At 48.0% G+C, this 47,645-nt stretch carries 33 protein-coding genes; 12 read left to right on the top strand and 21 right to left on the bottom strand.

The genetic code is table 11. From position 1 onward, the window contains the following. Nucleotides 1-311 precede the first annotated feature (311 nt). The 3 genes from J4G07_10425 to J4G07_10415 are packed head-to-tail and all read left to right on the top strand — an operon-like array spanning nt 312 to nt 3,313. Nucleotides 312-782 carry a ubiquinol-cytochrome c reductase iron-sulfur subunit gene (locus J4G07_10425; GenBank protein MCE2414412.1) on the top strand — a complete coding sequence of 157 codons (471 nt, stop codon included), beginning with the start codon at nt 312-314 and terminating at the stop codon, nt 780-782. Next, nucleotides 782-1,984, top strand: coding sequence for a cytochrome bc complex cytochrome b subunit (locus J4G07_10420; GenBank protein MCE2414411.1), 1,203 nt, complete (start codon nt 782-784; stop codon nt 1,982-1,984). Before J4G07_10425 ends, J4G07_10420 begins: the two co-directional genes overlap by 1 nt. Nucleotides 1,985-2,002: 18 nt before the next feature. After that, nucleotides 2,003-3,313, top strand: a complete 1,311-nt coding sequence (locus tag J4G07_10415; protein MCE2414410.1) for an adenine specific DNA methylase Mod — start codon at nt 2,003-2,005, stop codon at nt 3,311-3,313. A 198-nt stretch (nt 3,314-3,511) separates the two neighbouring features. On the opposite strand, the gene J4G07_10410 is transcribed toward J4G07_10415, so the two are convergent. Continuing rightward, entirely contained in the window at nt 3,512-4,216 is a 705-nt protein-coding gene (locus tag J4G07_10410; protein ID MCE2414409.1) for a tetratricopeptide repeat protein, read from the bottom strand. A gap of 105 nt (nt 4,217-4,321) precedes the next feature. Here J4G07_10410 and J4G07_10405 point away from each other — a divergent pair, with 105 nt between their 5' ends. Then, nucleotides 4,322-5,155, top strand: a complete 834-nt coding sequence (locus J4G07_10405) for an amidohydrolase family protein (protein ID MCE2414408.1) — start codon at nt 4,322-4,324, stop codon at nt 5,153-5,155. A gap of 71 nt (nt 5,156-5,226) precedes the next feature. Here J4G07_10405 and J4G07_10400 read toward each other — a convergent pair whose 3' ends face one another. From J4G07_10400 to J4G07_10365, 8 genes are all read right to left on the bottom strand, one after another. Beyond that, nucleotides 5,227-5,796, bottom strand: coding sequence for a nitroreductase (locus J4G07_10400; GenBank protein ID MCE2414407.1), 570 nt, complete (start codon nt 5,794-5,796; stop codon nt 5,227-5,229). Nucleotides 5,797-5,885: 89 nt separating this feature from the next. Then, the gene (locus tag J4G07_10395; GenBank protein MCE2414406.1) at nt 5,886-6,065 is read right to left on the bottom strand and encodes an SUMF1/EgtB/PvdO family nonheme iron enzyme; all 180 of its coding nucleotides are present in this window, start codon (nt 6,063-6,065) and stop codon (nt 5,886-5,888) included. 119 nt (nt 6,066-6,184) lie between these two features. Further along, nucleotides 6,185-6,973 (bottom strand): prepilin peptidase, encoded by a 789-nt coding sequence (locus J4G07_10390; GenBank protein MCE2414405.1) that lies wholly within the window; start codon nt 6,971-6,973, stop codon nt 6,185-6,187. 85 nt (nt 6,974-7,058) lie between these two features. Continuing rightward, nucleotides 7,059-7,493: a type II secretion system protein GspG gene (locus J4G07_10385; GenBank protein ID MCE2414404.1), complete on the bottom strand. Its 435-nt coding sequence runs from the start codon at nt 7,491-7,493 to the stop codon at nt 7,059-7,061. 35 nt (nt 7,494-7,528) lie between these two features. Further along, nucleotides 7,529-8,971 carry a sigma-54-dependent Fis family transcriptional regulator gene (locus J4G07_10380; protein ID MCE2414403.1) on the bottom strand — a complete coding sequence of 481 codons (1,443 nt, stop codon included), beginning with the start codon at nt 8,969-8,971 and terminating at the stop codon, nt 7,529-7,531. Between the two features lie 147 nt (nt 8,972-9,118). After that, the gene (locus tag J4G07_10375; protein MCE2414402.1) at nt 9,119-11,269 is read right to left on the bottom strand and encodes a HAMP domain-containing protein; all 2,151 of its coding nucleotides are present in this window, start codon (nt 11,267-11,269) and stop codon (nt 9,119-9,121) included. 5 nt (nt 11,270-11,274) lie between these two features. Then, nucleotides 11,275-12,675 carry a hypothetical protein gene (locus J4G07_10370; GenBank protein ID MCE2414401.1) on the bottom strand — a complete coding sequence of 467 codons (1,401 nt, stop codon included), beginning with the start codon at nt 12,673-12,675 and terminating at the stop codon, nt 11,275-11,277. A gap of 177 nt (nt 12,676-12,852) precedes the next feature. After that, nucleotides 12,853-13,218, bottom strand: coding sequence for a phosphomannose isomerase type II C-terminal cupin domain (locus tag J4G07_10365; protein MCE2414400.1), 366 nt, complete (start codon nt 13,216-13,218; stop codon nt 12,853-12,855). Between the two features lie 181 nt (nt 13,219-13,399). Between J4G07_10365 and J4G07_10360 the strand changes: the two genes are divergently transcribed. The 5 genes from J4G07_10360 to J4G07_10340 all read left to right on the top strand — a co-directional run bounded on the left by J4G07_10360 (nt 13,400) and on the right by J4G07_10340 (nt 21,290). Further along, complete coding sequence (locus J4G07_10360) at nt 13,400-14,479, top strand: beta-lactamase family protein (GenBank protein ID MCE2414399.1); 1,080 nt, start codon at nt 13,400-13,402, stop codon at nt 14,477-14,479. 26 nt (nt 14,480-14,505) lie between these two features. Beyond that, nucleotides 14,506-15,768, top strand: a complete 1,263-nt coding sequence (locus J4G07_10355; GenBank protein MCE2414398.1) for a DUF1343 domain-containing protein — start codon at nt 14,506-14,508, stop codon at nt 15,766-15,768. 207 nt (nt 15,769-15,975) lie between these two features. After that, nucleotides 15,976-17,175: an anhydro-N-acetylmuramic acid kinase gene (locus J4G07_10350; GenBank protein ID MCE2414397.1), complete on the top strand. Its 1,200-nt coding sequence runs from the start codon at nt 15,976-15,978 to the stop codon at nt 17,173-17,175. A 17-nt stretch (nt 17,176-17,192) separates the two neighbouring features. Then, on the top strand, nt 17,193-18,164 hold the full coding sequence (locus J4G07_10345; protein ID MCE2414396.1) for a WD40 repeat domain-containing protein: 972 nt from the start codon (nt 17,193-17,195) through the stop codon (nt 18,162-18,164). A gap of 1,161 nt (nt 18,165-19,325) precedes the next feature. Then, entirely contained in the window at nt 19,326-21,290 is a 1,965-nt protein-coding gene (locus J4G07_10340) for a WD40 repeat domain-containing protein (protein ID MCE2414395.1), read from the top strand. Nucleotides 21,291-21,352: 62 nt separating this feature from the next. Here the strand turns inward: J4G07_10340 and J4G07_10335 are convergent, their stop codons facing one another. The 3 genes from J4G07_10335 to J4G07_10325 all read right to left on the bottom strand — a co-directional run bounded on the left by J4G07_10335 (nt 21,353) and on the right by J4G07_10325 (nt 29,999). Then, complete coding sequence (locus tag J4G07_10335) at nt 21,353-22,447, bottom strand: PorV/PorQ family protein (GenBank protein MCE2414394.1); 1,095 nt, start codon at nt 22,445-22,447, stop codon at nt 21,353-21,355. A gap of 105 nt (nt 22,448-22,552) precedes the next feature. Next, nucleotides 22,553-28,807 carry a hypothetical protein gene (locus J4G07_10330; GenBank protein MCE2414393.1) on the bottom strand — a complete coding sequence of 2,085 codons (6,255 nt, stop codon included), beginning with the start codon at nt 28,805-28,807 and terminating at the stop codon, nt 22,553-22,555. A gap of 211 nt (nt 28,808-29,018) precedes the next feature. Beyond that, complete coding sequence (locus tag J4G07_10325) at nt 29,019-29,999, bottom strand: NAD(P)H-quinone oxidoreductase (GenBank protein ID MCE2414392.1); 981 nt, start codon at nt 29,997-29,999, stop codon at nt 29,019-29,021. A gap of 232 nt (nt 30,000-30,231) precedes the next feature. Between J4G07_10325 and J4G07_10320 the strand changes: the two genes are divergently transcribed. Further along, entirely contained in the window at nt 30,232-30,702 is a 471-nt protein-coding gene (locus J4G07_10320) for a DUF86 domain-containing protein (GenBank protein MCE2414391.1), read from the top strand. A gap of 127 nt (nt 30,703-30,829) precedes the next feature. On the opposite strand, the gene J4G07_10315 is transcribed toward J4G07_10320, so the two are convergent. The 9 genes from J4G07_10315 to dnaA all read right to left on the bottom strand — a co-directional run bounded on the left by J4G07_10315 (nt 30,830) and on the right by dnaA (nt 46,042). Then, the gene (locus J4G07_10315) at nt 30,830-31,612 is read right to left on the bottom strand and encodes a hypothetical protein (GenBank protein ID MCE2414390.1); all 783 of its coding nucleotides are present in this window, start codon (nt 31,610-31,612) and stop codon (nt 30,830-30,832) included. Between the two features lie 329 nt (nt 31,613-31,941). After that, nucleotides 31,942-32,904 carry a hypothetical protein gene (locus tag J4G07_10310; GenBank protein ID MCE2414389.1) on the bottom strand — a complete coding sequence of 321 codons (963 nt, stop codon included), beginning with the start codon at nt 32,902-32,904 and terminating at the stop codon, nt 31,942-31,944. A 118-nt stretch (nt 32,905-33,022) separates the two neighbouring features. After that, nucleotides 33,023-34,825, bottom strand: coding sequence for a hypothetical protein (locus tag J4G07_10305; protein MCE2414388.1), 1,803 nt, complete (start codon nt 34,823-34,825; stop codon nt 33,023-33,025). A gap of 2 nt (nt 34,826-34,827) precedes the next feature. Continuing rightward, nucleotides 34,828-36,546, bottom strand: a complete 1,719-nt coding sequence (locus J4G07_10300) for a tetratricopeptide repeat protein (protein MCE2414387.1) — start codon at nt 36,544-36,546, stop codon at nt 34,828-34,830. 123 nt (nt 36,547-36,669) lie between these two features. Beyond that, a complete protein-coding gene (gyrA, locus tag J4G07_10295) occupies nt 36,670-39,216 on the bottom strand; it encodes a DNA gyrase subunit A (protein MCE2414386.1) in 2,547 nt (848 codons plus the stop codon). A 330-nt stretch (nt 39,217-39,546) separates the two neighbouring features. Next, nucleotides 39,547-42,051 (bottom strand): DNA topoisomerase (ATP-hydrolyzing) subunit B, encoded by a 2,505-nt coding sequence (gyrB, locus tag J4G07_10290; protein ID MCE2414385.1) that lies wholly within the window; start codon nt 42,049-42,051, stop codon nt 39,547-39,549. 164 nt (nt 42,052-42,215) lie between these two features. Continuing rightward, nucleotides 42,216-42,725: a DUF721 domain-containing protein gene (locus tag J4G07_10285; protein ID MCE2414384.1), complete on the bottom strand. Its 510-nt coding sequence runs from the start codon at nt 42,723-42,725 to the stop codon at nt 42,216-42,218. Between the two features lie 67 nt (nt 42,726-42,792). Further along, entirely contained in the window at nt 42,793-44,262 is a 1,470-nt protein-coding gene (locus tag J4G07_10280) for a DNA replication/repair protein RecF (GenBank protein ID MCE2414383.1), read from the bottom strand. A gap of 388 nt (nt 44,263-44,650) precedes the next feature. Beyond that, complete coding sequence (gene dnaA / locus J4G07_10275) at nt 44,651-46,042, bottom strand: chromosomal replication initiator protein DnaA (protein ID MCE2414382.1); 1,392 nt, start codon at nt 46,040-46,042, stop codon at nt 44,651-44,653. A 556-nt stretch (nt 46,043-46,598) separates the two neighbouring features. Here dnaA and rpmH point away from each other — a divergent pair. Next, nucleotides 46,599-46,733: a 50S ribosomal protein L34 gene (gene rpmH, locus J4G07_10270; protein MCE2414381.1), complete on the top strand. Its 135-nt coding sequence runs from the start codon at nt 46,599-46,601 to the stop codon at nt 46,731-46,733. 170 nt (nt 46,734-46,903) lie between these two features. Then, nucleotides 46,904-47,645: 4-hydroxy-3-methylbut-2-enyl diphosphate reductase (locus tag J4G07_10265; GenBank protein MCE2414380.1), on the top strand; the 742-nt coding region annotated here is incomplete at its 3' end.

Here is a 47,645-nt window from a genome sequence, read left to right as displayed (position 1 = left end):
TGAAGGGCAAACGTGGAAAAAGCCTTAATAGTTGTCGGTTGTCGGTTGTCAGTTATCGGTCACAAGAGGGTTGTCTTAACCGAAAACCTCTTAACCGAAAACTGATAACTGAAAGGGTTTTCGCATGAAGATTAAGAATTTAATCGGGTAATGTAGGTGTTCATTGTCTGAATCAGGATTTACAAGATTCAAGGATTTGCAGGATAATGGAGCCTTCTTGATTGAAAACTGTTCTTTATAGAATTACCCAAATATTTTATTGAACTTCATCAGAAAGCCCTACTGATGATCATTAAAAAAGGAGAAAGTGGATGGCAAAGCAGGGGAACCGACGCTCATTTTTAGAAATCGGTACAGCGTTTATCGGAGGAGTGTTGAGCCTCGCCGCCGGCATTCCGCTCATCGGCTTTGCGATTTCGCCTGCCTTCAAAAAAGGGGAGTCGAAATGGGTTGATTTGGGGCTCGCCGACCGACTCAAAAACAGTCGTTTTAAAAAAGTGGACTATACCTTCACTGCCAAAGACGGCTGGGTCAAGGCAACAAAAAAACGCTCTGTCTATTTGACGGATGCCGGTAATGGGGAATGGACGGTCTTTTCGCGAACCTGCTCACACTTGGGTTGCCTTGTTCGGTGGGATGAACAGAAGGAATCTTTTCTCTGTCCGTGTCATGGCGCGGTGTTCGACAGGAACGGAATTGTTGTTGCCGGACCGCCGCCGCGTCCGTTGCAGAAACTACAAACGAAAGTCGAAGCCGGCATTTTGTATGTGAAGGAAACATAATGCGGCAATTTCTCAACGAGCGTCATCTACGCAAACCCCTACCGAAACACATCAATTTGCTTTTCTCACTGGGCAGTTTGGCGATGTTTCTGCTTCTGCTTCAGGCGGCTACGGGTGCATTTTTGGCGTTATATTATTCGCCTTCACCCGAGCATGCACACAATGCGGTAACGTATATCAGCGAAGAGGTGCCGTTTGGATCATTCGTTCGCGGGTTGCACCATTGGGGTGCGAGTGCGATGGTCATCATCGTCTTTCTGCACCTGCTCCGCGTCATCCTCTATGGTTCATATAAAGCCCCGCGCGAATTGACTTGGATATTCGGCGTTCTCTTGCTGCTGGTCGTCCTCGGTTTCGGATTCACGGGTTATCTCCTTCCATGGGACGAGAAAGCATACTGGGCAACGGTTGTCGGTGTCGAAATCGCCAGCACTGCCCCCATTTTGGGCGATTTTGTTGCGAAGGTCTTACGCGGTGGAACCGAGATCGGTGCGGTGACCCTGTCTCGATTTTACGCGCTCCATACAATCTGGTTACCGTGGCTGGCTTTCGGTTTAGTCGGTGTGCACCTCTTCTTCGTCCGCTACTACGGTTCTTCAGGTACCCCACAGAACACCTCAGAAGAGATGAAGGCAGGGAAACCGTTCTATCCGGATCAGGTCTTTGAAGACGTTGTCGGCATGCTAATCCTCTTTGTAGTTCTGGCAGCCGTTGCGCTGTTTGTGCCTGTTCCGCTTGAAGATGTCGCCGACCCAACGAATGCGAATTATGCTCCGCGACCCGAATGGTATTTCCTATTCCTGTTTCAACTCCTGAAGTATTTCCAAGGTCCGCTCGAAATCGTTGGAACGTTTGTCATTCCGACGGTCGGTATGGTGCTCTTACTGTTCCTCCCGTTCTTAGACAAAAGTGAGCGTGTCGTCCTCTATAAGCGACCCGTCGCATTGACGGTTACGACCCTCTGCGTTGTCGGGATTGTGGGATTAACGATCCTCGGTGCGAGTTCTCCAAAGCTTGAAACGCAGGAAACACCGCAACCGACGGAGCAACTCGAAAGCACTCCACCAACCGATACAGAGACGGCGGAAGTCGAAGAAGGAGAAGCGGTCTTTGATTTTCAGCTCACCGATGAAGAAATTGAAGGAACGGAAGCAGCCGAAGAGGTCTTTGATTTCCAATTAACAGAGGAAGAGCTGCAATAGTGTGTCTCATAGCGGCCTATGAAAAACCGTAATTTAACAGAACAATTCACGCTTTTCCCCTCAGATAACGAATCCGAGACTCTAAAAGAGGACCCGACATCTGACGAAGTAGCGTTGGTTTCGTTCCGAGAACTCGTCCCTGAAATCAACGATACCGGTTATCTGACGCACGCTATTTTCGCGTATCCTGCGAAATTCATCCCGCAAGTCGTTCGGTACGCCATCAACACCTACACAAAGGAAGGGGATTGGATTATCGACCCGTTCGCCGGTTCGGGGACTGTGGGTGTCGAGGCATATCTGTGTAAACGCAACGCCGTTCTACTCGATCTGAATCTACTCTTGAACCATATCATGCCACTCAAGGTCTATCGTGGGAAAGAATTGCTCAGCGAAGCGAATTTGCACAAACGATTGGAGGGCATGCGAGAAAGTAAACACGAGTTCACACCGCATTGGTCGAATGTTGACTACTGGTATGCGCCGGAAATCTTAGACGTGCTATCGCGGTATTGGGGTTTCATTCACAACACAGATGGTGGGATCTATTCAACTATTATCAAATCCGCGTTGTTGAAGGTTAGCAAACGCTTCTCTTATACAGAAGACAGAACGCCTAAGCTCGCCAGATCTCAGCGTAAGTTGAAGGTTATAGAGGAACTGCTCAACGAAAATTGGAGAGAACAGTTGGAAGCGATGACCCGCAGTCTCTCCTTGAAGACGTTGAGAGACCTCAACACCTTCACGATGCACACACAAAACCAGTTTGAACATCTGGGGAAGGTAGAATTTTATGGGGGTGTGGATTCGTCCTATGCTCCTGTGCCGAGAGACTGCGATGCGTTAATCACATCGCCACCGTATCTCCAAGCCCAAGAATACATCCGTTCTACAAAGATGGACCTCTTCTGGTTAGGACACACCGAAGAAGAGATTCGTGAATTATCGCGGCTTGAAATCCCGTATCGGAAAGCAGATCGGCTGATTCAGACGGAAACGTTGGACAAAATCAGGAAGATGCTCACACGGGACGACCTACAGAAACGACTCGACTCCTATTTCTGCCACACAGTCAACGCACTTGAAAATTCGATGAATCAACTGAGACCGGGCGCAGCCGCTTGTATTTTCGTCGGTAATCCATGGGTTGATGATATAATGGTTGAATTGTGGCGAATATTGGCGGAGTATTTCACGGAACGCGGGTTTGTATTTGAAAAAGTCTATGAGGACAAGATTAAAACGCGGAAACTCTTCGGTGCTCGGAAAAATAAGAACCCAGACGGAATGAAGTCGGAATTCCTACTGATTTTGCGGAAGGACTTTTAATAATTCGCAAAGCGTTAAATTAAGCGATAGGTTCTCTAACGGTTTTCGGATTCAGAGTCGCCTGCGCCGGTGTTGCAGGCTGCTATCTTAAAAATAAAAATGGACCGTAAGCCCGTAACGTAGTGGAGGGCGGATACACGAAAAGACACGTGAAAGCGCAAATTCACCTGACCGAACCGCAAGGAAAATTAGAAAGTACTATCTATCAAACATCTCCTCAGCCGTGCGGATCTGCTGTTCAAGATAAGGGACACCCTTTGCGCGCTCCAAGAAAATCTCCAGATAGCGACGCATCATGAGCGGATCGCCATTTTTTTCATACGCCTGTGCGAGACGATAGTAAGCTTCCGCATCGCTGTCATCAAGGGATAAGCCTTTTTCGTAGGATTGGATAGCGGGGAGGAATTCCCCGTTCTCCTCGTAAGCGAGACCGAGGTTAAAATAGGTATCAGCGTCCCCTTCCTCTATTTCGAGGGCTGCCTTGTAATTTTGGATAGCCTCCTGATACATTTCGCGTTGGAGATAGGCACCCGCCATATTGTAGTAAGCATCGGCAAAGGTTGGTTCCGTCTCAATAGCGTTTTGGAAGGCGGCAAGTGCCTCGTCGAACTGGTCTGTCATGTCGTAAGCATAGCCGAGATTGTTGTAGAAGGCGGGGTTTCCCGGGGATAACTCAAGCGCAGTGTGGAACGTCTCAATCGCAGGGACAAACAAGCCGAGGTCGGTGTAAACCAAACCGAGATTGTTATAGGCGTGATGGTGCTGGTCATCAAGTACAATAGCATTTTGGAAAGCGTCCATAGCATTCTCATATTCACCGAGTTCACGATAGGCTATGCCGAGTTGAATATACCCTTCCGCATCTGTCGGATTGAGTGCCTGTCCCATTCTGAGCTTCAACACATCACGTTGCAGTTCCCGCTTCTGTTGCTGTGCCTGATCAGAAGGATTACATCCAAACAGCAAACAGGTTAAGAGCCCTATTACGATAAAAGGAAAAATTAAAAAATGATTATTGATACACATACACATTTCTACGATCCAACGCGCCCCGAAGGCGTTCCGTGGCCGAACCCAGATGATGACGTGCTTTACCGAAAGGTTATGCCGGAAGACTACAAAGCACTCGCTGTCCCCGAAGGTGCGACAGGCACTGTCGTCGTTGAGGCGAGCAAATGGCTTGAAGACAACCAGTGGATTCTCGACCTCGCCGCAGATGAGCCTTTCATTGTTGGGTTCGTTGGACACTTAGAGCCCGACGCAGCGGATTTTGAAGCGTCTCTGTCAAGGTTTTCTGCGAATCCACTCTTTCGCGGAATACGCCTCGGCGGGGGACACCTACGTGCCATCGGTGACGACACGTTCTTAGCCAATATTGAAAAGTTGGCAGCGAAAGCACTCACTTTGGACCTGTTGATTAATCCTGAGATGTTATCCGTTTTGCCAACCTTGGTTGAGCATACCCCAGAAATGCACATCGTCATCAACCACATCGCGGGTGCGCGAATATCAGAACAGCCACCCGATCCGGGTTGGGTTTCCGCAATCCATGAAGTCGCTCGCTACCCAAACATCTATTGCAAGGTATCTGGACTCGCAGAACACACGGGACAAATCCCCGCGCCGACGGATGTCGCCTATTACACCCCAACAATAGATGTATTATGGGAGGCATTTGGTGAGGATAGGCTCATCTACGGGAGTAATTGGCCCGTATCTGAACGTTTCGCGCCGTATAAAGTCGTGCAGCAGCTTGTGAATGACTACTTTAGTGCGAAAGGCGATGCAGTCAAGGCAAAGTTCTTCCATGAGAACGCCACGGCAGCGTATCGACTGAAATAGTTGTCAGCAGTCGGGGCGTTCGACACCTAATTCCCTCTTACTGACCGCTGATGACTGATTGCCGACGGCTTTTATGCCACCCAGCGGATAAACTCGCCTGCGGGTTGTCGTTTCGGTGCGCCGATGTCGGCGGGATACCCTGTGTAGAAGAAGCCGATGATGTACTCTTGTGACGTATCAATTCCGAGCAATTGATACGTCTGCTCTTCAAGCGTAATTCTGCCGGTGCTCCACTGCATTCCGACGCCAGCATCCCATGCAGCGAGCTGGACGTTCTGCACCGCACAGCAGGCAGCGGCATAATCTTCCCGTCGACGTTGCTCATCACCCTCCTGTAGGCATGACACGGCAATAATCGTCGGCTTGGACATGAATTTCTCGTAAGCCAATTCACCGATTTTGGCAAGATTCTCGGCATCAACGTGATCGGGGGTATCCTCAATCTTAATTTCGCGGTAGCGGTCTGCAAGAATCAGTTTCGTCTCCTCACCGATGACAGTGAACCGCCACGGCTCTGTGACATGGTGATTGGGTGCCCATATCCCAAAGCTGAAAACCTGTTCGATGACATCGTTCGGCACCGGTTCCGGTTTAAACTTAAAAATGGTGCGTCGTGAAAGAATTGCGTCTTTAACATCCATAACTCAGATCCTCCTTATTGGATTTAATTATACCCTACTGACCCGTTAATTGCAAGATGCCGGTTTTCTCGTAATTCGCCAACTCCGAATTAAGGTGTTACAGGTCTCACACAGCGGAAACCGCGAGCCTTGTTTGTAATCCGAGGGGTGAACCGTGTGCGATCGGAAACTCGCACAAACTTGGCGTTACTTACCCAAGAGCCGCCGCGCAACACACGGACGCTTTTAACATCCGTAAAAAAGGTAGACAGTGTGCCTGGGTTTTTCATCGTCTTCCCCATCGTTATCGTTGGTTCTGATTCCCATATCGAAATTACCAGCAGGGATAAACATCATATTTTCTCCATAGCATTAGATGGCTACAGCACACGGCGTGTGCCTGCTACTTTTAATGCCAGCCAACGAACCGCAAATAGGTACTCCAGAGCGTGTCTCCCCATAGAAGCACAAGCACAGCGGCACCTGCAAGGAAGGGTCCATACGGGATAGGACTCTGCCGACTTTTGCGTCCGGAGAGAATCAAGGCACTCCCGACGATTGCTCCACTTAGGGCAGAGAAGGCGATCACCATCAGGAGTTCGGGCCACGCACCGAGGAACAATCCGTTGAGTGCCATCAGTTTGAGGTCGCCACCGCCCATTGCTTTCTTGCGTAAGATCGCGCTCCCAATTACGGCGATCAACCATAACACCGTCCATCCAGCAACGGCACCGATGAGACGTGTAAGCAGATACCAAACATCGGCACGCTGATACGCGATCCCACAGACAATCACCAAACCGAGAATCAACCCCGTCACGATGAGGACATTTGGAATAATGTAGTGCCTGGCATCGATGACAGAGATCGGCAACAACACAGCAATGAAGGCGATTGCGAGTAGAAATTCGAGGGTTAACCCGAACTGGTAGAACATGAGTAGAAACAGGGCAGCCGTCGCTAACTCAACCAACGGGTATATAACGGAAATCTTCGCCTTACAAGACCGACACCTTCCCAGCAAAAGCAGATAACTTAAAACCGGAATGTTGTCGTAAAAGTTTATCGGTTCATTACATTCAGGGCAAAAAGAGCGACGTGGGGAATGAATCGACACGTCTGGGAGCGGAATACGGTAGATACATACATTGAGAAAACTGCCGACTGCCAAACCAAAAAGGAGAATAAAGACCCACATATTTTTTACCGGTTATTGGTCTTCGGAAGAGGGTCATCGGTTAACCTGTCCCGTCTTTAACCGACAACTGACGACTGCTAACTAACTACCACCAATACTTTTCACCGAGGCGCGCGTCCGCATGGTAGACTCTACTAATCTCCGCGACACCACCGATGCGATATTTTTCAGGGACACGCGGGTGATTTTTTGCAATCCCCACCTTATAGGCATCTTGCTGGAGAACATAATTCCCACCCCAAGGTGTTTCAGGAATAGACTCCAGATAGTTACCACGCCATCCTTCAATGCCAGTATCCGTCACCAAAGCACCTAAATTCGTTGGATACCCACCGGTGTGCTTGAAGTACTTCTTGATGGCAACAGCAATGGTTTCGACATCTATATCCGCCGCGCTCACCTTTCGATACTCCTGCCACGGTGGGAAAGAAAGTGCCACAATGATAATGGCTATAATAACAAGGATGAGCAGTTGAAGTCGAGTCATCCCGTTATTTTCGTTGATGTTTTTCTGTAGCATGGTAACAGTCGGGAATCGGAGTTCCCTCCTACAATTCAACTCGCAGAACTCGGTCGAGAAATGCCATACCGGTTCATCTTTTTGTACAAGTTACTCCGCTCCACCTTTAATGCTTCTGCGGTCCGTCGGATGTTCCACTTATTCTCTTCCAAAGCCGCAAGGATACATTGCGCTTCGGCAGCATCCATCATTTTACTCAGCGTCGTTCCGGGTTTGTAGAGCGGTATCCCGAGAGAGGACTGCAAGGTACCTTGATCGTAGGGGTTGAGTGCTCCATCCGCTACAGGCGATGAATACGAGGACGTGGATTGCCGCACCAATGACAAAGCCTCGGCGACATCGGGTGCCATGACGACCTCTCGATTTACCATAATAAGGAGGCGTTCAACGATGTTTTTCAACTCCCGGATGTTCCCGGGCCAACTGTAATTTTGAAACACAGCATAAGCCCCTGGATCAATGACTTTCGGGGTGGATGCAATATTGAGTTGTAAACGCTCGGCGAAGTATTTTACTAACAGGGGAATATCCTCTGTCCGTTCTCGGAGCGGTGGAACGGTAATAGGCACGACATTAAGTCGATAGAAAAGATCCCGCCGAAACCGCCCCTTCTCAATTTCCTCGGGGAGGTGTTTGTTCGTCGCTGCGATAATTCGCACATCTACCGTCCGAATCTGATTTCCTCCGAGCCGTTCAACTTCGCCGGTTTCAATGACGCGAAGAACCTTTGCCTGCGCTTTTAAACTCATATCGCCAATTTCATCAAGGAAGATCGTGCCACCATGAGCGAGTTCAAAGCGCCCCTGCCTTCGCGAGTCAGCACCGGTGAATGCGCCGCGTTCATGTCCAAAGAGTTCACTCTCAATGAGTTCATCGGGTAAAGCGGCGCAGTTGAGGGGGATGAAGGTTTTCGCGGCACGTCTGCTCTGTCGATGGATCGCATTCGCAACAAGTTGCTTACCCGTGCCATTCTCGCCAGAGATTAAGACACCGAGTTTGCTTCCCGCGACCCGCTGAATCTGCAAGCGGAGATGCGAAATAACGGCACTCTCACCTACCATTTCGTCGGCGGGTGTAATTTGTGATTTCAGAATCTCATTTTCTTGCGATAAGCGCGATATATCTAAAAACGGTTGGACACTGGAGAGAATTTTATCAATACTGATCGGTTTTGTAATATACCGCTTCGCACCGAGCTCCATTGTTTTAACAGCAATTTCAATATCTTGCTGTGCAGACATCATTACTACATTTAATTCCGGGTAGCGTTCACGAAGTTTTACAAGCGTCTGAACACCATCCATTCCATTTTCCATGCGGATATCTAACAGCACAAGATCCACATCGGACTTGATGCACTGTTGCAATGCTTCTTCACCACTCGCAGCTGTAAGAGCCTGATACCCGCGCATCTTGAGTCCTTGGGACAACATCTTAAGCGTATTTTTTTCGTCATCTACAATCAGAATAGTTTCCATATTTTTAATTACGGTGCTGGTGACCACCCGTCAAATGTAAAGCAAAAAACAAATTATGCCCTCTAAGGAAACCTAATTTTATTTCGGACAGATAGTTGGTTTTCTCAAACGGACACTCTATAGCAGTGCAGCCAACAGGGAGTAGGTTCAGTCTTTAACGCCTACCGTCGGATCTTCGGTTTCCAGTTCAGTAACCAAGCTCGTGCGTGGTATGAATTCTTGAGTCGCTGATGTAAACGCCTCGGAGCGAGTTTCTTGATTGTGGGAAAAATGGATACGGACGGTTGTGCCTTCGCCTTCAGCACTTTGGAAGTCTATATCGGCACCGTGTTCTGTGACAATCCTCCTAACAATTGGCACACCGAGTCCTCTACCATTCGCCTCCGACTTTGTCGTGTAATAAGGCACAAAGAGATTCGCCATCGTCTCCTCGGACATACCGTGCCCTGTATCTTGAATTTCCAGCGAAACCGTGCCATTAATGGCTTTCGGTGCACGGCTGTCGCTATCGTTTTCATCTGCCGTAAGATTCTCTCGCTGACGGCTACTTGGTGTATGGCGATCGTTATCATCTTCTCCCGTCAAAACGTATTCTGAGAGACTGTCGACAGAAACCGAGGATTGACTGCCCTTTGGTGTGAAATAGGTTTTCACCTTAAGCAATCCGCCCGCAGGCATCGCTTCAATTGCATTTTTCAGGAGATTGCCAAGTGCTTGTGTCATCTGTTCCGGATCAACTAAAAGTCGAGGGAGCGGATCTAACTCAGTCCTAACTTTAATTTTCGAGATATTTTCAAGCCAGAACTTCTCAGTAGAATCTTGTAGCACCGAGTCCACCTGCTCTGAACTCATCGGTGTCCCTTCATTTTCCTGCGCAAGGTCGGTTATGTGTCTACCGGTGTATAATGTTAGAACAGATCTCACAATGTCATTCAATTGGCTCCATTTTCGCTGAGGCTTCGGCATTCGCGCGAATTGATGGAACTCGTCTATGAGTTTACCGATCCGATCGACCTCTTCAATGACTGTGTCCGTACATTCACTGAATATTTGCTCAAAGACCTCAGGGTTGGATTTCGCCTGCTGTAGGTTTTCAACGGAGAGCCGAATCGGAAAGAGCGGGTTTTTAACTTCGTGTGCTACTTGTCGAGCGGCATCTCTCCACGTCGCGGCACGTTCTGCCGCCATGCGCTCCTCCATGCTCTGCTTCAGGTCCTGCGCCATTTGGTTGAACCCTTCAGCAAGCTGCCCCACCTCGTTACGCGATTGGATTTTAACGCGATGGTCCAGATCACCTGCAGCGATATGGCTGACCCCCTCACGCAGCACCGCGATCGGACGGGTAATCCGACGACTAATGATATAACTGATGAGATAAACTAACGCGAGTCCACCGATACCACTCAAAAGCAGTGTAATCGTAAGTTGCTGCTGCCATTTCATCTGACGTTCATGCGAATATGCCACGATTAGACCGACAGCGGGGGTCGCGCGCGTCGTCGCGAAGGGTGAGTTGAAAGGTGTTATCCGAAAAGCGGTAAAAGCCCGTCCACCGGTCTCTTCTGTTCCCTGCAAAAAGATTTTTTGTTCTGGAAGCCAACGCGGAAGTGATTTAAACCATCCTCTCCCTTGCGCTGTCTGAGAAGCGTAATTTAGCGGGAGCCAATCCTCTGCCGCTGTCGTCTCCAGCTCGGTGTCGAAGGAGGTCGTCTCCGAACTTTGTGTCTTTCCTACAAGGAAGATAGGATGCTCATCAGATTGGAGGCTCGTTTGGGTCGTCTCCAGCCACTTCTGCAAGAGGTAACCCCCTGTCACAAATCCCCATTCGCCTGCTTCTGTTACCTGAACCACATACTGCAACCCCAAATCGCTCTGCAGCGGAATAATTCTGAGTTGTATATATCCCTCTTCGTCGTCCAACGAATTATATGTTCGCGTCCTCTGTCCTACCCTTGTGTCTGGATATAGCAGCCTTCCATCCGCGGTCCCATACTCTAAGAGATCGAACTCCGGTGCTGGTAGATAAGGGAAGCGCGACTCGCTTTCTATGACGCGGTGCAGTCTCACATCAGTGGCTGTGGCGTGGACTTCTTTCTGAACTTTGTTGAGCAACTTTCGATAACTGTTTGAAATTTGCGCTTGAACCCTCTCAACATAAGAGTCAATTTCCCTTTTAAAAGCGAGCCGAATCAGGAAACTGGTACTCCCAAAGACAACGCCAAACATGACAAGGAAGACGAAGCCGTAAGCGATAAATATTTTATCATGGAATCGTAAACCTGAGAGTCTATTTCTCATTTTTTTCAAGACTCTAAAAAAGATCGGAAATTTCGTTTATAGCCTTCTACACCATCTTGCAGGTATGTTAACTCACTCCCGTCATCATTGTCAAGATGTAATCCCTGGAGCCTGCCTTTCACGGCAATCGTGTCCATTAAGAGGCGCATTAACCGGCAAACAGACCGAATATCCCGCTTCGAGATCGTTAGCGTTGCATTCGGGACCCCGTTCTCACTCAAATCTAAAGCCGTCCCGCGATACGAAGCAGTCTGCATGTGCGTCATGGATAAACCTTCCAACTCGGTTAACTTGCTGTCCATTCCAGTCTCTGTCGGTAGTCCTAAATCGGGACCAAGTTCCTCCCAATGGATAAATAAAACGACTTTATCTCTGGGACCGGCGATAATACCGTTGAGAATAGAGTGATTACTCGTGGGTCCCTTTGCATTTATGACATTAGCACCGCCCCGGCGTTCCTGAATAGATTCCGTATAAAGTTGGACAAGCCATTCACCAAGGCAACTACTGTCAGCGTAGTTGTAAAAAACAATGGTGTTTTTACTTGGGTCCTTGGTTCCGTTAGTTTCTTCAGAAAGATGAATCCATCGTGCCAATTGATATGCCATGTTATCCTGATGGTTATAATCGAGATTAAAGTCTTCATGCGCCTGACTCACCCCTTCGACAGCGGCACGAATTCGGGTATCGGGAGTCTCGTCCTTTCCTGCCGTCATAGCGAGAAAGAACAACCCAACTGGAGAGAAAGCTGAAAACCGTCCCCCAACGCCATCAGGAACAGGAAGCAGTGGGTCCCCGTAGAAGGGTGATTGCTTATGTATTCGGAAGAGCACACTGTCGACGGTTAATCCGGTCGTCGCGAGGATTTGTTTATGCCAGTTTACATCATCAAGCGCATCACGGATAATCATCAATGTCGCCATCGTTTCGGCCGTTGTCCCGGATTTGCTAATGACATTGAAAAGCGTCTTATCAAGGAGGTTTCTTGATTTGAGCATTTCAAGTAAGCCAGCAAGTTTGCGTGGATCGAAGGTATCACCTGTGAAATAGACTTCGGGGGCACCGCCTCGTTCTTCAACCGACAACAAGTTATGATAGGGATGGTTGAAGGAATCGTGAAAGACGCGGGCACTCAGGTCGGAACCCCCAACCCCAATGGTAACTAACACCGAAAACGCCTCACGCGCGCGTGTGGCTAATGCCGCGACCTGAGCAATATCCTCGGACTGGAGATGACTTCGGGTCCACGCACGAAGCCCACGCTCCAATTCGGCAAGTGATGCTTCTGTCTCATCCTGAAAGAGAAGATGAATCTTTTGCAAAGCGGTATCAACCTTCTGCTGTGCCGCCTGCGGGAGCAAACCAACCCTTCCATCGTCAACTGAAAAATGTAGCTTACCGTCCAATTTTTAATTATACCTTGCGGATAGGTAACGACGTTTGTAACATGACGCTTTTCGCGTTCGAGTCGCCTGCGCCGTTGTTGCAGGCTACGCGATTAGGACTCATATTTAACCGGTAACTGACCAGAAAACCGCTCGTAATGAAAGGGAGAACGGCCCAGGAGTCCATCAATTAAAAACCTACATTCTGCCATACTTGTCTGAAAGACGAACGATATCTTCTTCGTCAAAGTGGCCTAACGCAATTTCGAGTATCCGATAGTCTTTAGATTCACCAATGAGTTGATGTTTAGCACCTTGTGGAATAAACACCGGTTCCATAGGTGCGGGACGTTGAAGGGTGCCATCAAGGTTTACACAAGCACCCTCATCAAGCGGAATCCACAACTCACTTCGATGGTGGTGATACTGATAACTCACCTGCTCGCCTGCCCGAATTTCTAAAATTTTGACGGTAACAGGCTGATTGAGGACGTATTGTATGAAACGCCCCCAAGGTTTTTCAGTTGTTATGATTTCCTGAAGTTCTTTTGGGCATAACGCCATGATCCAATTCTCCGTGCCTCATCGTTTGAAAACCTACTTGCAGGTGAAAAAACACTTACCAAAACACAATAGATAGTGTATCATATCAGTAGCGTGTCGTCAACTCAAAAGAGGCACATACTTAAACACTGTCCAAACCGCGTCGTCCGTCATGAAATGGAGGAGGGATTCTTATAGAAAAATGTCAAGTTCTACTCCCACGTCATTTGACCGCAAGGTAAATTTAAAAAACCTTATTGAGAATAGCATCTCCGAGAAGGTGTTTCCGGGTGCTGTTGCCTGTATTCTTACGGATAAAAAGGTGCTTTACCACGAAGCGTTTGGTTATCGATGTGTGAAACCGAAAAAACTACCGATGCTTCACACGACCGTTTTCGACTTAGCGTCGCTGACGAAACCGATTGTTGTAGGGACACTTTGCATGCAGTTCGTTGAGAGCGGCAAACTCTCGTTAGATACGCCTGCAGAGAAATACCTACCGGAGTTCAAGCAGAAAGGGGTGACGCTTAAACATCTGCTGACACATACCTCCGGACTCCCGGCGTGGTTGCCTGTTTATCTGCGTGCACCATCACGAAAGGATGTCATCTCCTATCTCGGAGGGGTGCCACTGGAATCTCAACCAGGGAAAAAAGCCGTGTATAGTTGCTTGGGGTATATCGTGTTAGGCGCGCTCCTTGAAAGCGTCGCGGGACAATCGTTGGATAAACTGGCATACGATCGGATTTTCGGGACGCTCGGTATGGAATGGACGCGGTTCAACCCGCCACACACATGGCGTGAACAGTGTGCAGCCACTGAGGATTCCAACAGTTTTGAACGCCGGATGGTGAACTACGAACGCTATGATTGGCGAGAAGGCATCATCATGGGGCAAGTCCACGATGAGAACGCGCATTTCCTTGGTGGCGTTTCCGGCAATGCAGGACTCTTTTCTACATCAACGGATCTCGGTAAGCTCTGCAGAACGCTCATGAGAAATGGTGGGCAACTCTTACGTCCGGAGAGCCTCTCTACGATGCAACAGGTCGCTTCAGCGGAAGGAGAACGCCGGGGTATTGGCTGGGCTTTGGCAGATGACGGTTGTCTCTACCACACCGGATTCACTGGCACTTCAATACGAATCTGTTTAAAAAGAAAACTTGCAGCGATTCTGTTGACAAATCGGGTGCATCCCGATGCCGATCGGCGTGGCATCATCGAATTCCGAAAAATCTTCCACTTAATAGCCTTCAGCAGTCAGCCATCGGCAGTCGGTTAAAAGATTGGAATGAACGGAGAGGAAGGATGGAAAGGAGGGGACCCATCCTTTCATCCAAACACAAAAAAATGTCTGCCACAGCACAACAGCAAAAAGTTGAATTGGGGTTGAATGTCCTTCTCAGAGAGAAACGCGACTGGATTCGAGGAAAATCAATTGGTCTGATTACAAACCATACAGGCGTTGATGCCACCTTACGGAGCAATTATCGACTTTTCGCGGAGGCACCATCGTGTCGGTTGTCTGCGGTCTTTTCTCCAGAGCATGGGTTCTGGGGCGCGGTTCAAGACGGCATCGCTATCGACAGTCTCAATGTCTCGGACGGGAACCCATCGCGAAGAAACACTCAAGCAAAAACCCCTGACCTCACGAACGTTCCGGTCTATAGTCTATACGGTCAATCAATTCGTCCATCAGCGAGCCAACTTGAAGGGATTGATCTGCTTATCTACGATATGCAGGATGTCGGTGCGCGTTACTATACCTATATTTCGACGCTGCTCCATGCAATGGAAGCCGCAAGCGATCACGGCATCGAGTTCGTCGTCACAGATCGTCCGAATCCGATTACGTGCAATGTCGTGGAGGGACCGGTCTTGGAACGCGGGTTTGAATCGTTTGTCGGCATACACACAGTGCCTATCCGTTACGGATTGACAATCGGCGAATTAGCAACACTGTTGAAGGCAGAGCGTGTCCCCGCGTGTCGTCTAAAGGTTGCATGGATGCAAGGATACGAACGCGGCATGTGGTACGATGACACGGGCTTGCAGTGGGTGCCACCCTCACCGAATATGCCGACACTCACAACCGCAGTCCTCTATCCCGGCTTATGCTTGTTTGAAGGAACAAATATGAGCGAGGGCAGAGGAACGACAAACCCATTTGAATACATCGGCGCGCCTTGGTGCAACGGCGAAAAATGGGCTGAAATACTAAATGCATTGTGTCTACCGGGTGTTCTGTTCCGCCCCGTCGTCTTTACACCTGCTCCAGCCGCTGAAAACACAAAGCACGCGAAACAGACATGCAGTGGCGTTGCAATTCACATTACCGATAGAGAAGGCTTCCTTCCAGTGGAGACGGTTATCCACATGTTATCCACATTAACCACCGAATACAGAAACCATTTTGCGTTTCGACCCGCGCACTTTGATCGATTAGCAGGAAACAGTTGGCTTCGAGACGCGCTGCTAAAAGAAAAATCGATAGATACAATCCGAGCACAGTGGACTGAAGAACTCCAGAGATGGTGTGAAAACACAAAACAATATCACGCCTACAATTAGAAGCAATTAGCGATTGGCAGTTAGCAGTTGGCTAAAGATGTTTTCGTTTAAGAGGGTGTATCTCTGAGGCGAATCTTAAAATGGATTGCCCGCAATGAAATTAGGTTCTCCTTAAATGGCATAATTTGTCTTTGCTTTACATTTGGAGGGCGGATTTACGGAACACTCGTGAAAGTCGAAATGCACGTTGTTCCTCCGCAAGGAAAAATTAAAAAATTTTATGAACTCCTGAAAAAAAATAAGAAATATGTGATCGGTCTGATGTCCGGCACCTCTGTCGATGGTATTGATGCAGCTGTTGTTGAAATTACGGGGCACGGCTTGGAAACGACAGTGAACTTGATCGCTTTTGAGACGTTTCCCTTCCCCCCCGAAGTGCCACCACGGATCCTCGCTCTCTGCCAACCCGATACGAGCCGCGTTGACGATATTTGTGAGATGAATTTTTATATCGGACATCTTTTCGCGGAGGCTGTCAAACATATCCTACAAAAAAATGGAATACACGCCAGTGCCATTGACCTCATCGGCTCACACGGTCAAACGATTCACCACCTACCCAGAGATCCAAATATTGATTGTAGTGCTTCTCGATATCCGTCAACACTTCAAATTGGTGAACCTGCCGTCATCGCACACGAAACCGGTATTCCCACCATTGCTGACTTTCGGGTGGCAGATATGGCAGCAGGCGGACAAGGAGCACCGTTAGTATCATATCCAGACTATCTGCTGTTCCATGATAGTATTAAAACAGTAGGACTCCTGAACATCGGAGGGATCGCGAACCTCACAGTGCTTCCGGCAAACGGATCGTTCGATTCGGTTTCCGCAGCAGACACAGGACCGGGAAATATGTGTGTTGACGCAGTCGTGAGCGAGATAACGGATGGAAAAGAACGTTATGACAAAGCCGGGCAGCGTGCCGCGCAAGGCACTTTTTACCTACCCCTCATTGACGAATGGTTAAAGCATCCTTTTTTCCACCTATCACCCCCAAAAACCACAGGACGCGAGATGTTCGGACACACCTTCGCAATGGAATGTTTGGCGGCATGTCGTGAACACAGTCTCTCAGAAGACGACGCTATTGCGACGTTGACCGAATTGACAGTTCAGACGGTTGCCCTTTACATTTCGCAATTTGTGTCGGAACAGAACCCGATAGACATACTCTATGTGAGCGGCGGTGGGGTACACAATCAGACTATCATGCGATGCCTCAACGAAGTGTTAGCGAATACAATTGTTGAACCTGTGGATAGCTCAGGCATCTCGGCGGATGCAAAAGAGGCAATCGCGTTCGCAATTCTTGCAAACGAGTCACTTCACGGACAGACTGGAAACTTACCTTCCGCGACAGGCGCGTCTGTGCGGAAAATTCTTGGTAAGTTCGTGTGTCCATGATTTAATGGTCTTTAGCCATGAAAACAACTTCCACCCAAGATTTGTCTCACATCACCATTGAAGTCGCTAATAGGAGGGGAGTCTGCAGTGTCGCGTTCAGCCCCGATGGCGCAACACTCGCAAGCGATAGAGATAACACCATACAACTCTGGGATGCTACCACCGGACAGAAGATAGAAACGAAGAAACTATTCTGGGTAGATATTGCTGGGCACTCCACAGCGGATATCAATAGCATCGCCTTCAGTCCAGATGGACAGATGATTGCAGGCGGGATCAACGAGCGTGAAACTATCTGCATCTGGGACGCTGCCACCGGTGAGCAACTCAGAGCAATACGAGAAGATGCAGCTAATGCTTTACATTGGGTCAATACTGTTGCCTTCAGTGTTGATAGCACAATACTTGCAAGTGGAAGTGAAGATGGAAATCTCTATCTATGGGATGTAGCAACGGGTAGAAAAATGAAAACCCTTACTGAGGACACGGATAATATTTTCAGTGTCGTATTCAGTAGTGATGGAAAAACATTAGCGAGTGGGCGCGGTTACGCCATCCAACTTTGGGATGTTGCCACGGGCAAGCAATTGGGAAGACTCATAGGACACACTGACTGGGTTCGTAGTGTCGCTTTTAGTCCCGACGGACAGACACTCGCAAGCGGAAGTTGGGACAAAATTGTCCGACTATGGGATACAACCACCGGACAGCAACTGAAAATTCTCACTGGACATACCGATCCGGTTCTCAGCGTTGCTTTCAGCCTTGACGGACGAACACTCGCAAGTGGGAGCGCAGACAAGACCATCCGTCTCTGGAATGCTGCAACAGGTGAACAACGTGCAATCCTGACAGGGCACACGGCACCTGTCAAGAGCGTTGCCTTCAGTCCAAACGGTGTAACGCTTGCAAGTGGCAGTGAAGATGGTACAATTCGTCTATGGGACCTTACGTCTCCTACGCTTCTGCGAAAAGGCGAAAAGAAATAGAAGCCAAATCGGATGATGGACTACTTTCCATAAATGTTGCGTCCGAAAAAACACTTTATCCAAACACACCCCGATTTTCTTCGCGGAATTATGCACCCGTTTCACTCCTAAATAGCGTCACCAGATACGAATGCCCACTGATAAAACTATTTCTTTTTGGAGGCGACGCATGAAAAACGATGATACCAAACTCATCCAGCGCGTCCTCGCAGGCGACGATAATGCCTTCTCCGTGCTTGTGAGAAAATACCAAAAGCAGGTTCACGCACTCGCGTGGCGGAAAATCGGGGACTTCCACATCGCAGAGGAGATTACGCAGGACACATTCCTGAATGCATATAAGAGACTCGCAACCCTGAAGAAGCCTCAAAGGTTCGTGAGTTGGCTTTATGTGATTGCCGCGAATCGCTGCAGTTCTTGGCTCCGTAAAAAACGGTTGTGGACGCAGCCGCTGGAGGAGTTGGAGGAGACGGACAACGATCCGTTACAAAAAGCAACGTATTCTGGGTATGTCATTGAGGAAAACGAGCGCACAGCCGTAGATGCCCAACGTGAAGTTGTTAAAAAGTTGCTGGCGAAACTCCAAGAAAGTGAATGCACAGTTATCACACTCCACTACTTCGGCGAGATGTCGTGTACAGAGATTGGGGCGTTTTTAGGTGTATCCGCAAACACGATCAAGAGTCGGCTTCGTCGCGCACAGCAGCGTTTAAGAAAGGAAGAACCAATGATAAGAGACGCTTTAGAGAACTTCAAAATCACACCGAACTTCACGGAGAATATCATGCTGGAAATCGCTCGCATTAAACCTGTTGCACCGTCCAGCGGTAAACCTCTCATACCATGGGCAATTGCAACTTCCACAATAGCAGTGGTCTTGCTGATGTTAGGCATTGGAAGCCATCAATACTTAGGACGTTTCCAAAAGCCATACAGTTTCGATGCGACTTCAGAGATGACGATTGAACTCATTGAAGCACCGGCTGTGCTGAACCTCGTGTCCAAAACGGATAAGCGAACACAACTCGGAAATCCAGGAAACGTAATAATATCCCAGCGTTATATGCGGAAGCACAAACGGATAAAACAGCTGAAGATTATGCAAAATGGGAACTTCCAACAGAGGCGAAAGCGCGCTTGGGAAAGGGTGGAATCAATGCGATGCAATTCTCACCGGATGGCGCGCAACTCGCTGTCGGTAGCAATATCGGTGTATGGCTCTACGATGTGGAGACAGGCAAAGAACTATCGTTGTTTGCAGGCATGTGTCAATCCCTCGCGTTTTCACCAGATGGACGTTATCTTGCCAACAGTGGTGGAAGGTATACAACGGACGAAATTCAAGTGTGGGATACAACTACTGGGCACAAAGTGTCACTCATTGATGCCCCTACTTCTGCCGCAGCATTGCAGTTTTCCTCAGATAGCAAAAGGCTGATTAGTTTGAGTAGCTTAGGGAACACAATTAGTAGGTTGAATATTGAAACTGGCAAGAGAGATGTGACAACGCTCAAAGGGCGACCTGAATCAGAAGTCGGGACTATCTCTGAAGTTTACGCGTTCACATTTGATAAGATCGCTTTTGGAGGTTGGAACGGGAAGATTCAATTGTGGGACACAACAACTGGAAAAAAGTTATCCACCCTCAGAGGACATGCAGATTCACCCGCTCACCCGCTTCCTTCACGCTTGCCTCCGTCACCTTTAAATCGGAAACGTGTCTTAGCGTTAGCATTTTCACCCGATGGCACGCGGCTCGCAAGTGGAAGTAAGGATAACACAGTCCGATTGTCGGGTAACGCCAGCGATAACCAACCGACTGTGCTTCAAAAACATACAGGTTGGACAAACGTGTTAGCATTCTCTCCAGATGGAAAGATACTTGCCAGTGGAAGTACTGATAAAACGGTGCAGTTATGGGATACTGCTACGGGTGAACCAATTTCAACACTCACGGGACATCTCAACGGTATTAATGCGTTAGCGTTTTCGACTGATGGCACCACGCTCGCAAGTGGGAGCACAGATGGCACTGTCCGATTTTGGAACACAGAAAATGGGGATCCGCTATCTACGCCTATCACTGGACACACTGAGTGGGTAAAAGGAGTGACTTTCTCTAAAGATAGTTCTACACTTGCGAGTGTAGCGTTTAACGGTGCAATCACTTTTTGGGATGTGAAGACCTCACAAAAAATCAATCGCCAAATTACTGGACACCGAGATTGGTTAGCGACCTTAGCGTTTTCACCGGATGAAACACAGCTCGCAAGCGTTGGCGCGGAAAGTAACATGGTCGTAGGATTCGGTCGCGTGATAAAGCCTGATCCTTTAATTCGTTTGATTGATGTAAGCACCGGACGCGAGATGGCAACATTGAAGGATAAGCCCGGGGTCTCAAATCTGGTATTTTCGCCTGATGGCAAAACAGTAGCCTTCAGCAATCACGGTGAAATTCGTTTGTGGAGTACAGAGGCAGGGTCTGTTCTTAATATGTCGCCTTCGGATCCGAAGAACAATTTGCCTGAGAGGTTGGAGCCTGAAATCAGTGCCTTGGTATTCTCACCCGATGGCAAGAAATTAGTCAGTGGAACCATGGACGGAAATATTCAGATGTGGGATGCGGAGATGGGAATCGAACTCACTTCCCTCGTAGAGCAAGAACCGGACGGGGCAACACATGAGATGAAAGATGGAGGAATGCGGGTGACAACCTCATATAAAGATCCTATTTTCGTGCTGGCATTCTCTCCAAATGGCAGACGACTCGCTGCTGGAAGTCAGGAACAGATTCGTTTGTGGAACATGGAAACCGGGAATTGGGGAAAGGGAATTTCCTCAATTAACAGCCGTGAAGAGGGCAGAGCAGTCTTTCACGGTTCTCAGACATTGGTGTTTTCGCCTGATAATATTATCCTTATCAATGGTGATAGAAACGGCAAACTTCAGTTGTGGGACATAATAACAGGAAATGAATTCATCACTCTCAACGGACACACAGCACAGGTAGAAACGTTACAATTCTCGCCCAACGGCAAGACACTCGTCAGCGCAGCACAGGACGGCACAATTCTCTTGTGGGATTGGAATGAAATCCTTAAGGGTTTCACTGTGATAGGTGAATAATATCCATCTGTCCCCGGTTGCCTAACAAATACTTTCTCTGACTACCGATTGCTGACCGCCATTTAAAATCTAATTCTGAGAGATATACGATGGCTGCCACCTAATGCCGGGTGGTTCGCAAACGCATAGTCTAATCCCGCACCTGCGCCGGTGACGAATCTGAGATTCAATCCAACCCCTGCTGTCAGCTGACGCACGCTCTCAAGGCTTCCACTCCGCTCTGCCATTCCAACCCGTAAGGCAAGCAGGTCGAAAAGCGTCCACTCAGCACCGGCATGCAACTCAACTGGACTGCCCTGTGGTGCCTCGGCATCAGATTGACCTCGATTCTGAACGTAGGTATCCAATGCGAGAATGAGTTTACTTCGGAAGATAGGGAGCGAGTGTATCGTGGCAATACCAATCTTCAGATGCGGCAGTATCGTCTCGGTGTGGGATGTCTGGTCGGACGATGGTGGCGGTGTATTCCAATAGAGTTTCGTCGTGAAGGCATCACTCGCCTGCAATCCGAGCATAAGCTGATGAGATTTTTCTGGGTTCGTCATTGCGATAACACCGACATCTGCCCCACCACCGATGGCATTTGTGCTTCGATACCCACTCATATAGAGAAGTTTGAGCGTCCCACCAAGATGTAAATTAATACCACGGAAAGCTGGCAGTCTCCAGCCGTGAGCAAAGAGAAAGGCGTTATCGGTATTGTTAAAAGATCCGACGATCTCTGGACGGTTTTCAGGTCCGACAGGCCGGCTGACAACGGGTAGACTGGTAATAGGAATATCGTCAACACCGACGCGGAGCCAGCTGACACCAATCGCGCCTCGCTTTTTCAGCGGCTGACTTTTGTCCTGCAAGTTGTGTTTTGCAAGCGGCACCACAAAACTGACAAAATCGTAAGCATCTTCTCCATTGAGCGTAGAGTGCATGAAACTGACTTCATATCGAGTCAGCTGTCCCAATCCAGCGGGATTCCAATAGGGGGCATAAGCATTGTCACTCAGCGCAGTCCCCGCACCGCCCATAGCAAGTGCGCGGGCTCCAACCCCAAGTGTTAGAAAATCAGCAGTGTACCTGGCATCAACGGATTGAGGAGCCACCACACAGAACGCAATTACACACACCAGAAAATAGAAGATATTTTTTTTAAGATGTTTCATTTTTTAATGGCCATCGGCTATCAGGTATCGGCTGTCAGTAAAGAGGTTATATGCATGCGGGAAACCTCTTGTAACTGAGGACTGACTGCCGACTGCTGACAACCATTAACGCAATTTCATCATTTTAAGTATTTCGGTTATATCTTTTTCACCGTCGCGCTGGATTCGGAGTTTAGCATAGTAAACGCCATTTGCAACCTCAACTCCATCAGCATCTCTGCCATCCCATTCCACCATAAGAAACCCAGGACTTGCTGGCAGAGAGAGTTCCCGGATAAGTCGTCCACTCAGCGTATAGATTTTCACAACGAGTGCGTCAGCAGGGGCTGTCAATTCGCAGGTGAGCGTTGTTTTGCGGGGAAAAGGATTTGGATAGTTGAGAAACGATAGCAGTTGCAAAGCGTCATGGACCCGAAATGTGATTTCTTTTGTATCTGTATTTCCATGAACATCGCTTGCGGTGAGGCGGACCTCATATTCCCGCGGTTCAAGCTCGGGAGACGGATATGTCAACACGAGTTGATTTGAGCCTGGGTGATGTGTCACCTGATACGCCTCTGGATGAATACGTTCATATTCTCCGAAAGCGTCTCCAATTTCTAACAGCAACGGACGGGTGAAGTAATCAAGCCCGCTTAGGTCAGTTAATGTTGCTCCGATGAGCGGCTCAGAATCTGTTGCGTCCCCCGTCACAAAATGTTGTTGATTGCCAATAGTGAGTTGTATATCAGGTGGCACTGTATCGTCGGTATACAACAGTGTAATCGGTCCGAGCCGATCCGTTGTAGCCCGAATAGTGCCGACAGATCGGGTTTGAAACCGAAATCTATCGCCAGGAACAAAGGACCGTTCACCTTGTGTAATTTGAAAACGCAAACCGTAGGGCTTATATGCGAACGGTTCTCCGACCCTTCCACGCAACGGTTGGTTTCCATCGGTTTGGGAGCGCAAAATGCCGGTTCTTTCACCTTCAACCTGAAATTCAGTATCGGTAAGGAAGAAGATAATCCACTTATCCTCCGGCATAGCAGTGTCCGGCGGAAGTTCAATGTAACTGATGGTCCCCGTGCCTCGGTTAGTATCTCTGAATCCAGATGCGTACCAACGCTGCCCCTGTTGAGTGACATCAAGATCCGGCTCAACATCCGCAGCCTGTACAAGGGAAGTTATGTTGAATGTCAAGACATCCCCGAATGTAAAGGGTTTTTCAAAATCGAGTTCTACATTAACCGAGAAGCCGTGTCTAAAACTGGGTAAGTCTGTCGTAAAACTTCCAAGCTGCTCCGCGGATGCGATAACTTCCAACGGCTCAAAAGCCTGCGTGTCCTCTATTGAAGGGGAAGCCAGGAAAAGCCGATAAGTTTGAGGACCTGTGAAGAAGAGGACGTATTTGCCGGTCGGAGCGCCTTCAGGTTGGATACGGACATCGCGGAGTGTGCTTTCGCCAACGTTTTCCTCACTCACGTTTGTTACATGTATCCACTGCTGCAACGCGCCCGTAGTATCGGCAAGTTGTTGAGAAGGAAGCCTCGCCCAATTTCCGAGTGTCGAGTTAAACATATAGATGCCCAACTCACGTGCGCGGGATTCGATGGCGGCGTTAATTGTATCTGTCACCCCAAATTCATCTGGACCCTGTTCTATAGGCGTCTCTTCGGATTCCATACCGCCCAACAATTCTCGCGTGAGTTGGGTTCTGAGCGTACCAAGGTCGAAACTTAAGTCAATCGCCACTGGAGAGGCAAGTTTAATGGCTGCTGGCTCTTGGAAACCGTCGGAGCCCTCTGACTGCTGATTGCTAATGGCTACTATTTCATAACCGTAAGTAGAAATCCCAGGAAGCGGTGCCCGTTTGGACATTCCCTCAAATTCACTGGGAGATGAGGGTTTCGGAGTTGTATCAAGAGAACTCGTCTCTACAGCCGCAAATTGTTGTTCATCTAACGGACGAACTGCCAGCACTGCAGCTTCTTGGAAACCACCAGGAGGAACAGTGATAACGCAGTTCCGGTCCAAACTGGTAATCTGACTCGAAGAAGCCTTTCCGACCGCATTCATATCAATAAGGAGTCGTCGGTAGGCGATATTATCCTCCTCATCGTTTTCAAGGACCTTACCGGGCTGATCCGCTTCAGTCTCTGTCACATCAATATAGACGAATATGTCATGTGTGCCGAGAGGCAGCGGGTCTTTCAGATTTAAAGTAGCCGTTGCAATTGGCAGTGTGTTCAGGGGATCCGGTTCATAAACATCTTTCTTCGTACCGGGGTTCGCCAATGGCGTGCGTTGCACCCAGTCGTTGGGTTGAATGCGGGTAGTTCCTATGAGATTCGCGTCATCGTCAACAAGTGTATCATCGTCAACATCCGGATTGCCGCTGAAAAAAGCAACCTGAATCGGATTCGCTATACTTTCGCCTTCTACCTGGACATCTGCCGAGAGGTGCCATTGCTCCATTTTAGTGTTGTAGCCGTACTCAATCCTGCTGGTTCTGTCAACCTCCACAACCGTCAGATTAGGATACACGTAGGGATAATATTGGAGTCTATCACTTGTAACCGTATTGTTGTCTATATCCGTGACTTGAAGATTATACCGGATAACGGAACCATCTGTAGGCGCGTTTAGTGGTTCAGGTACTGTCCACCATCCGTCTTCTGTCTTCGGAGACTGAGGGGGCGGATCTGCCGGAACGAGTTGGACGTTCTCCCATTCCCGACTCTGTGGGTTGCGCCATTCCAAGAGGACGAGAAACAGCTCTTCTTTTTCATCGGAAACCTGAACGGAGATGCGGAACTTGCCCTCATCGACTAATTCGGGTTTAATGTCAAGGATTTTTGGGATATTGACGGTAAATCCATCGCCACCGACAGCAACAGTTGTGTTACTTTGAGCGTAGTACTCGACATGGGCATCACCGCTGTCAATGTTTTTCGGAACAGAAAAAGTCAATGCGGGATAGGCACCGCGGTTAACATTTGCCGTTTTCGTGAGAATCACGTCGCCGGTGTAGTATTTTACTGGACCCGCAACACCTTGAGCAGTGGCTGTTTTCCCCGGAAATAAAGCTTTAACGGTGAGTGTGCCATTAAAAGAGGTATCGGTCACAAAGCGTTTTGAACGGCTTGCCGCGTCGTAAGTAGCAGTCTGTACGTGCCCGGCTGCAATTCGGAGCGTATCTCCAGGTGCAACTGTTTTCGTCTCAATAGTGGGTTGAATTTCACCATTAGCGATTGCAATTTGTAAGGCAGGGTCTCCGAAAAGGGTATATTCCATCATAATATCAATTTGACCTGTGCCCTCTGTCATTAAAAGTTCAACCTTTGAATCGAAACTTAAGGGACCGAGTTGTCGGACGTTCCGTTTAAAGAGCATATCGAAAATGATACGGTTGAGTGCATCGTTCCCGCTGCCATAGGTGAGACGTGTCGCGCTCAACATCCCAATGATACCGCCTCTCTCTTTACGCAACAACTTCTCCGCCATACTCGGTTCGCCAGGCTTGTCAAAATAGCCGTTGTAACAACTGAGGACTAACATGAAAGGGATCTTTGTAGTTTCTTCAACTTGATCGACGGAGGCATTATCAAAGATCGCTTCATGCGCCCAAACGATTCTACCGCCGTGTCCGGCATATTGTGCGAGGACAGCCCCCTCTCCGAGCGCCTCAATGATTTGATCTTTCGCAACGCGTTGCGGCAAGAGTCCTGGGTAATCCGCAGGACGTGCTTCCACTTGGTCGATGACATCTTCAAGGAACACCTCAACCGTTTCATATCCAAGACGGGTGTGATCTTTCGCTATTTCATCAAGGCTCTTCTTGAAGATAAAATCCCCGGAGTTGCTAACTTCGTCGTCAGCAACAGAAATGATTCTTCTTCGCCAATCCCCGTTAGGCGGTGCCTGTTCGTAGGCGATGATTTTGTCAACAACTGCATTAGCTTGATCAGGGTTTTCAACACTGAGTCTACCGATATAGAAATCGGTGAATTCATCGTGTCCGGAGACGGTCGCATACCAATGATCTGCGGCGGTCCGTCCGAAGGAGTCGGTTCGGATATAATGGGTCGGAATGTACCCGGTCAGTTCAGGCGGTTCAGCATAAATATCTGTGTCAATGCCGCGAAAATCGAAGGTGCCATCTCCCAAAAAAGCCACATACGTCAGTGCTGGCGGGGTCCAAGACTGATATGCATGCTTTAGAAACGCCTTAATAGCCTTTGGGCTCACACCCCCATCACCAAAGGTATTGTAAATCTCATCGGTTGTAAGAACTTTCGTGCGGTATCCGCCGCCGCCAGGCGTTGCGCGCCACGCTGCCAACCGTTGTGCGGCAGGTAGGAAGTTAGGGTGCGTCACAATTAGATAGTCAGCACCGTGCACCGCAGTCGCTAAGTCTGTCGGCGCAACGACCTCAACCCGATCAGGCTGACGCAACGCCATATCGGAGATGGCGATAAATTGTGTGCTTCGGGTATCAGGAACTTGGAAAAGTGCATTATACGAATTAGGATGTGCTACATCTACTTCCACATTCACACCCTGCATCTGGGCAGTAAGGTATGTACCATCTGTCTCAAAGACATGTACTCCCGGATCACGGAACGCCTCAATTTTATACTGAAGTTTCCGCCCTCCGGGGGGTTTCCGCTCTTGGGAGGTTGCATCGGCAGTGGGAGATCTGAACCACAATTCGTCAGCAACGGCTCGGAAGAGGCGAGTATACTCGACAGAAAAACGATTGAGGTAAACATGATAGGGGTATCGGGTGGTATCTTCATCAACATTGCTGTCAACTCTGGCTAAAGACAATACATTCTGATCACCTTTGACGCTGTCCTTGAGTGTATCCCATGTGCGCAATGTACGCCCAACGGTGAGTGTATCTTGCTGTTCCCACTCAGCAAAGTCAATCCGGACTCCATTAATAGCGACCAAAATCTCGTGTGATACCGGTGTGCCGCCTTGCAAATCAACAGAGATGCGTGGCGGATCGAAACTTTTTGCGACATCATAGAGCGGGAATTCGAGGCGCATCTCGGCGGCATCACCGCCATTTTTGATACCGTCCCAGTACCAAAAGTCCAAAGCATCAAACCAACCGTGCTTATTACCAGGCGAAACCGTCTCGGTATGAACAAATTCGAGATTACTCGTTAGATGATCTTCTTCAAAGTCCACTTTAGAACGGAAGGTAGGCACCTGCGTTGCTGTTTGGTCTGTGGGGCTGGCGGTAATCTGTGGCACCCGTGTCGGAATGCGACCACCGTTGTCAATCATGAGCCAATAAACGTTCCAACGACTGTATCGATTTTTAGGCTTATGACCGAGGAAAAAGATGGCATCGTTCGGATCAAAACTTCCATCCGCCGCGCCACTGATGTATACAGGAATGTCTCTATTTCCTTGTGTGAGTCGAAGTCTCGCAGGGTGCGTACCGATAAGATCTATACCCCAATCGTTTTGTAGAGATGCCGCTGTTACTGCGTAGATACCTGTCTCTTGGATAGACAGCTTATAACGAGTTTCATTACCTCCGTTGGGAATAAGTGTTGGTGCTGCAGGGACCAGTGGACGGGGTGCCCGGAAGTGAGCGGCTTGTTCAGCATTGAGGAGTTGATGTGAGAATGCACGCTCAAAAGCTTCCGATTCTGGGACAGTTATCCCTTCGCCAGGAAAAATTTGTGAGCCGCTTCCTTGCGCTGTTAGTGGTCCTCCCTGCTTTGTGTAGGAGAAACGAATGTTCACTGTGAAGCGTGAATACAAACGCAGTTGGCGAGTGTTCGGTAGGTATTGCACAGGATATAGTGCCAATGCGATAACACGTTGGCTACGAATATAGCCTTCACGGACGATCCGAGCAAGGGGATGCCCTGGGTATGAGTGATTTCCAGCAAACGAACGACTTTCCTTTAACTGATACGCGCTCCCGTTTTCCGACCAGTGCTGTGAAGCCGAGTGCTGTGAATTGCGCTCATGTATATCAAAAATCGGAACTGGAACGAGGCGCACACCGGTGCGTGTCTCAGCGGATGCAGCAGAGACATCGACTGCTTCAATTGTAGCCGCCGCGGGTATACCCAACATGAGGCGAGTAACAGGAGCTTTGGGGTTTCCCGGTTCGTCGGTGAAGTGACATTCGTCGTAACGCACCTCTTGGTAGCGGACATTATTCCGGATTACCTCAGAGACAGTCAGCTCCGGCAAGGTGAATTGAAGGGTGATTCCGTCTGTCGATGTCGTTTGGGCAATCTCTGCGAAGGAATCAGAGCTACAAACCACCCCTATGAAGGTGAGAATGCAGATACCCAATAGCATTTTTAATTTTACTTTGCGGGGGAATAACGTGCGTTTCGACATTAACGTTCCTCTCTCAAATCCGCCTGCGCCGATGTTGCAGGCTAACGGTTTTGAATTATAGTGTTATGCGAAGGGTATATCCTTCACTTTTTTTATCTTTTTTCCAGTGTCTTAACATCCACCAAAGCGTATAGCTTGCAACAGCGGCGCAAGCGGATATACACAAAAGCACGTTATATCCCAAACCCATCCGATTGACCGGCAAGGTAAATTAAAAAACCTTTAAAATAATTTTTCCGAAATTTCGATTTGCTTCCATATACGCATGTGCTTTCCCTGCTTCTGCTAATGGGAAAACGGTGTCAATAATGGGTCGGATTTTGCCGCTTTTCAATTCGGGTAACCAGCTGTCCATAAAGCGTTGCGTGACACCAATTTTTTCGTCAATAGATCGAGTTCGCAGGACGGATCCTATCAGCTGGAGCCTTTTACGCATCACCGTGTTGAGGTTAATTTCTGTGACTGAACCGCTGATTAATCCGAGTTGTAAAAGTCTACCCTTTGTTTTAAGCACGGAAAGGTTCCGTTCAAGATAAGTTGCTCCGATAAAGTCCACAACAACATCTACACCTTGTCCATCTGTCAAACGCAGAATCTCGGCAACGAAGTCGGTTTCTTTGTAGTTGATGCCCTCTACCGCGCCGAGTGCTTTGCAATTTTCAATTTTCTCGGAGGTCCCTGCAGTGACAAAAACCTTGGCACCGGCACGATGCGAGATTTGGACACCAGCGGTGCCAACACCACTCCCTCCGGCATGAATCAGGATCGCCTCACCAGTGGATAGTCCGCCTTGGGTGAAAATGTTATCACTTGCTGTGAAAAATACTTCAGGCACAGCGGCGGCTTGTTCAAAAGTCCATTCGTCAGGCATTGGCATTGCCATGCGGTAATCAATGACGGCTTGCTCCGCATAACCGCCACCGCCAACGAGTCCAAAAACTCGGTCTCCTTTTGACACGCCTTTTACAGCACTCCCCATCGCTGAAACGGTGCCAGCGATCTCTAAACCGAGGATCTCAGAGTCCCCCGGCGGTGGCGGATATCCACCGCGTCGTTGAATCATATCGGCTCGATTTAAGGCAGTCGCATGGACATCCACCAAGACTTGTGTTTCTGTTGGATTCGGCGATGGAACTTCGCCTATTTGCAGGACTTCCGGTCCGCCATCACCAGTTCTAATAATCGCTTTCACTGTTTGCACTCCACTTCCTCTTTTAATATTACATCTAATTTTAGCATATTTAGAAAGGTTATACCAAGTTTAAAGATAGGTTTCAGATCTTCAATTAGCAGGGGGTGGATAGCAGAAAAGCGACATAAAACAGATAAGAAAAATAAGTGGGTTACAACTTTTTAAGTTTCTCAGCGTCTAAAATAATTGAACTCTAACAGGACGAAAATCCATACAAGGAAAGGAACAGGAAATGGGAAAAAGAAAAGTTAGAAGCCGAAAGAAAACTGCGAATCGCCGCTTCAATCCCGTAAAAGCGAAGCTGGAATCTATAAATGAATGTTTTGACCAATTACGGTATGGGCTGCCCTCAAATCGAGAAGAGTATATTGAAGCGGACAGGATTACACATTCTTATGTTAAAAGCTGCTTCCTTATGATTATTCAGCGCGCTGTGGACATCAACAACGTTATCATCGAATTTAGTGGACAAACACCGCCACAGCAGAAGCACCAGAGCTTCCGTGCCTTATATCAAAACAAGGCGATCGATCAAGAAACCTTGGATTTTTTCATAACGGCTTTAGATTTCTATGAAAAGATCGCGAATCCCTATCAAGAACTCGCGCCTCCGGAACTATATGATGCGGCCCTCGAACTTTTGAAGCATGGTGAAGTCTACATCCGCCAACTCGAAAATTTCTTTGTAAGCCATTCCCCGTAAAGATAGAACTCACGACTGCTACCGAAGGAAGCTGCCCTGCAAAAAAGAAACGGCGTTTTCGCCCCCACCGAAAGGTGGGGGTTTTCACGCCGAAGATTTGATGCGTTAGAAACCGTTTCTATCCGCTTCAGTTAAACTCAACAATACCGCCTGTCCCTTTGAGCACCATGTCCGGTTTAAGCAGAATCTGCTCTTCGGTTTCCAACTTTAACCCAGTTGGATGAAGAACATAAGCGATTCTGAGGGGGAGATATTTACCTAAATCGGCAAGCCTATCCATACGGCTCTTAAATATTTGCTGTTCGCTCTGCTGGGTCTGATAGGCGTACCAATACTTGAGATACGATCCGATACGGTTGTTGAAAATAATCTTATTGGAGTTTGCATCGATGACCTTGACGCGGGTAAGCCCCCGGGCAGTCAGACGGGTGCGAATATAGGTGGATGTACCGGAAATTCCACCTTGTCTACCCTGTTTCATAAGAAGTTGGTTGTAGTCCTGATTGGTTATCTTCGGTTCTTCCACCCTTCCGATGATAACCATATCGGTGCTGAGTGCCTGTCCGAGTTTCGCTGCCAAGGCAGGATCTGCATAGACCTGCTCCACCGTTAAGCCTAACTCTGTGAGTTTATCTGCAACCGGTTTAACCTTGTTTGAGATGTCATAAACCCATTCTGCTTCTTTGAATATCAGTTCCAGACGGGTTGCGAGGTTCACGCCAATCCGTCCAGCTAACTTGCCAACGTCCTCTGCTGCTCCTGTTTTAGCAAAGAATGGAACAATTGCAATGCGCTTTGCATCCGTAATTGGGGGTGGGGTATCAATGTCAATTTCACCATCATCACTACCACAGCCTGCCATTGCGATGCAGAGAAGCGGTATAATTAGAAGTGTAAAGAAACGTATCACTGAAGTGTGCCTCCTATAATTTTGGGCGTAACTTGAAAGCCAAATTTTTGTAGACTGGGTCAGAAAACCTGTCTCCTATCCCAACCTATAGTTTGCGAGATTTTTGCTGCTCTTGTGTCCACTTAAAAATCTCGTCGGCATGTTCGATGTCTCGGGCGTAAGGGATTTCAGTTTCCTGATGATCAGGTTCATACACCTGTTTCACTATGGGCGCGATTCAGCAATCGCGCCCATATATCGGAAACCAAACTGTGCCATCAAAGCACAATTCGCTTTTGCCCTACATTTTACCAACAGCATATCATAAATTACAGAAATAAGTCAAGCCTTTATCCGATAGCCAATGCTCGAACTTCCCCAAATTCGTGATCAAGCTTGGTCCATGACTCGCCAGAATCTGTACTACGGTAGAGTTGTCCACTCACGCTGCAAGCGATAAGAAGGTCGTTAAACTGTGGATTGTGAGCGAAACACCAGATCGTACTATTTGCTGTTCTACCGATGTCAGCTCGGTTCCACGTCTTCCCAGCATCACGCGTCGAGAAGATTGCCCCTTGATCACCGGGAGGACCATTTCCAGCACCGATAAAGACCTGACCGGCATCGCTGTTGAGGAAAAATGCTGCCCGACAGTAGGGCCATGGATAGTGTGCTTTGACATTTAAGGGTATCCACTGTTGTCCCATGTCTGTCGTTACACAAACATCATTGTTTGTCGCAGCGATGATCGTTTTGGGTGAACCCGGAACCACGCAAAGCCCGTGGATATCGAGGCTACTGAGACCCTCACTTCGCTCAACCCATGTTTCACCACCATCTGTGCTGAGGTGCATACCATCAATCTCAATTCCAGCATAGAGCGTTTGCGAATCTTCAGGGTCAATCACGAAGGTCGTGACGCGTGGGATAATCGGAACACCTTCGCATTCTTGTGCGAGATCAGCGTTGAGCTGCTTCCAACTGTCACCACCGTCAGTGGATTTGAAAAGTGCGGAAGGACACGTACCGGCGTAGAGCGTGTCCGGTGTCCTTGAATCGATAGCGATCGCCCAAACTTCCAAATCATCCATAGGACTTGAGAGACGATGCCAGGATTCGGCGGCATTGTCTGATCGGAAGATACCTTTTTCGGTCCCGGCGTAAAGAACGTTTGAGTCGCTTGGATTCACCGCTATGGCGCGAACATCGGCTTCAGGAAAAAGCTCATTACTCGCCCTGCGCCATGTGTCTCCATTGTCATTACTTCGCCAGACACTTTGTCCAATGGTTCCGGCATAGAGTGTAGGTTGCATTTTTTAACTATGGCCTCCTGGGATGCCCGCCGTTGTCTTCGGGCAGGTTTGTCGTTAACTTGTGACTCGGTCATCTATCTGTGTGGTTAAGAACCGAACCGCAAGGACCAATTAAAAATTAAAAATCGGTTAAGGATCCGGTACCAACGGGTCTCGAATCAAGTGAAACGTGATATATCACCGACTTCGGTTCTATTTCTGGTTCAAGGAGGAACGAGAATCGATACAGACGGTTATCCTGCAGATCCTGTATTATGGGATACATCGCTTGCGCTTCTCGGTAAAGCTGCTCCGTCTTGCTGTCAGAGAGCATCAGCGTTACAGTGGGGGTCAACCCTACGAGGGATTCCGCCGATTCGGCGATGATGTCCCAGTAACGCGGATGCACCGGATTCGGAAGAGCAGCGGTAGTAAAGGTGATATGTGCACCGCGGGTTGCACTATATTGATATGTCAAACTTTGCCCATCGAGATTGATCGCTTCCATTTGTAAACTGGGAACCAGAATGACCTCCGCGGCGGTATTCGATAACATAAGGGAACCGGTATTACCAGCTGACAATTCTATCTCCTTGATATCGACGGTACCCGTGTTATGAAATTCAATTGCATGAACAGCACTACTCGTTGGAGAATTACTTGAGAATCCAAGTGTTAACCCCTCGGCATCTCTAAAGCCGATATACGCCGCCGAAAAATTGCGCAACTGTCCCTGCTGCGTGCCGCTTGGGTAGGCGTCATACCATCGACGAGGCGTGAGAGAAAGTCCGATGGCACGATACTCGGATAAATAGTTAGCCAATTTCCATTCAATGAAGAGGTCAGGAATCGTTTGGGTAATGCCTCGAGATGTGAGCGCATCTGAGATACCGGTGAGCGATGTGCCGCGATTTTGGACAATTTCGATAAGTGTACCTATACCTCCGTACTGCTCATGAAGATAGAGCATCCATAAGAAGGCAGCACCATAGTGTGGAAGCGAGTCTGCGTTTCCCTCGGGCCACGTCACAAGCGAGATAGATGGCATTTTTTCAAACGCTGCTACATGTTCCCGCACAGAATAGCCGCAGAGAAATGAGGCATATACTGCACATCCTTCATCAACCCAGCTGACTTCTCTTGCATCATGCCGCCAATTGAGGAGATGTTGAAATTCATGTGCAATAACATTGTGTGCTCTTTCGCTGTTCGGATTCAGAGGTTGCGTATCAATGTATAGCATCTCTGCTTCGTTACTACGAATTGGGAACCCTCGGAACCCCGGATTTCGGAGTAACCCCTGTTGCTGGTCGGCTGGATTGAAAAACCCCGCTGTGTAACGGTCAGCACCGCGTGCATCCTGAATGTTGAGCAGCAGTAAGACAATCCTGCCATTTCCGTCAATATCGGGTGGAACTCCGAAGAGCTTCGTCAATGTCGGATAAATTCCTTGCTGTGGATTCGCTGGCGTCGCGGCATCAAAAGCGCGGATTATTGCCTGAACGGTTCGAGCGGTAACCCGTGTGTTCCACTCAGCTTCCTCAACGAAAACGTAGCAGAAACTGCCTACACCGCGGAGAACGGCGGAGACGGTGTACTGTTGCATGCTTCTAAAATCAGGGGCGAAGAAGGTGCGTTCTGTACCAATTGGCAAAGCTGGCGCAGCAGGCAAGGCAGGAGCATTTGGCTGTCGGGTATCGACTGTCGGAAATCGTCGGTTAAGAGGTTTTTGTATAACAAAGTCCTCTTGCTGAAGGCTGATCGCCGACTGCTGACGGCTATTTGATAAATGCGGTGTCCCACAGATATATGAATCGGCGTTACAAACCTCTTCTACACAGGGATACCCGAAAAGCAGTAATGCGATGAGCGAAAACCTCGCAAGCACACCACCAGCAAAGAGCGAATGTGGATATGAGATTCTAACGAGGGATTTATGCATGGTTATCGGCTTTCAGGGGCATCACTATCGGAAACCGTCGGCTGATTGAAACCGTTCTCCCGACCACCGACCCCTGATTGCTGAAGGCTTCTTTCAAGTTTCTGGCGTAGTTCAGCGTTATTGGGTTCAAGGAGGACTGCTTGCTCCAAAGTTTGCAAAGCTTTCTGTTTCAAGCCTTTTCCAAGATAAGCGTCAGCGAGATGCAAGAGAATTTCAGGTGTATCGGGTAGATAGTGGAGCGCCTGCTCCAGGTTTTCTATAGCTGCATCAAGTTTTCCCTGTTTAAAGTAGATGAGTCCCAAACTATCAAGATATGCTCCAGATTTCGGCACGCTTTTGAGTGCTCGGCGCACTAAAGCTGCGGCTTCATCTAAATTAATACCTTGCTCTGCATAGAGATATCCTAATGCGTTGTAGGCATCCGGCAATTCTTCTTCAGCAGATAACTCAATTGCCCGACGGAGATAAATTTCAGCGCGTTTCACATCGTCTTGCATTTGATACGCCATTCCTATACCGGAAAGCGCAGGGACATATTTATCATTGGTAGATAGGATCTTCGTAAAAGTTTGGACGGCTTTCCGAGGGACATTGAATTTGAGGTATATTTGTCCGAGGGTGTAGCGTGCCTCTTGGATACGGTTCGCTAATTCGATACGTTCGCTACTTCTCGTCCGGAAACCGGTACGAGTTCGTTTTGCCCGTTCTTCCAACAAATTGATTGCGCGCGTGATATGGAATTCAGATTGCTCAAAGTCATTTTGCGCCTGATATGCGAGGCTAATGCCTTGGTGCGCTTCAATTTCTTCTTCACTGACATTAGGCGTAGCGCGTTCCCTCACACCATTCGTCTCCAACTGTCCTTCAAGTGGTGGCAAAACAGAGAGGAAAGTTTTTATCGCTGCAGGATAATCGCCAGCTTGAAGGTGAAGCTGCCCAAGCCGATTTCGGGCACTTTTCTGTTCGGGTCGAATAGTGACAACTCTTTCGTAGGACTGGACAGCCTCATCGAGCCGGTTTTGACTTTTATAGAGTTCAGCGAGTTCCCGATAATATCGGTCATCATAAGGAATAATGCGTGTCAGTGCCTTGAAGGACGTAATGGCAAGTTCAGTATCGCCGAGATCACGTGCCATACTACCAAGGTAGAAGTAAGCCTTATTGTGATCGGGATCTAAATCGACCACGCGTTTTAGGGTATCAAACATCTCCTTTTGTAGCGTGTTAAGTCTTCTACCGTTTCTGTTCCGTTCCATTTGATACAGAAATCGCTCGGTTACTATTTGGGCAAGAACCCATGTTGCCTTTACATTGTCAGAATTCAGTTCAATAGCTGTTTTCGCGTCCTCTTCTGCCCCATTGATATCCTGCAATTTAGGATACCGAAGTGAGGCACGTTCGGCATAGATAAAACTCACTTCCTCTGCAGATAGGAGTCCATCTTCGAGAAGGGTGGTGGCATCATCAATTTCCTCAATCAAGGCATCGTAGAGAGCTTTGCTTTTTGGGATGCTGCGCTCGCCTGTTCTGTAGTATGTCGCCCACATTAACTTGGTATAAAGTCCTGCGACGCGGGTCATATTTGAATTCAATCCTGCATCAGCATCAGGGAGTATCACCAATTCAGGTGTTTCACCTCCGGTTTGCGCTTGCAAATTGGAGCCCAAAGGGAGACATACTATGATTAAAACAAGGATTGAGATCGCTTTAAAATGTTTCATTGTTTCTTAGCCGTCGGCTATCGGCTATCGGCTCTTAGCCATCAATTGTAAGGGGTTATGGTTCACAAATACCCTCTTAACTGATTGCTGATTGCTGACCGCTATTTTTCCGACAACCACTCCTTAGGAATCTGATTCTTCCTCAAGTAGGGCGGATGAGAATTCGATCTTGGCTGCGTCGACAAGTTTTTCGTCTGTTTGGAGTGCCATGATTCGCACACCTTGGGTGTTACGCCCAATACGTCGAATGTCCCCGACCGCCGTCCGGGTGACATATCCGTTTGAACTAATGAGTACAAGTTCATCAATATTTGCGACGCGTTTTGCAGCGACAACCGCCCCATTTCGGGCAGATTTCCCGATGGCGATAATGCCTTTTCCACCGCGTTTTTGAGAACGATAGGCAGAGACCGCTGTCCGCTTACCGTACCCATTTTCTGTAACAATCAATAAAGTATCGTCTTCTCTGGAAGCAGCTGTGTCTTCCTCTGTTTCCAGTGTTTCGCTCTTAACAATAACCATTTGTGCAACGAAATCTTCGTCGCCAAGTTCTATACCTCGCACGCCTCGCGTGTTGCGTCCAAGAGGTCTTGCATCTTTTTCACTGAAACGAATCGCAACCCCTTTGTGGGTGACAAGAATGACATCGGAATCACCGTCCGTTACTTGTGCACCGATAAGTTTATCACCATCGTCAAGATTAACGGCGATAATGCCGCTTGACAGCGTATTCTCAAAACTGGAAAGTTCTGTTTTTTTGACGATACCTCGCTGCGTTGACATGAAGACGAATGCCTCTGCTGCAACTTCATCCATTGCAACCTCGCCGGCATCCGCCCCTTCACTTTTGCGACTAAGGGTTTTAGGCGGGACAGTAACATAGGCTGTGATATTCTCACCTTTTGATAAGCGGAGTAGGTTGACGACTGCGCGCCCGACTGATTGGCGACTGGCTTCAGGAATTTGATAGACTTTAAGTGTATAACATTTGCCCAAATCTGTAAAGAACAGAATATTTTGATGGGCAGTGGCGACGAAGATGTGTTCCAAAAAATCGCCATCTTTTCGCGCAGCGCCGCGGATCCCGACACCACCGCGATGCTGCTTCTGATAGGTGTCCATAGGTAACCGTTTGATGTAGCCGGAATGGGAGAGTGTGACGACCATCTCTTCGTCAGCGATGAGGTCTTCGACCTCAAATTCCCTGACTTCACCCGTGATTTCAGTCCGACGCTCATCCCCATATTTCTCTTTGAGGGTTTCGAGTTCCGTTCGGATAATATCTGTTATCAACGTTTCGTCGGCAAGAATCGCGCGAAATTCGGCGATATGATCAAGGAGTTCTGTATATTCATCGTGAATTCGCTGGCGTTCGAGTCCCGTCAGCTGCCGGAGCGTCATCGTGAGAATTTCTCTCGCCTGCTGCTCGCTGAGTTGATAGGTTTCACGGAGTTCCGCTTCTGCTGTTTGCGGTGATTCTGCCGTTTGAACAATCTCTATAATTGCCTCGAGGTTTTGCAGTGCCAAGAGGTATCCCTCTAAAATGTGATTTCTACGTTCGGCACGGGCAAGTTCAAATTGCGTCCGCCGCCGGACCACATCCCTGCGGTGGTCAAGGTAGTGACTGATGATTTCCTCGAGTGTTAGAACCTTCGGAAGTCCCTCCACAAGGCAGAGAAGATTCGCACTGAAGTTCATCTGCATCTGCGTATGTTTATACAGTTGATTCAGGATAACCTGTGCGATTTCGCCGCGTTTGAGGGGTATAACGATGCGAATTTCCTTGTCTGACTCGTCTCGGATATCGTTGATTCCAGTAATGGTTTTACTGACAACAAGGTCATACATCCGCTGTAACAATTGATTTTTCTTAACCTGATAAGGAATCTCGGTTATGACGATTTGTTCCCGGTCTCCTCCGCGCCCTGAAAATCTTTCTATGACTGCTTTGGCTCGGATAGTGATGCTTCCCTTACCTGTAGTATACATCTGCTGGATACCAGGAGTGCCGACAATAATACCTGCGGTAGGGAAGTCGGGTCCGAGGATGTGTTCCATGAGCGTTTCTGAAGTGGCATCTGGATCCGTGAGCTTATGAAGCAGCGCGTCAACAACCTCAGTGAGGTTGTGCGGTGGTATTCGGGTAAGGTAACCAACACCTATACCTGTTGTGCCATTGATGAGCAAATTCGGTAGCAGCCCCGGAAGAACTGTCGGTTCTTCGAGAGAGTCTTTATAGTTAGGTTGGAAATCAACGACCTGTTTTTCAATGTCAGTGAGCATCTCACTGGCAATAACAGAAAGTCGGCATTCCGTATAGCGCATCGCCCCCGGCGGATCGTCGTCAATACTCCCGAAGTTGCCCTGTCCGTCTATTAACGGATAGCGTATACTAAACGGCTGTGCTAAACCAACGAGAGTCCCGTAAATGGGACCATCACCGTGTGGGTGGTAGTTCTTCATCACCTCCCCAACAACGGCAGCGCATTTGTCATAAGGTCGATTGGCAGTGAGATTTATCTGTCCCATCGCGTAAATAATTCGACGGGTACTCGGTTTGAGACCATCGCGGACATCGGGTATCGCACGATTGGTATTGACGCTCATCGCGTAGGTAAGATACGATGTCGTCAGTTCATTTTCTATGTTTCGTTCTTGGATATTTTCCATATTTTTTAACTTTCCTTGCGGTTCGGTGAGGTAGGTTGGCTACGGTTTTTGTATTATATAGGACTTACGCAGGTTGATCTTTTGTAGCATGATGCACGTCGCATCTGGGCGAGTACGCCGCCAACCTGTTAGGTTGTGCCACGAGAGTGCCTGTGTTTTTTTTGGAGTTTAGCCTCTAACGGAGCGTCATATCGTCAAAATTGTGTAAGTCCTATTATCTTTAATTTTATCACCGAACCGCGTAGCCTGCAACACCGGCGCAGGCGGGTTTGAGAAACGCACGCAAAAGTTCTAACGCACGCAATTTCTCCGCAAGGTATAATTAAAATATTAGGCACCGTATAAATCAAGATTTACCTGAGTCCCGTAGCGTTCTATGAATTCGCGTCGAGGTTCAACGACATCCCCCATGAGAAGTGTAAAAACACGGTCAGCTTCGACAGCGTCTTCAAGCGTTACTCTCAGCAGGATTCGGTCGTCTTGGCGCATAGTGGTGTCGCGTAGTTGATCAGCGTTCATTTCGGCTAAGCCTTTGTATCGAGTAATTGTGAGACCGCGATGTTCTATCTGAAAGAGATGTTGCACGAGTGAGAAAATGTCGTCTGCATGGTAGGCATCGCCGTTTTCCGACTGAACGCTAAACAATTTTTGGCTTTTTGATGCGCCGGATCCATTCGATTCGTCTGGGGAGCGGAAGTCTGTCTCCTGGATGTCAAACTCGGCGAGTTTCTCGAGCTCACGGCGCAGTTCGTGATGCCAAGTTCGTGGGGTAGCGTCTCCCATGTTCAACTTGTCGGTCTTTTCCTCAGTTGTACTGTGCTCGGCATCTCCGAAGAGCGTTGTTTGCGTGTCAGTAGCGGGAGCTGGATCCTCGTCGGGCACCTCCTGTGCTACGGTTAGAGGATCATTTACCTGAACAAGAGACACGTCAACAAGCATGGAAAGTAGTTTATCTACTTTGTCGGATGTGTCTGCTGGATCTGGAGTCTCACTCCGCAAACTTGAGAGAGGCACGCCGCTTCGGTTAATTTGATTAATGAGACTTTGGATCCTGCGGACAGCACTGGCGATGGTCCGATATTCCGATGACGTATAAGGCGTGTTCCGCCGAGCGTTTGTTATCTGGACAGTATCAAGTGCTAAGGTGAGGAGGTAATCTTCCATTTCTTCATCATCTTGTAGATACTGTGAACTTCTGCCCTTTCTCACTTGATAAAGTGGCGGTTGGGCAATGTAGAGATGCCCAGCGGCGATGAGTTCCGGCATCTGACGGAAAAAAAACGTTAAAAGCAACGTTCGGATGTGAGCACCATCAACATCGGCATCCGCCATAATGATAATTTTGGCGTAGCGTAGTTTTTCGAGGCTGAACTCTTCAGCACCGATCCCTGTTCCCAATGCCGTGATGATGTCAATAACTTGGGCGTTTCTGAGGATTTTGTCGAGTCTCGCCTTGTCTACGTTGATACCTTTACCTTTAAGCGGGAGGACTGCTTGGTTCTGTCGATCCCTTCCCTGTTTGGCGGTCCCACCGGCGGAATCTCCTTCGACAAGAAAGAGTTCGGTTTTCGATGAGTCGCGTTCGGAACAGTCAGCGAGTTTTCCGGGCATAGATGCCGAGTCGAGGACACTTTTGCGACGGACCACTTCTCTGGCACTCCGGGCGGCTTCACGTGCTCGCGCAGCATCAATAGATTTTTGGATGATACGTTTGGAGACCGACGGATTTTCTTCCAAAAGCGTTTTGAGACGTGAACCAACAAAACTCTGAACGATTCCTTCGACCTCTGTGTTTCCGAGTTTGGACTTCGTTTGCCCCTCGAATTGTGGATCAGGAACTTTGACACTGATGACCGCGGTTATTCCTTCGCGGATGTCTTCACCCGTGAGGTCTACTTTGGCACTTCGTAGGAGATCGTTAGCGGTGGCGTAGGTTTTGAAAGCGCGGGTAACAGCACTCTTAAAGCCGCTCTCGTGAAATCCCCCTTCGGCGGTGCGGATGTTATTGGCGTAGGAACTAATGTTTTCTGTATAGGTCGTATTAAACTGAAAGGCGATCTCTACTGCGATCTCTGATTCAACACCCTCTATGTAGATCGGCTCGGGGTGCAGGACTTCTTTGTTTTGATTATAGTAAGTAACGAAGGAGGCGATCCCACCATCGTATTGAAAGGCACTCGGTTCCGAATTTTCATCATCGCGTGTATCGTGAAGTTGAATGCGTACGCCTTTGTTGAGGAAGGCGAGTTCTCTAAGCCTGTCCCGAAGGACATCGTGTGAAAAGTCGAGCGTGTCAAATATTTCGGAGTCAGGCATGAATGTGGTCTGAGTGCCTGATTTCCTGCTCTTACCGGTTTTCTCTACGGGGGTCTGCGGAATACCACGCTCGTAGCGTTGTTCGTAGATATCTCCATTTTGATAGACTTGAACATGGAGCCATTCAGAGAGGGCATTGACACAGGAAGCACCAACACCGTGCAAACCGCCAGCGGTTTGGTAGCCGACCTGTTCTCGACCATCAAATTTGCCGCCAGCGTGCAGTGTGGTCATGACGACTTCAAGGGCGGAAACTCCTGTCGCGTGCGTATCAACAGGAATGCCTCGACCGTCATCACTGACAGTTACACTACCATCGCGATGAAGTTTAACTTCGACGTGTGTTCCGTAACCGGCACCTATTTCGTCTATGGAGTTGTCAACTAATTCTGTGACGAGATGGTGTAATCCGGCGGGACCCGTGCTGCCGATATACATACTTGGACGTTTTCTGACGGCTTCAAGCCCTTCAAGGATTTGTATATCGCTTGCTGTATATGTTCGTGCTTTTTTTGACATTTTTAATGTAGTTCCTCGCTGTGAATTACCCTAACGGGTATGGTTTGATTTGCAGTGGGAATTTTTAGTAGGGTTGGTCCCCGTTTTTTGGAAAATTCCTTGTATACCTCCTTACGCGTACGTTACTTAACGTAATTAAATTGTACCCTATTTCAACAATTTTGTCAAGGTTCATCCTTACTTTGCGTAGTGAATAGCTGCCACAAGGATTCTCTGAGTTGGGGATCGGAAACGCTTGCCAGAGTTTGTTCAATTTTCTCTAATTGTTCAGGTGTGACTTGGCGGATGTTACGATTCATGGTAGCGTTTCCTTTTAAAGCTTTTGCACTTGAAGGCTTATCTTCAGTCTCATGAGATTCTGCAGAGCGAAGTGGGCGTATTTCTATCCGCAAGTCTGTGAGCGCGGATTGTCCTAATTCAGCGTTTATGTCGGCTAAGATCTTCGGCTTATGGAACGACAAGGCTGTTTTATAAGCAGGATATTCTGTATAAATTTTCAGGATACCATCTGACAACGACACGGGCACAGTTTTGGTGCTAAGGGGCATGCTAATGTGGGTCCGAAGGTATTTCGCCCAAAGCACGAAAACTTTTTGCTCAAGCATCTTAGGCTCAAGATCGCGTTTTCGGATGAGCTCAGCGAGAAGGTGGTGTAAGTTACGGGTTTTGTCCATTTTTTTAACGATTGACTTTTGGCGGTTGTTTCACTTCGTTCCGTAACGGTTTTCAGTGAATCCAAAGTTACTCATCATTTAAAATTACTTTCGAGGCTTGGTCTATCTGGGCATTTTCTACTGTTAAAACGTTTGGTTGGTTTAGGTGGTGCACGAGTGGCTCAGCATGGGTCGCAGTGATGAAGGTTTGCGCGCTCAAATTTTGGAGGACGTTTAATAGGTATTCCGTTCGCTTGTAATCTAATTCTGAGGTGACATCGTCGAGAAGGACGATCGGATCCTGCCCCGTTATGGCTCGGATTAACTCTAATTCTGCCAGTTTGAGTGCTAACGCTATCGTCCGTTGCTGACCCTGAGATCCGTAAGCTCGCGCGCCTTCTCGAAATGTTCCGATTTCGGATGTTGGAAATGGATTTTGACTTTCGGACTGTTCCGCGTCGATCTCCGTCTCCTCAGCGCCTGCGACTTTCAAGCAATTTTCGCTTTCCGGATCAGGACTGGGTGTTGCAGACGCGTTCTCCAATTCGATGAGAAAATCGTCGCGGTGCGGTCCGACGAGGGTTGTACCTCTCTGTAAATCAGCACCGCGTGATGCGTTTAAAGCCGCGTCGAAATCCTTTTCTATCTCGGTTTCGGTTTTGGTTTGAAGGTACCCAATCTCTGGTTCCTCTAATTTTCCGGTGTCTTTATCTGTTGTACTGTGTGCATTATGCCTTGACATATTGCTCCGCACCAGTGAGGAGCAATATGTCAAGGCGATGCTTTCTTTACCACCAGTGAGTTTTTGGTGGTTTTGCATGGCGTAATCTTTCAGTTGGTAAAAAATTTCTAATCGCTTTATGATAATTGCAGTGCCGTGTGCAATTAAAAGTTTGTCCCAGGCATCTAACTGTGCTGCGTCCACTAACGTTGTCCGAATTTGTTTAAGAAGTTCGTTTCGTTGCCTGAGAACCAGTCTATATTCCTGCAAATTTTTTAGGTAGATGCTGTCGATTTGTGAGATGAGTAAGTCTAAAAACCTTCGACGTTCTGCGGGACCGCCTTTCACCAATACCAGTGACTCCGGTGAGAAGAGCACCGCATTAAACTGTCCAATCCATTCAGAGCGTTTCGTTTGAAGCACACCATTCTTTTTAAGTTTAAACTGTCCACGTGTCCGCTTCGTCGCCTCAAGCGACATCATATCATTATTATTCGTTCCTAACGTTCCTTTGAGATAAAATCCCATTTCGTTGTGCCGAATGAGTTCACCATCGCGAGTTGCTCGATGTGATTCAGCAGTACACAGGAAATAGATTGCTTCGAGTAGACTCGTTTTCCCTTGCGCGTTGCCGCCAATAATTAGATTGACAGGCTTGGAAAAACTCACTTCGCAGTCGACATAATTGCGGAAATTGCGGAGAATAATATTATTTAGCAGCATGTGTTTGAGGGGTGTAACATGAGATTGATACCGTTTCTCGGTGTCGTGCGTAAATTTTTGGACCCCGTAACTTTTCTGGAAGTTGTTAATAATTTTTTCGTATATTGTTAACAACTTTTTTAATCCTGCTTAACCTCTTCTTGAATTCTGAAGTTATCCACAACCCTATTAATTGTACTAATTACGATATATATATTATATACTGTAGTAGTAGTAATAGGGGCTGTGGATAAGTGGATAACTCGCTTAAACCCTTGTGACCATTGACAAGTGCCTGTGGATAACCTGTGGATAACTTTTTGACTTATCCACAGGTTATCCACAGACGCTAAGAATTTTTGACTTATCCACAAGTTATCCACAAGTTATCCACAAAGAACAACAGAGTTATCCACAAGTTATCCACAGGTTATCCACAGGTTTAAAGAGCATTTTAAGACTGAAAAAGGGACGACTGCGAGCGGAAAAGTGGAAATTCGGAGGGTAGTCCTCTCGGATTTTGTTAACGGAATTGATTAATTAATTGGAGGATCGTTTGTCGCTCTTCGTCATTTTCCTCAGTCAATTTTTCTATTTGTCTGCAAGCATGGATAACAGTGGTATGATCTTCCCTATTAAACGCCTGTGCAATATTTGAATATGACATTGCTGTCAGTTCTCTACACATGTACATAGCGATCTGACGCGCTTGCACCAATTCCTTTGTCCGTTTCTGGGATACGAGTTCCTCTGTTTGAATTCCAAAGTAATCGGCAACAGTTGCTTGGATTGCTCTCGACGTGGCAGTTTTTCGGTGTCGAATGGGTGAAGGGGGCCCGATATCACTGAGAACCTGCCGTGCGAAGTCTAAGGTCAAATCTTCTTTGAGGATTGTCGCTTGCGCAATTAACCGCACAAGGGTTCCTTCAAGTTCTCGGATATTGGTTCTAACCACTTCAGCGATGTAACTGAGCACATCATCAGGGAGGTTCTCCAACCCTTGGTCTCGGCATTTTTGTCGGAGAATAGCGATCCGTATTTCGAATTGTGGCATGCTGATTTCGGCGACCATGCCTGATTGGAACCGAGATTGGAGGCGTTCTTCAAGGTTTACGAGGTTGTCAGGTGTTCGGTCACTGCTCATGACTATCTGGTTTGAGTTCATGTGAAGGGCGTTAAAGGTATTAAAGAACTCCTCTTGTGTCCCCTCCTTGGCTTGTAAGAACTGTATGTCATCAATCAAGAGCATATCTGCGGTTCGGTATTTTGTCCGGAAACCTTGTGCGGATCCGCGATTGACGATGGACTCGACGTACTCGTTCATAAAGGTTTCTGATGTGACGTAGAGGACTTTCTTATCGGGTTGGTATGCTAAGAGTCGATTCCCGATTGCGTGTAGCAGATGGGTTTTTCCCAATCCCACACCGCCATAGATAAAGAGCGGGTTATAATCGCGTCCGGGATTTTCCGAGACCGCTAAGGCAGTGGCGTGACAAATCATATTGCTGGAACCAACAATGAATCTATCGAATCGATAGTTCGGATTCAACCCTGTTTCATCCTGTATTGATGGTGCAGAGGCATGCGTGTGAGATGTTCGATTTGCATCGGGCAATTGGTTAAAATTCTCTTTGTTCTGCGTTTTTCTGGAGTCTTCGTTGCCCTCGGACGTGGGTTCGTCTACGGTAAGAATTAGGGCACATTGTGCCCCGATGAGCGTTGCCAATGCCCGTTGTATATCAACCCGAAAACGCTCCTCAATCCTTGCCCGCGTGTACGCAGACGGAACGGCTATATTCAACGCATCCGCTGTAATTGACAGCGGAACCGCTTGGTGAAGGTAGACATCCTGCCTTGCTGTATCACTGAGTTTTTCCAATATTTCCAGCCAAATTTCATTTGGGGTGTGCCGCATGAGCATATTTCCTGTAAGAAACTATGATAAAATCATGATACCGTTCTTATGAAAAAATTATTACTTATGAAAAATATCATACCATTCTATTGCAGAAATGTCAACATTTTATTTTTTAATTTTTCCTTACGGAGAAACAACGGGTGTTAAGACTTTAACGTGCGTTTCTTAAATCCGCCTGCGCCGTTGTTGCAGGCTACGAGCATTGTTAGCCTGGAAATCTCATGTTGCAATTTCCGCTTATTCTGGACTGAAATCGAAATTTGATCAAATTCGGTGTCAAAGCCCCCATGTTTTAGCTGGGGGTCTATCACCAAGTCGATTCTTTGAAGTTAAGCAAGCCGGACGAAAAATTTGACAAACATCCATAAATAAGGTATCATTTTAAAGCCAAGTGTAACATCATTCTGGCAATACATTTTTTTAACGATTAACCCTAACTGCGAAGCCTGAAAGAATCAGGGTTACAAATCCTTCCCGCAATGGAAGGCAGATATAGAACACAGTTTGTGAAACCCTCAACTGTGCTGACCCAACCGCAAGGAACATAAAAAACATGAAGCGCACATATCAACCGCATCGTCGGAAACGAAAAAATAAAATGGGTTTCCGGAAACGGATGTCTACTCGGCATGGTAGACAAACCATTGCACGCCGTCGCGCCAAGGGACGAAAAGTCCTGAGTGCCTAAAAATGGTTATCGGTTCGCGTTGCTACGCACCCCTTTCCTCTGAAAACCGACCTACTGCTGTGCACAAGGGACTGCCCCTACAGGGAAAATCCCTTCAACCCAACTGACAATACTATCAAACTCAACTTGACACAGCACTACGTTGTTTAACTGCAAGGTAAAATTAAAAAATGCCGCGGACTTTTAAACTCCCTCATTTCTATCACAGTCCGGTGATTTCCGTCGTTAAACATGCGCGCCGAGAGATGGATGCCCGAAAGCGAGACCTTTCGCCGACTTTATTGGATTTCGGACCCGTCCGCTTTAAAATCGCCCGCCATTTTGGATTCTGCTACGGCGTTGAAAACGCTATTGAAATTGCCTATCAGGCGTTGGCAGAAAACCCAGACAAGCGTATCTTTCTACTCTCCGAAATTATCCACAATCCGCATGTCAACGAAAACCTGAAAGAGCGCGGCGTCCAGTTTCTGATGGATACCGCTGGAACGCCACTCCTTCCCTTCGATATTCTAATGCCTGACGATGTTGTCATCGTTCCTGCCTTTGGGACAACTCTTGAAGTAGAACAGGCACTCAGAGCGCGCGGTGTTACCCTCACGGCATATAACACGACGTGTCCGTTCGTTGAAAAAGTTTGGCGGCGGAGTGAGGAAATCGGAAAGCAGGAGTACACTGTTGTAATCCACGGAAAACGTTACCATGAAGAAACTCGGGCGACATTTTCCCATGCCCAAGCAGGCGCGCCTGTTGTCGTTGTTCGTGACCTTTCGGAGGCTCAGGCTTTAGCCACGGTGATATCGGGTGAAAAAGATGCGGCGTTCTTCTTTGAAAAGTTTGCAGACCGATTCTCTCCGGGTTTTGATCCCACTGTCCACCTCAAGCGTATCGGTGTTGTCAACCAGACGACGATGC

The sequence above is a fragment of the Candidatus Poribacteria bacterium genome (assembly GCA_021295715.1).
Lineage (GTDB): Bacteria > Poribacteria > WGA-4E > WGA-4E > WGA-3G > WGA-3G.
Note: the sequence above shows the minus strand (reverse complement) of the source record. Positions and strands in the feature narration are given on the sequence as shown.

Coding starts and splice junctions, on each gene's coding strand:
- J4G07_10425 (MCE2414412.1), top strand. CDS start 312: ATGGCAAAGCAGGGGAACCGACGCTCATTTTTAGAAATCGGTACAGCG.
- J4G07_10420 (MCE2414411.1), top strand. CDS start 782: ATGCGGCAATTTCTCAACGAGCGTCATCTACGCAAACCCCTACCGAAA.
- J4G07_10415 (MCE2414410.1), top strand. CDS start 2,003: ATGAAAAACCGTAATTTAACAGAACAATTCACGCTTTTCCCCTCAGAT.
- J4G07_10405 (MCE2414408.1), top strand. CDS start 4,322: ATGATTATTGATACACATACACATTTCTACGATCCAACGCGCCCCGAA.
- J4G07_10400 (MCE2414407.1), bottom strand. CDS start 5,796: ATGGATGTTAAAGACGCAATTCTTTCACGACGCACCATTTTTAAGTTT.
- J4G07_10395 (MCE2414406.1), bottom strand. CDS start 6,065: ATGAAAAACCCAGGCACACTGTCTACCTTTTTTACGGATGTTAAAAGC.
- J4G07_10390 (MCE2414405.1), bottom strand. CDS start 6,973: ATGTGGGTCTTTATTCTCCTTTTTGGTTTGGCAGTCGGCAGTTTTCTC.
- J4G07_10385 (MCE2414404.1), bottom strand. CDS start 7,493: ATGCTACAGAAAAACATCAACGAAAATAACGGGATGACTCGACTTCAA.
- J4G07_10380 (MCE2414403.1), bottom strand. CDS start 8,971: ATGGAAACTATTCTGATTGTAGATGACGAAAAAAATACGCTTAAGATG.
- J4G07_10375 (MCE2414402.1), bottom strand. CDS start 11,269: ATGAGAAATAGACTCTCAGGTTTACGATTCCATGATAAAATATTTATC.
- J4G07_10365 (MCE2414400.1), bottom strand. CDS start 13,218: ATGGCGTTATGCCCAAAAGAACTTCAGGAAATCATAACAACTGAAAAA.
- J4G07_10360 (MCE2414399.1), top strand. CDS start 13,400: ATGTCAAGTTCTACTCCCACGTCATTTGACCGCAAGGTAAATTTAAAA.
- J4G07_10355 (MCE2414398.1), top strand. CDS start 14,506: ATGGAAAGGAGGGGACCCATCCTTTCATCCAAACACAAAAAAATGTCT.
- J4G07_10345 (MCE2414396.1), top strand. CDS start 17,193: ATGAAAACAACTTCCACCCAAGATTTGTCTCACATCACCATTGAAGTC.
- J4G07_10340 (MCE2414395.1), top strand. CDS start 19,326: ATGCAATTCTCACCGGATGGCGCGCAACTCGCTGTCGGTAGCAATATC.
- J4G07_10335 (MCE2414394.1), bottom strand. CDS start 22,447: ATGAAACATCTTAAAAAAAATATCTTCTATTTTCTGGTGTGTGTAATT.
- J4G07_10330 (MCE2414393.1), bottom strand. CDS start 28,807: ATGTCGAAACGCACGTTATTCCCCCGCAAAGTAAAATTAAAAATGCTA.
- J4G07_10320 (MCE2414391.1), top strand. CDS start 30,232: ATGGGAAAAAGAAAAGTTAGAAGCCGAAAGAAAACTGCGAATCGCCGC.
- J4G07_10310 (MCE2414389.1), bottom strand. CDS start 32,904: ATGCAACCTACACTCTATGCCGGAACCATTGGACAAAGTGTCTGGCGA.
- J4G07_10305 (MCE2414388.1), bottom strand. CDS start 34,825: ATGCATAAATCCCTCGTTAGAATCTCATATCCACATTCGCTCTTTGCT.
- J4G07_10300 (MCE2414387.1), bottom strand. CDS start 36,546: ATGAAACATTTTAAAGCGATCTCAATCCTTGTTTTAATCATAGTATGT.
- gyrA (MCE2414386.1), bottom strand. CDS start 39,216: ATGGAAAATATCCAAGAACGAAACATAGAAAATGAACTGACGACATCG.
- gyrB (MCE2414385.1), bottom strand. CDS start 42,051: ATGTCAAAAAAAGCACGAACATATACAGCAAGCGATATACAAATCCTT.
- J4G07_10285 (MCE2414384.1), bottom strand. CDS start 42,725: ATGGACAAAACCCGTAACTTACACCACCTTCTCGCTGAGCTCATCCGA.
- dnaA (MCE2414382.1), bottom strand. CDS start 46,042: ATGCGGCACACCCCAAATGAAATTTGGCTGGAAATATTGGAAAAACTC.
- rpmH (MCE2414381.1), top strand. CDS start 46,599: ATGAAGCGCACATATCAACCGCATCGTCGGAAACGAAAAAATAAAATG.